This is a genomic window from Kitasatospora humi (assembly GCF_020907985.1).
GTDB lineage: Bacteria > Actinomycetota > Actinomycetes > Streptomycetales > Streptomycetaceae > Kitasatospora > Kitasatospora humi.
Genome location: NZ_JAJJPA010000033.1, coordinates 1 through 55,329 on the forward strand (window position 1 = coordinate 1; position 55,329 = coordinate 55,329).

Genomic DNA, 55,329 nt, shown 5'->3' on the forward strand with positions numbered 1-55,329 from the left:
CAGCGCCCGGGCGGTGCCGCCCGGGCGCTGCTCGCCCGACCGCTGTTTCCGTGCGAACCGTCCACGACCGAGCACCATCGGTAACGAAGAGAGGCAACTATCCGCGCATCACCAGCACGGGTTGGACGACCTCCCCGGCCAGCGCGTCCTCAGCGGCGCGTTCGATCTCGTCGAAGGGGTAGCGGCGGACCAGCTTGTCCACGGGCAGGCGGCCACCGCGGAACAGCTCCACCAGGGCGGGCAGGAACCGCTGCGGCACGCTGGCACCCTGGTTGATGCCGACGATCCGCGGGCCTCGTTCCAACAGTTGCGGGACGTCGATCCCGACCTCGGTGCCCCGCGGCGGTGCGCCGGCCACGCCCAGCACACCGCCGACTGCCAGCACGGTGACCGCTTTCCGCAGCGCCGCCACCACGCCGCCGGCCTCCAGCGCCCGGTCGGCGCCATGGCCGTCGGTCAGCTCCTCGACGGCCGCCACGGCGTCCTGCTCACTGGCGTCGACGACGTCGGTGGCGCCCAGTTCGCGGGCCAGTTCCAGCCGGGCCGGGTGGAGGTCGACGGCGATGATCCGGGTGGCCGGGGTGAGCCTGGCGGCCATCACGGCCGCCAGGCCGACCCCGTCGGCCCCGAAGACGACCAGTGTGTGCCCCGGCTCGGGGCGCAGCACGTTCAGCACCGCGCCGGCGCCGGTCTGCACTCCGCAGCCGAGGGGGGCCAGCGCTTCGGCGGGCAGGCCTCGGGGCACCGGCACCACATTGCGGTCCGAGGCCAGCGCCAGGGTGGCGAAGGACGACTGCCCGAAGAACTTGCCGTGCAGCGACCGCCCGGCGTCGTCCCAGAGCACCGGCGAGCCGTCCAGGCGGCGGCCGCCGAACAGGTTGAGCGCCTGCCAGTGCACGCACTGCACCGGGCTCAGCTCCCGGCAGGCCGGGCAGGCGCCACAGGAGTCGAAGCTGAGCAGCACCCGCTCACCGCGGGTGGTCGTGGTGACGGCGTCGCCGACAGCGGCGACCGTACCGACGCCCTCGTGACCGAGCACGCCGGGCAACGGGAACGGAGTGTGACCGGCCCGCCCGCTCAGGTCGGTGTGGCAGATGCCGACGGCCTCCAGCTCCACCAGCACCTCGTGCGGGCGGGGATCGTCGAGCTGGATCGGCTCCAGGCCGAACGCCTGACCGGCGGACCGGGCGATGGCAGCGGTTGCGGTTGCGGTTGCGGTTGCGGTCGACATGGCTCTCCCTTGTTCGACTCATTCCTCTTGCGCAGGCGTTGATTTGACCGCCGATCAGCCCCTCGGCCCGCCCGGTCGGGCGGTGCGCAGCGCCTGGGCCGCGATGGTCAGGGTCGGTGGGGGACAGCGGAGGACGGGACGAAGCCGCCGTCCACCCGGTAGCGGTTGCGCAGCTGGTGACTGCGGCAGAACGGATCGGGCACCGAGCGTGCCTCGTCCGGCCCGGCGTCCGTGGTGCCGCACTGGTGACCGGTCGCGTCGATGCCCGTCCGGCGGGCGGCCACTGGCGGACAACCGGCTCGGAGCGGCATTCGGCGCGCGGCCCGCGGTAGCTCGCGGTGCGCACGCAGGATGGCCGGCTCCCGACGCAGCTTGGTCTGGCCGGCGGCGCCGGGGCGACCCGGGGTCCGGATCGGGCAGGTCCTCCGACGGGACCCACCAATCGAGGCTATGCGCGGTGAGCCCGGCCCGCAGCCCGTGGGGGCATGCGGCGGGCAGCATCACGGGGCGCCCTCGGCCCAACAGTCGCAGGTTGCCGCGCGGGTACCGGCCGCCGCGGCCGTGGTGGTGGCTGTCGTTGACGGCGAGGCTCTTCCGGAGGGGTGACCGGAGTGCGACGGCGCGGAACCACGGCCACCGGCGCGCTGCTGTTGTGCGGCATCAGGTGGCGGACGACCGGTCCTGAGCCGTTGGCGAGACCGTCCGGATGCCGCCCGGCCGGCCGGCCGTCCGCCCGGGCACACCGCTGCGCCGCCCCGGCCCCCGGCGAACCGTAAACTCCCAGCTCATGACCGTGACCCGCTCGATCCTCTTGTTCCTGCTCTCTGCCGTGTTGGAGATCGGCGGCGCCTGGCTGGTCTGGCAGGGCGTCCGGGAGCACCGGGGCTGGGCCTGGATCGGGGCCGGCGTGGTGGCGCTCGGGGCGTACGGCTTCGTCGCCACCCTGCAGCCGGACAGCCACTTCGGCCGGGTGCTGGCCGCGTACGGCGGCGTCTTCGTGGCCGGCTCGCTCGCCTGGGGCGTGGTCGCCGACGGCTTCCGGCCGAGCCGCTACGACCTGATCGGCGCCGCGATCTGCCTGGCCGGGGTCGCCGTCATCATGTACGGACCGCGCCGCTGACCTGCGGCCGGCTCCAGCCCAGTCGCGGCCCACGCGCTGACCGTCGGCCGTACCGGGGTGCCACGGTGCCACCCCTGCTGAGCGGCACTGACGGCCGGCACTAGTCTGTGGCGCGTCGGCGAAGGATGATCACCCGTGGGGGACACCACTCATGAGTACCGTTCAGCCCGTTCGGGTGTCGTTCGGGGTGCTACGGAACAACCGCCGCCTGCTGGTGTTCCCGCTCCTCAGCGGTGCCGCGTTCGCACTGGCCTCCGGTGGCGCGGCGGTGCCGACGCTCCTTCGGGACCGGGCCGAACCGTGGCCGTCCACCTCCGATGCGGTCTCCCTGGGAGTCGGCTATCTCCTGTCGGGATTCGTACTCACCCTGTGCAGTGCGGCGATGATCTGCGCGGTCGATGCCGTGCTGCGGGGAGAGCCCGCCCGGATCGGCGTGCACTGCCGGCGGGCCCTGCGGCACTGGCGGCGGCTGCTGGCGTGGAGCCTGCTCAGCACCACGGTTCTGCTGCTCGTCCGACAGTTGGAGCGGATCCCGTTCGTCGGCTGGATGATGGACGAACTGTTCGGTGCCGGATGGACCGTCGCCACCTACCTGGCGCTGCCGGCCATGATGATCGACGGCCTCGGAGTGGTGGAGGGAACCCGTCGGTCGGCGCGGATGGCGCGCGAGACCTTCTCCCGGCGGGTGTACGGCTCGCTCTGGATCGCGCTGCCCCTGGTCCTCTCGGTGCTCCTCGGATTCGTGGCGTTCATGCTCGGCGTGGAGTCGAACGACGTCGCGCCCGCCGCCGCGGGTGGACTGGTCGCCGTGCTGCTCTTGGTGGGTGCGCTTCTGGTGGGGGCGACGGTCTCCGGAATCTTCCGCACCGTGCTCTACCGGGACGCGTCGACGGCAGCCTGATCCTCCAGGTCCGGTACTCCAGGTCCGGTACTCCAGGTGTCAGTCTCCGGCGACCAGTGCCCGCACCCCCGCCGCCAGTTGCGCCGCGACCGCCTCCGGCTCCCCGAGCGCCGCGCCCACCATCGCGCCGTCCCGCAGCAGCATCAGCACCCCGGCCCGCTGCTCCGGCTCCGGCACCCCGGCCGTCCGCAGCCACTCCTCGAACAGCCCGAGCAGCCACTCCCGGTGCTCCGCGATCGCCCGCGCCACCGGGTGCGCCGGATCCGGGTACTCTGCCGCCGCGTTGACGAACGGACACCCGCGGAACCCCGGACCGCACATCTCCTGCCCCAGTCGGCTCACCAGCAGCGCCAGCCCCTGCTCCCCCGTCAGGCCGCCGGCCGTCGCCGCCGCGGCCTCGGCCCGCACCCCGGCGTCCCACGCCTGGATGTAGCTGCGGACCAAGTCCTCCTTGCTCGGGAAGTGCCGGTAGAAGGTGGCCCGGGTGACCCCTGCCTCGGTCACGATCCGGTCCACTCCGACCGTGTGGATCCCCTCGGCGTAGAACAGACGGGTGGCGGTGGCGAGGAGGCGCTCACGGGCGGGGGACGGTGTACTCACAGCTGCGACCGTACTACGATGCGCTGGGAGAACGAACGTTCTGCCTCCCTTCCGGCTACAGACGAGGACCCTCGATGGCCAAGTCCCCCGAACTCGGTTCCCCGGCCCCGGACTTCACCCTCCCCGGCCTGCTGCTCACCGGTGAAGGCGCCGCCGAGCGCCGCGACTACCACCTCGCCGACGCCAAGGGCAGCCCGCTGGTGCTGGTCTTCTACCCCGGCGACAACACCCCCGTCTGCACCAAGCAGCTCTGCTCCTACACCTCCGACCTGGACCGGTTCCGCGACCTCGGCGCCACCGTCTGGGGCATCAGCCCGCAGGGCCTGGAGAGCCACGAGGCCTTCGCCCGCCAGTACGACCTGCGCTTCCCCCTCCTCGCCGACCCCGAGCGCACCGTCGCCAAGGCGTACGGCATCGCCGTTCCCGGCCTCGGCCTGCGCCGGTCCGTCTTCATCCTCGACGCCGACGGCACCGTGCGGTGGCGCCACATCGCCCTGGCCGGCCTCACCTTCCAGCAGACCGACACCCTGACCGCGCAGCTGGCGGCGCTGCGCGCCTGAGGCCCGCGTCAGCCCGTCGATCAGGGCGATCCGGCGCGACGGCCGTCATCCTCGGCACCGCGACAGCCTGGTCACCCGAGGTGCAAGGCCCTGGAGCACTGCCGCAGCGCATAGCTGCCGAAGTCGTCGGCGAGCCGCTCGGGGCCGCCGCGAACGGCCGAGCCCGGATCCCAGACGACGACCGGGTGTTCGCCGTCGGCGTCGCGCCACGCGGTGTCGAGTGACACCAGCCCACCCATGCCGTCGTACTGGATGACCAGGAGTTCGCGCGGAAAGCGCTCGTCGGTGCGGGCGTCGAGGGTCGCCCCGACCGTGCCGAGGAGGGCGTCGCCCATGGCCGCCGTCCGGTAGATGCCGGGGAAGTCCATCCCGTCGGCCTCGCAACTGCCGAGCTCCGCGAGGAAGTAGCGGTAGGAGGGCGGGAACGCGGCGTCGAGTTCCCGCTCGGCCCGGGCGAGGTCCGCGGGGCCGAGCCCACGGGTCCACCGGCAGCTGTCGGGATGCTCCCGCAGCAGCCGGACCAACGCGACGACGGCTTCCACACCACGCACTGCCCGCACCCTCCGACTTCCCTCCGACGAGGATCCAGAGGCTACGGGCAGCTGCGCACGGGGACGGCCCCGGGTCACTCCTCGAAGCTCTGCCGCACCACCCGCTCGGCCGCCTCCTCCTCCGCGGCGACCGGGGACACCTCGCTCAGTGTGTCCAGATCGGTGTCCTCGATCAGCTCCGTCTCCCAGGCCTCGGCCAGCTGGGCCTGCTTCTCCGGAGATTGCGCCCGCACCCTTTCGAGACTGGCGGGGCTGAGAGCGGCGAGGAAGCGGGTGAGCTCGTCGTCAGGCATGATGACCTACCGGAGGCTGGGGGGCGGATTCACCGGCAGGTGTTCCAGGACGGGATGCGAGCCATGCCGAGCGCCCCCACGTGCCACCCGAACGGCGGCACCAGGGCCCGACAAGGGTGTCCGTGCCATCGGCATCCACGGGGGACATCAACTCGGTTCGCCGGGCCGGTATTTGGCCCACACGCGCTTGCCGATTCCGCTGCCCGGACTCACCCCCCATTCCGCCGCCAGCGCCTCGATCAGTTGCAAACCGCGCCCCGTCTCCTGCTGGTCCGTCGCCTGGCGCGGGATCGGGACCATGGCGCTGGCATCCTCGATCGCAACGTAGAGGAAGTCGTCGTACAACCTGAAGCCGTACCAGATGCGCGCTCCAGGCCGCGAACCGTGCTTCAAGGCGTTGGTCACCAGCTCGCAAGCTAATCCCAGAACTCACCTATGCTCGCCGTCAGATGATCTTGGTGAGTGGGGCGGGGGTAGGCGGCGGCTCCGACTCCCGTCAGCGGTCGGCAAGAGGCGAGGGAAGCTTTGGGCGGTGTCCTGCCGGTGGTGGGGTCGGGCATGGCCGGGGGGCCGTAAGCTGCTGCGGCTCGGTCAGGGCTTCTGGGCCTGACCGCAAGTTGGCCGAGTGGCCCCCCGGCCTTGCCCGACTCGGGTTCCACCACGGGGAGGTGCGTAAAGCTTCCCTCGACGGCGCCAGCCACAATGCGGCGACCCCGAGGGTACGGTGTCCATACCTCGGGGCCGCCCACTTATGATGTGTGTTTAGACGTTCTGCAAATTCCCGGCCTTGATCTCGCCGATGAACGCGCCCCAGGAGTTCTCGGGGAACACGAGTGAGGGTCCGCTAGGGTCCTTGCTGTCACGAACTGGAACGGCTACACCTGCGGCGTGGGCAACCTCGACGCATTCGGAGTTAGCGTTGCTGTAGCTGGACTTGAACCAGCTCACCTCTACCAGATCATGCATTACCCAGGCTCCTTGCTGCGTCAGAAATAAAGCTACTCGACTGCTCTTTGTCGAGAGCTGCATCCCAAATGCTATTGAATGTCGCCTCGTAGAGGTCGACCTCTTTTGGCTTATCCAAGTAGATGTCTCCGGCGTAGCCGTCTGCGTATACAGTCGGCGGCTCGCTTTCCTCGCCTTCCGGCGTGCGAGGAAAGCGAAGGATGCTGAAGGCACCAGACAGAACCCCGAGGTGGAGCCCGGCCTTGAACGGGACAACCCGGAGGTCAACGTGCCGCGAGGCGTCCAGCAGCCGAGCAAGCTGCTCGGCCATCACCTCACGGGATCCAATTTGTCGACTGAGCGCCGCTTCACTGAGTGCAATCCTCAAGGTCGGCGCGCCAACGGCGCGGTTCAGAATTGCCTGGCGCGCCACACGGAGCCGAGCGCGGCGCTCGATCTCGCCATCCTCATCACCGGGTCGACCGGCTCGGATGATTGCCTGCGCGTAACCCTCTGTCTGCAAGAGACCGGGAATCAGACCCGTTTGATAGGTCTTGATCTCTGAAGCGGCCTGCTCCAGTCCGATATAGAGGTCGAAGCCTTCAGGAATTACATCCTTGAAGCTGTACCACCAGTCACGATTCTTCGTCTCCCTGGCAAGGTCAGTGAGAGCCTGGCTGACATCTGGCGCGGCGCCGTAAACGCGGCACATACCCTCGACTTCGAGTGCTCGCACAGAGGTGCGGCCAGTCTCAATTCGCCACAGCTTCGCCTCCGACATCTCGAACACGGTCGCGGCACGACGGACCGTGTATCCCGCGTCGTTTCGCAGCCGTTGTAGGTGCCGACCCAGCTGCCGGCGCGGCACGGTTGATCCAATCGGACTGTCCGTCACAAGCCACCCCTCCTTGCCCCACGGCGGGGCTGTCCAGCATCTGAAATGAAAGCACTCGCGCATTCAAAGTGCAAGGTCGCATGCTGTTCGAGAGGTTCGAACTGTGCTTGTCCAACGAATGAGGGCTTTCACCTACAACGGCTTGCACTTTGCGGCTAGCGAGGCGCAGACTACACGCAGTTGGGGTGGCCGTACGGATTGTGATCATGATGGCCCGTCAGTCGGGCATCGCTTTGCCTTGGCACTCTCCGCCACCCACCCCATGCAAAACCCCCGCGACCGCGTGACCGGTCCGGGGGCGTGGCCAACCTGACGAAAGCAGGTCGACATGCAGGATTTTACCGTCCCGTGCATGGAAGCGGTCACGGGGCCTGGCTGTTCGGACGGGCCGTCCGTGGTGGCTGTTGAGTGTTCGGCGTGGCTGGATCCCCATGAGAGGTCGGTGGGGCGGGCTCGCGCGATGCTGCGGGAGTATCTGGCGGGTCACGAGGGCGGTGAACTCTACTGCGCTGACGCCGAGTTGGTGCTGAGTGAGCTGGTCTCCAATGCGGTCGTGCACGGGAGCGCGCAGTCGGATCGGCGGGTCTTCGTGCGTTTCCGGTGGGTGCCGGGTCGGCTGCTGGTTGAGGTGCACGACGCGAGTAGCAAGCTGCCGAGCCAGCGTCCGGCGGGCATCGAGGACGAGTCCGGGCGGGGGCTGTGGCTGGTGGATCAGCTGGCCCTGGAGTGGGGTCATGAGCCGTGCGGTGGTGGCGGCAAACGGATCTGGGCGGTTCTGGGGCCGAGTGTGTGACCTGGGCCCGCAGCAGTAACTGACATCGAAGTTCGAGATCTGGCGTCGGCGTGTCATCGCTGGAGGTGGGCACCAACGGCGCCGAACCATGAGGAGAGTGCATGTCCGACGAGACCGCCTCGTTCGTTGCCGCCCTGTTCGGCAAGTTGCCCGCGCCGGAGGCGCACCCCGGGTGTGATGAGTGCCGGGAGTTTCAGAAGGGGCGTCAGATTGCCACGGAGGCAGGGGATGGATCTGCTGAGGCGGATGCTCGGGTGCTGTGGCGCAACCACCTGGCGCACGTCCATGGCATCACCTATCAGGGAATCAGCTACCAGTAGCTAGTGGGATGCGGCAGGCATCACGGCGTAGAGGCGCCTGCCCATGTTGCGGCCCGATCACCCCGATTGCGGGTGGTCGGGCCGTTGCGTTGTGAACCGGGGGGACGGCAGTGGCGCCGGATCGGCTGAACAGGCGGTGGGGGCTGGGTGGTTCGGCCGTGAGGGGCGTCCGCAGCAGCACGGAGGGTGGCCCTGGTGCGTGGTGGCTTGCTGGCTCGGCGTTTGGGGGATCGGCTCCGTGTGGGCATGGATGGCGTGCTGGGTGCTGGTTGCTGTCCGGTGGCGTCGTGCTTCGGGTGCTGCGGGTGGTGGTGTTCGCACGGCGGCCCGGCGCGCGGCCGGGACCGGCCGCCAGGCCGCATGCCCGGCCAGCGCGCAGGGGCCGCCGGCGGCGCGAACGCGCCGCCGCTTGAAGTGATCAACGAGATCGATCAAGTCCTCAAGATCACGGGGCTGCCGGGCCAACCGGTCAAGGTCATAGACGATGATCGCGTCGATCACCCCGTCCTCGTAGTCCTGGAGCATCTGCCGGAACTCCGGCCGGATCACCCGCCACACGCTCCGCCCGTCCGGCTTGCGGATGCGACTGCGCTTGTACGCGCTGGTGTCGTTCTCCGTGTAGACCTTCGCGATCGTCCATCCAAGACGGGCGGCGAGTGCTTCCACGTCCTCCCGCTGCCGCGTCACACCCTTCTCGGCCTCGGTCGGGTCATCCGAGATCCGCACGTAGACGCCTACCCGTCGGGGCTTCCTGCTCGTATCAACTGCCATGTATAAATGGTAGTTTGATGGTACGTCAGCTCGCTGACCAGCAGCTGACCGTCTTCAGCGAATCGCGACCCGACCACGACCGGCCGCAGCATGTGTCGCAATGCCTTTCGGGCCAGGCCCGGTGCGTTCTGGCTGCAATCCAGCCAGCCCTCGGTCGCACCGAGTTCCCGTCGCGGTCCGTCGAACGTTTCAGGCATGACGCTTCTCCCTAACAGCGTTGCGAGAGACGGGAACCGGGCACGGGTCTGCTCCCATTGGCCCGCGTCGGGAAGCAAGTCCCCTAACGTGTATCGCCGTCAGCTGACATACCGTCAGCTAGTGACCTATGTCACTATGGCAGCAACCTAGGTTGCATCGCTACCACTTCCGGCCAACTAGTACGCTCCGCATTGACAGCGGACAGCGTCACCTGCGGAGATTCCATGTCTGCCGAAAAGACATTCACTCGAATTACTGATCACTATCGCCGGCAGATCCTCACCGGCGCGCTCCCTGCGGGCTCCAGGCTCCCCAGCAACAAGGAACTTGCCGTCAAGTGGGGCGTGGCGGTGGAGACGGTGCGCAAGGCGCTCTCCCAGCTCCAGGTCGAGAAGCTGATCCGCACCAGCCCGCGCGGCACCTTCGTCGCCGACGAGGCACCGGCCGCCGCGAGCCCGGCCGACCGGCTCTCCGCCGTACGGAGCAGCATGCGGACCTTCATGGACGGCGAAACCAGCATTGTGACGGCCGCTCAGCTCGTCGTTCCTCCCGTCTACGTCGCCGATCTGTTCGACCTCGACCACGGAGATCAAGTGGTGCGCCGGGAGTACGTGGCAGGCCGGAGCAGCGTGCGGACGCTGTTCGCCGTGGACTGGTTCCCGGCGACGTTCGCGGTGCTGGTGCCCGAGCTACTCAGCACCGCGCCGGCCAAGAACGACGGCATCACGGCTCGCATTTGCGAAGCAACGGCCCGTATGGTCACCACGGCCCGCGATGACATGCACGGGCGCCCGGCCGATGCGCGCGAGGCGGCCGCACTCGGGCTCGAAGTCGGCGCGGCGATCCTTGCCGGGGCCACCCGGTGGGGTGATGACACGGGACTGATCCAGTACTCGGAGTGGTGCCTGCCGACCAGGCTGACGATCGGGTACAGCTACGGCGTCTGACATGCTTTGGGGGCTGCCGTCCGTACTCCGTCGCGTGCAGCTCGATCCGCGCGGAGCCGTGGCGCGACCAGAGGGCTTGTGCACGTCGGGCTTGGCGGCCCGCAAGGATTCTGCGCGTAGTCCATGAAGGATTCCCGGGATGTCCTTCACCAGGTCTTCCGTCCTGCCCACCCTGACATCCCCTCAGGGCCCCGGTACGCCGAGCGTGGACGGCAGGCCAGATGTTCTCCATCGACTCCGACCTCGACCGGTTCCTCACCGCCCTCCTGGCCGGCCGCCTCCTGCCAGCGGCCCAACTCGCCCAGATGCGCACCACCGTCCCGGCCGGGCACCCCGTTCGCGCCCGGTGCCCGCTACGGGCTGGGCCTCGTGAGCACCCCGCTGTCGTGCGGCGGGGTCTACGGCGGCAGCACCCCGGGGTACGAGACCCGGGGCGGCGCCACCGACGACGGGCGCGCCGCTTCGGTTCCCGGGTCCGCACGGTGGTGCTGACCGGCGACGAGGACGAGGACCGCGAGCGGATGCGGCAGGCGGCGCCCGGGCCGATCGACTGCGTGCTCGACATCATGCCCCCGACGGCCGCCACCAGCCAGGTGCGGGCCGCGGCAATGGCCGTGCGCAACTCGGGGCGCGTGGTGCTCATGGGCGGCATCCGCAACGACCTGACGCTGCCCTACGCCTGGCTCATGAACAACAACATCACTCTGCGCGGCCAGTTCATGTACCCGCGCGAGGCGAACGTCCGCATGGTCGAGCTGCTCAGGTCGGGGCTGCTGGACCTGAACGCCTTCGAGGTCACCGAGTTCCCCCTGGACGAGGCCAATGGCGCCATCGCCTTCGCCGCGGCCAACGGCGGCCCGTTCCACCTGACGGTGATCCGGCCGTGAGGGCCCCGGGTGTGCTGCGGCGGCCTGGCGCCGGCCGTCGCCCCTGACGGCAGGCGGAGCTGCCGGCGCTTGAGCACGTGCTGTCGACGGCCGGCAACACCATCGACCAGCCGCCGACGCCGTTCCGCCAGTACGCCGCCCGCCTGGTGGGCCGGGACCCCTGGTGGTCCTGGTGGGACCAGCGGGCGTTCCCCGCCCGAGCCGGGCCGTCGGCAAGGCGTCCTCCCGACGGCCCGGCAGCGGAACCGCTCAGTGCCCCCGCGCGACCCACTCCCCCAGGTGCGGGCGCTCCTCGCCGATGGTGGTGGTCGGCCCGTGGCCGGTGTGCACGACCGTCTCGGCCGGCAGGTCGAAGAGCCGGGTCTCGATGGACCGGATGATCGTCGGGAAGTCGGAGAACGAGCGACCCGTGGCGCCAGGGCCGCCCTGGAAGAGGGTGTCACCCGTGAACACCGCGTCCAGGGCCGGGACGTAGACGCTCACGCCGCCCGGGGTGTGGCCGGGGGTGTGGCGGATGTGCAGGTAGAGGCCGCCGACGACGATGCGCTGACCGTCCGTCAGCTCCTCGTCCGGGCTGTCGTCGGGGTGGGCCATCTTCCACAGCGGCAGGTCGTCGGGGTGCAGGTAGATCGGCGCACCGGTGATGGCGGCCAGTTCGGGCGCCGCGTTGACGTGGTCGTTGTGGGCGTGGGTGCAGATGATGGCCAGCACCTGGCGCTCGCCGAGGACGTCGGCGATGGCGACGGGGTCGTGGGCGGGGTCGATCACCACGGCCTCGTCCTCGTTGGCGATGATCCAGACGTTGTTCTCCACCTCCCAGCTGCCGCCGTCCAGTTCGAAGGTGCCGGCGGTGACGAGGTGCTCGATCTCGGGCTCGGGGGGCAGCTGGCGCATCAGAACAGCACCACCGAACGCAGCACGTCGCCGCCGTGCATCTGCTCGAAGGCGGCCTCGACGTCGTCCAGGCCGATGGTCTCGGTGACGAAGGCGTCCAGGTCGAGGCGGCCCTGCAGGTAGAGGTCGATCAGCATCGGGAAGTCGCGGGACGGCAGGCAGTCGCCGTACCAGGAGGACTTGAGCGCGCCGCCGCGGCCGAAGACGTCGAGCAGCGGCAGTTCGAGGGTCATCTCGGGGGTGGGCACGCCGACCAGGACGACGGTGCCGGCCAGGTCGCGGGCGTAGAAGGCCTGCTTGTAGGTCTCGGGGCGGCCGACCGCGTCGATCACCACGTCGGCGCCGAAGCCGCCGGTCAGCTCGCGGACCGCCTCCACCACGTCGCCGTCACGGGCGTCCAGGGTGTGGGTGGCGCCGAGGCCGCGGGCGCGCTCCAGCTTGCGGGGGTCCAGGTCGACGGCGATGATCTTGTTGGCGCCGGCCAGCCGGGCGCCCAGCACCGCGGCGTTGCCGACCCCGCCGCAGCCGATCACCGCGACGCTGTCGCCGCGGCCGACCGCACCGGTGTTGACGGCGGCGCCGAGGCCGGCCATCACGCCGCAGCCGAGCAGGCCGGCGGCGGCTGGGGAGGCGGCCGGGTCGACCTTGGTGCACTGGCCGGCGGCGACCAGGGTCTTCTCGGCGAACGCGCCGATCCCCAGGGCCGGTGACAGCTCGGTGCCGTCCAGCAGGGTCATCGGCTGCTTGGCGTTGTGGGTGGCGAAGCAGTACTGCGGCCGGCCGCGCCGGCAGGCGCGGCACTGCCCGCAGACGGCACGCCAGTTGAGGATCACGAAGTCGCCGGGCGCGACCTCGGTGACGCCCTCGCCGACCTGCTCGACGATGCCCGCGGCCTCGTGCCCGAGCAGGAACGGGAAGTCGTCGTTGATCCCGCCCTCGCGGTAGTGCAGGTCGGTGTGGCAGACACCGCAGGCCTGCACCCGGACCACCGCCTCGCCCGGCCCCGGGTCGGGCACCACGATGGTCTCGACCCGTACCGGCTCGCCCTTGCCCGGCGCGATGACGCCCCTGACCTGCTGTGACATGCGGCCCTGACCTTTCTCGAACGGATGGAGCCCGAACGGCCTCCGGGACGATTCTCTCCCGAGGGGCCGCCCACGACGCGTCAGGGCCGTTCCGCCGCAGCGGGTCACGGCGCATCAGGCCGGCCGCGCACCCGCAGCGGTCCCGACCCGTCAGCCCGTGGCCGCGGCCGCCGCCCGCCCCGCCGCGCGCCCCGAGAACAGGCAGCCGCCGAGGAAGGTGCCCTCCAGGGAGCGGTAGCCGTGCACCCCGCCGCCGCCGAAGCCGGCCACCTCGCCGGCCGCGTAGAGCCCGTCCAGCACCGAGCCGTCGGCCCGCAGCACCCGGGCCGACAGGTCGGTCTCCAGGCCGCCGAGCGACTTGCGGGTGAGGATGTGCAGCCGCACCGCGATCAGCGGACCGGCCTTGGGGTCGAGCAGCCGGTGCGGGGCGGCGGTGCGCACCAGGCGGTCGCCCAGGTAGCGGCGGGCTCCGTGGATCGCGGTGACCTGGAGGTCCTTGCTGAACGGGTTGGCCAGCTCCCGGTCGCGGTCCTCGATCTGACGGCGCAGCGCGCCGAGGTCGATCAGCGGCTCCCCGCCGGTCAGCCGGTTCATGCCGGCGACCAGGTCGTCGAGCCGGTCGGCGACCACGAAGTCGGGGCCGTACTTCTTGAAGGCCTCCACGGGAGCGGGTGCGCCGGGCAGCGCGCGGCCGAGCACCTGGCGGACGTCACGGCCGGTCAGGTCCGGGTTCTGCTCGGAGCCGGAGAGGGCGAACTCCTTCTCGATGATCTTCTGGGTGAGCACGAACCAGGTGTGCTGGTGCCCGGTGCGCATGATGTGCTCCAGGGTGCCCAGGGTGTCGAAGCCGGGGAAGAGCGGCACCGGCAGCCGGTTGCCGCGGGCGTCCAGCCAGAGCGAGGACGGGCCGGGCAGGATGCGGATGCCGTGCCGCTCCCAGATCGGGTTCCAGTTCTCGATGCCCTCGGTGTAGTGCCACATCCGGTCGCCGTTGATCAGGTGGCCGCCGGCCGCGCCGGCCACCTGCTGCATCAGCCCGTCGACGTGCGCGGGCACGCCGCTGAGCAGCCGGGTGGGCGGGGTGCCGAGCCGGGCCGGCCAGGCCTTGCGGACCAGTTCGTGGTTGCCGCCGATGCCGCCGGAGGCGGTGATCACGGCCTGGGCGCGCAGTTCGAAGGCGCCGACGACGACGCGCGAGCCGGCCTGGCCGCGCTGCACGGCGCCGGGTGCCAGCAGCTCACCGCGCACGGTGTCCAAGTGACCCGCGGTGGCCGCGAGTTCTGTGACCCGGTGCCGGAACCGCAGCTCCACCAGGCCCTTTGCGGCGGCGATGCGCACCCGGCGGGCGAACGGTTCGACCAGGCCGGGCCCGGTGCCCCAGGTGATGTGGAAGCGGGGCACGGAGTTGCCCGGCCCGTCGGCCAGCAGCCCGCCGCGCTCGGCCCAGCCGACCACCGGGAAGAACCGCACGCCCTGGGCCCGCAGCCAGGCGCGCTTCTCGCCGGCGGCGAAGTCCACATAGGCTTCGGCCCAGGCGCGCGGCCAGCGGTCCTCGGGGCGGTCGAAACCGGCCGTGCCGAGCCAGTCCTGCCAGGCGAGTTGGTGTGAGTCGCGGATCCGCATCCGGCGCTGCTCGGGCGAGTCGACCAGGAAGAGACCGCCGAACGACCAGTGCGCCTGGCCGCCGAGCGAGCCCGCGGGCTCCTGGTCGAGCAGGATCACCTTGCGTCCGGCGTCGGCCAGTTCGGCGGTGGCGACCAGTCCGGCCAGGCCGGCCCCGATCACGATCACGTCGGCGTCCAGTGCCATCTGGCGTCCTCCAGGCTCGCGGGTGCTCCGATAGTAGATGCCGTGCGCCGTTCTGTAGACGGTCTGGAAACCTGGCGGTAACTTACTTTGCGGTAGCAGCGCGGCTCCGCACACCCCCACCGACCCCGTTTCTCTCCCCCAGGAGGAACCGTGCTCCGCCCTGCCCGAAAGCCGCGGCACGCCCAAAGACTCGCCTGCGGCCTGCTGTTGGCCACCGCCCTGACCACCACGGTCACCGTCACCCCCGCCGGCGCGGCCACCGGCCCGTCCTACGTGGCGCTCGGCGACTCCTACGCGGCCGGCGCCGGGGTGCCCGGCCAGTCGGCCGGGCTCTGCCTGCGCTCCGACCACAACTACGGCCATCTGGTGGCCGCGGCCCTCGGCGCCGCCTCCTACACCGACGTGACCTGCTCGGCCGCCAAGGTCAAGGACCTGAGCGGCACCCAGACCGACTTCGGAATCCCGGTCAACGGCCCGCAGTTCGACGCCCTCTCCCCCGACACCACGCTGGTCACCCTGGGGATCGGCGGCAACGACCTGGGCACCTCCTCGCTCGGCATCGCCGACGTGATCGCCACCTGCATCGCCGGCGCGGTGGTGAACCCGACCGGCACCCCGTGCAAGGACGTGTACGAGCACGGACATTGGGCCTGGGACTGGTCCTCGCTGCGCTGGCAGTGGACCTACAGCGGGGACGACCTGGTCGACCGGATCAACGGGGCCGCTCCCCAACTGGCCGCCGCGCTCCAGCAGATACACGCAAAGTCGCCCAAGGCCCGCGTGCTGCTGGTCGGTTACCCGTCGGTGCTGCCGGCCGACGCGGCGAGCTGCGCCGGGAAGCAGCCGGTGACGATGGGCGACGTGTCCTACCTGCACGGCATCCTGGGCAAGTTGAACGCCATGCTGGCCGATACCGCGGCCGCCAACGGCGCCACCTACGTGGACACCCAGGCCCCGACCGCCGGGCATGACGTCTGCTCCGCCGACCGCTGGATCGAGGGGGCGCTGCCCGGCTCGCCGGCCGTCCCGTTCCATCCGAACGCGACCGGCGAGCAGGTCATGGCCCAGGCCGTGCTGGGCGCCCTGCGCTAGCCGGGCCTCAGCTGCCGGAGGTCGACACCTCGACGGCCTCCGGCACGGTCCGCTCGCGCAGTCCGGCGCCCCACTTCTGCTCCACCTTGCCGAACTTCCAGAAGGCCAGCGCCCCGGCCCAGGTGAGCACGAACAGGCCGACGATCGCGAAGCCCACGTTGTTCAGGTCCAGCGCCGCGATCCACCCGATCGGGCCGCCGGTGACGCCGAACCTGTCGGCCAGCAGCCCGATCAGCTCGATCAGGCCGATCACCAGCGCGACCAGCACCGAAAGGCCGGTCACCGTGAGGTTGTAGTAGATCTTGCGGACCGGGCGGGAGAACGCCCACTCGTAGGCGAAGTTCATGAACGAGCCGTCGATGGTGTCCAGCAGGCTCATCCCGGCCGCGAACAGCACGGGCAGCACCAGCAGCGCGTACCAGGGCAGCGAGAAGGCCGCCGCGCCGCCGGCCAGCACCAGCAGCGAGACCTCGGTGGCGGTGTCGAAGCCGAGGCCGAAGAGCAGGCCCACCAGGTACATGTGCCAGGGCTTGGTGACCGCCCGGGTGGCGCGCCCGAGGATCCGGTTGAGCAGGCCGCGCTTGTCGAGCTGCTCCTCCAGCTCGGCCTCGTCGAACTCGCCGGTGCGCATCTTCCGGAACACCCGCAGGATCCCGTTGAAGGCGCCCAGGTTGATCAGGCCGATCAGCAGCAGGAAGGTGCCGGAGACCCCGGTGCCGACCAACGAGGTCGTCCGGTGCAGGGAAGAGCCGTCGTCCTCCACCGACCCGGCCAGCGAGCGGATGCCGAAGGCGAGCAGCGCGCAGAGGCCGAAGACGATCGAGGAGTGGCCGAGCGAGAACCAGAAGCCCACCGAGAGCGGCCGCTTGCCCTGGCCCATCAGCTTGCGGGTGGTGTTGTCGATGGCCGCGATGTGGTCGGCGTCGAAGGCGTGCCGCATGCCCAGGGTGTAGGCGGTCAGGCCCATGCCGGCGCCGAACACCTCGGTGCCCACGTGGTAGTGGTGCGGGGCGATCACCGCGAGCAGGACGAACCAGCCGATCACGTGCAGGGCCAGGATGAAGCCACCCATGCCGCCCAGGCGCAGCCACTCCTGCCTGGTCAGCCGGGCGGTCCAACGGGGTGCGCTGCTCATCGGCGCGGGCCTCTGCTCTCTGTTCGGGGCGGGTCAAGGACCGGGTCCGGGTCGACGGACCGGGTCCGGCTCGACCCACCGGGTTCGGCTCGACCGACCGGGTTCGGCTCGACCGACCGGGTTCGGCTCGACCGACCGGGTTCGGCTCGACAGACCGGCCCATCCTTCCCCGAGCAATACGCAATTGCAAGTGGCTCGCAATAAGCAGGCCGACCACGGCTACCGATTCGTCAGGTGATGAGGGGGTATGTCCGCTATGGTCGGCTTACCGCCGTGCGCATCCAGGCCCTTCGACACCGGAGAGGACACCTTCGACACCGTCGACGACGAAGAGAGGCCGCCGTGCACCACCCCGCCTCCTACCCCCACCAGGTCACCCGCGCGGACGTGCGGATCCCGCTGCCGGAAGGGGTGGAGCTGTCCGGCCGGCTCTGGCGCCCGGTGACCGAGCAGCCGGTGCCGACCCTGCTGGAGTACTGCGCCGACCGGCTCGACGACGCCACGGTGGAGCGCGACGCCCAGCGCCATCCCTGGTACGCGGGGCACGGCTACGCGGCGCTGCGGGTGGACGCCCGCGGCTGGGGCAGCTCCGGCGGGGTGCCCGGTCCCGAGGGCACCGAGACCGAGCCGGCCGACGGGCTGGCGGTGCTCGACTGGCTGACCGCCCAGCCGTGGTGCGACGGACGGATCGGTCTGCTCGGGCTGGGCGAGGGCGCCGCCACCGCCCTGCGACTGGCCGCCCAGGGGCCGGCCGCGGTGGGCGCCGTGGTCGCCGTCTGCCCCGGCGACGACCGGTACGACGAGCACTACCTGGGCGGCTCGGTGCGGGCCGGCCGCCTCCCGGCGGCGGCCACCGCCCGGCTGGTCGCCGCCGCCTGCCCGCCCGACCCGGTCCGGGTCGGCGACGACTGGCGCCGCCAGTGGCTGGACCGGCTGGCCGAGCTGCAGCCGCCGCTGCACGGCCGGCTGGCCCACCAGACCCGGGACGCCTTCTGGAGCGGTCCGCCGCTCACCGCGATCACCGCTCCGGTGCTGGCCGTCGCCGGCTGGACCGGCCCCGGCGCCGATGCCGTGCTGCGGCTGCTGGAGCGGCTGACCGCACCGGCGTTCGGCATCATCGGCCCGTGGGGCCCCGGCTACCCCGACCAGGGTCGCCCGGGGCCGGCGATCGGGTTCCTCCAGGAGACCCTGCGCTGGTGGGACCACTGGCTGCGGCGGCAGGACACCGGCATGCTCGCCGAGCCCCGGCTGCGCAGCTGGCTGGCCGAGCCCGCCGGGGCGGACGGCGGCGGCACGGGCCGCTGGATCGGTGACGAGTCCTGGCCCTCCGACGACGTCCGGGAGATCCACTACGACCTGACCGAGGCGCTGCGGACCGCCGGCACCCCCGCCGGCGAGCGCTTCGTCACCGTCCGCTCACCCCAGCAGACCGGCGTCGACGCGCCGTCGAACGGCCGGCCCGTCGACCAGCGGGCCGAGGACGGCCGCTCGGTCTGCTTCGACAGCTCACCGCTCTCCGAGCCGCTGGTGCTGCTGGGCCGGCCCGCCGTGCGGCTGCGGGTGCGGCTGCCCGACGGCGTCACCGGCGGCCAGCTCGCCGCCCGGCTGTGCGATGTGGCACCGGACGGCACGTCGCTGCCGATCACCCGGGGCGTGCTCAACCTCTCGGCGCGGCGCGGGCCCGACCTCGCGGTGGCGTGGCCGCCGGACGCGGTCGAGGAGGTGGCCTTCGAGCTCGCCGCCACCGGGCACGCCCTCGCGGTCGGCCACCGGCTCCGGCTCGCCCTCTCCTCGGCCTACTGGCCGCTGGTCTGGCCGCAGCCGGCCGCCCAGGGCGTGCTGGTCGACCCTGGTCACAGCGTGCTCACCCTGCCGGTGCGCCACCTGGCCGCCGACGTCGGCCGGCCCCCGGTGGTCTTCGCCGAGCCCGAGCAGGCCGCGCCGCCGCCCGTCCGGCGCACCAGCCCGGTCGCGCCGCGCCCCGAGCGGGTGCTGAAGCAGTTCGTGGCGACCGGGCAGTGGCGGGCGGAGCTGGCGCCGCACCAGGGCAGCGCCGTGACCCTGCCGGACGGCCTGGTGCGCACCGAGGAGGCCCGGGAGTACTACCGGATCCAGCAGAACGACCCGCTGGCCGCCGCCGTGCACTGCGACTGGAGCGTCCGGCTGGAGCGGCCGGAGCTGGGTTGGGACGTCACCGTGCGGGCCGGCACCGAACTGGACTGCGACGCCGACGCCTTCACGGCGCGCAGCCGGCTCACCGCCTGGGAGGGCGGGGCGGTGCTCTTCGAGCGCGACTGGGAGCGGCGGATCCCGCGCACCGGCGGCTGACGGCGGTGCGTGGACGGCGGGGGCGTGCGGACCCGTGCGGGCGCGTGGACCGCGAGGGCGTCCGGGCCGACCGGGCACCGGCGACCTGCCCTGGCGGCGTGCAGGGGGCTACGGCACGCCGCCAGGGCAGGTCGCTACGGCTGCGGGTACTGGTCCGGCGGTACGTCGCTGGTGGTGGCGTTGCCGCCGACGGTGGCCTTCAGGGTGAGGGTGAGCGTCGAGTAGGTGGTGTCGGTGGTGGTGAAGTCGGCACCCTGGTCGAACTTGGTGTAGCTGCAGTTCTGGGTGAACTTCTTGCTGCCCGAGTCCCAGTCGACGCCACCCGCGAAGTAGATGTCGTAGTGGCCGTCGCGGATGCCGTTCATCTTCGCGGTCTGGCCCTTCTGCACGTAGAACGAGTAGGCGGCCTGGCCGTCCTTCGCGAGCGTCAGCACGGCGTCCCCGTCGCCGTTGCCGTTGTCGACGGTCAGCTCGCCGCTGCCGTCGTTCTGGCCCTGGCGGATGGCGGTGCCGTTGTCCAGGGCGCGGTGCTGCTGACTGGGGGTCTGCGGCACGGTGAAGGTGAAGCTGTAGCCGGCGCCGGAGATGGTCTGCAGCGCCGACTGCACGTCCTTGAGGCCCTGCATGCCGCCCACCTCGGCCAACGCGGAGGAGGTCGCGCAGACCTTGCTGCTCTGCATGTCGCCCTGCACGTCGCCGACGTTGGTGCTCAGGGTGGTCAGCGCACCGGCGAGCCGCTGGTTGGAGTCGCTGACCGCGGGCGGCACCGAGGCGGACTGCAGTCCGGTGGCGCCGCTGTCCGCCGCCTTCTGCAGGGAGCCGAGCGCGGTGTTCAGGTCGTCCATGCTGCCGGCCGAGGTCAGCTTGGCCAGTGCGTCGTTGACCGGGCCGACGTAGGTGGTCAGGGTCGAGCCGTAGGGATCGGGGCTCGGCGAGGTGATGGTGCCGATCGCGTCGCCGCCGGAGCCGCTGTGCTGCGGCTGCGGACCGGGCGTGGAACTGCACGCCGACACCAGCAGCGCCGCGCCCACCAGCAGCGCGGCGTGCGGCAGTGAACGGGACGGCAGTGAACGGGACGGTTGTGAACGGGACACGTGTGAACGGAACAGGTGTGAACCGGGCAAAGCAGCCCCCCAGAAGCTCCTCGCGTGCGCAGCCCTCGCGTGCGCGTGCGCGGTCAGCCTCCCGCAGTCCGGTTCGGCCGGTCAACACGGCTGGTCGGCCGGTCCGGCTCGAGCACCGACGAGGGCGGCGCGAGAGGCCGGGTGGTAGGTCAACTAGGATCGCCGGGTGCTCGCGCTGACCGGAACCCCGCTGCAGATCATTGCCTGCGTGCTCGCCGTCCTGGCCTTCGTCGCCACCATGTGGCTGTGGCCGAAGCTGAGCGGCCGGGGCTGGAAGGCGCTGCTCGGCCGGCTCGGCGCGTTCTTCGGCACCCAGCTGCTGGTGCTGGTCGCGATGGGCCTGATCGCCAACTCCTACTTCGGCTTCTACACCTCCTGGACCGACCTGCTCGGCACCGCCGGCGGGCCCGGCACCGTGGTGGACCACAAGCCGAGCAACGCCCTGTCGGTCACCGGCGAGCAGAAGGTCTTCAGCTCCCAGGGTTCGGCCCCGGAGCGCTCCGGGCTGATCCAGAAGGTCGACCTGACCGGCGCGCGGTCCGGTCTGAGCAGCTCGGGCTACGTCTACCTGCCGCCGCAGTACTTCCAGCCCGGTTACGCCGGCCAGAAGTTCCCGATGGCCCTGGTGCTCAGCGGCTACCCGGGTTCGGCGGAGAAGCTGATCACGCTGATGCAGTGGCCGACCAGCACGCTCCAGGCGATCCAGGACAAGAAGCTGCCGCCGACCGTGCTGGTGATGATGAAGCCGACCCTGGTGGGCAACCGGGACACCGAGTGCATGGACGTGCCGCACGGCCCGCAGGTGGAGACCTTCTTCACCGAGGACCTGCCCAAGGCACTGGCCACGGGCTACCGGATCCTGCCGGCCGCCTCCGCGCACGCCGCGATGGGCGACTCCACCGGCGGCTACTGCGCGCTGAAGTTCGCGTTGCGCAAGCCGGACGCCTACGGCGCGGCCGTCTCGCTCTCCGCCGACTACGCGGTCAGCGACGATCCGACCACCGGCGACCTGTTCGGCGGCAGCGCCCAGCTGAAGCAGGAGAACGACCTGCTCTGGCGGCTGCACAACGCGCCGCCGGCCCCCGTCTCGCTGCTGCTGGCGACCAGCTACAACGAGGACGACTACAAGGCCACGCAGCAGATGGTGGCCGCGTTCAAGGCGCCCACCAAGCTCTCCACGATCACGCTGAACAGCGGCGGCCACAACTTCCACACCTGGTCCCGGGAGATCCCGCCGGCCCTGGAGTGGCTGGGCCACCAGCTGACCGTGCCGGCCGGTCCGACCGCGACGGCCTGACCGACCGCGACGGCCGGCCTGACGGCATCTGACAGCGCGCCCGGCCGCGTTCCGAGCAGCGCCCACCCGGCCCCCGGGGACCGGGACTACACCCGCCCCACCACCTTCGCCTGCCCGAACTGCTGCTCCCGGCGCCGCAGTTCGGCGGGCGTCTGGACGATCCTGGCCATCGCGGCGCGCAGCACCGGCGGCGCCATGGTGGAGGTGACCACGGCGACCAGCACGATCACCGTGTAGCCGGCCGGGTCCAGCACCCCGAGCCGCAGCCCGACCATGGCGATCACCACCTGCACCACCCCGCGCGCGTTCATCCCGGCCCCCAGGGCGAGCGCCTCCCAGCGGTTCAGCCGGCTGGCCCTGGCGCCCAGGAAGGCCCCGCCGAACTTGCCCGCCACCGCGACCAGCAGGGCGCACGCGGCGGTCAGCGCGACCATCGGGCGCCCCAGCGCCGTCAGGTCCATCCGCAGCCCGGCCGAAGCCAGGAAGAGCGGCGCCAGTACCGCGGTGACCACGGTGCGCAGCGGTGCCAGCGCCATCGGCCCGACCGAGCGGGAGGCGGCGATCGCCACGCCCGCCACGAAGGCGCCGAAGATCGGCTCCAGGCCGAGTGCCTGCGTGCCGGCGGCGGCCAGCAGCATCAGCACGGTGGCGGTCGCCGACAACACGCCCGCGCCGCCCGCCCGTTCGGCCCGGCGGAACAGCGGCGGGATCACCCAGCGGGCCAGCGGCGGCACGGCGGCCAGCACCACCAGCAGCGCGAGCACGGCGTGCAGCACGGCGCCGCCGGTCACGCCGGTGGTGGCCATCGCGGTCACCAGGGAGAGCAGCACCCAGCCCACCGCGTCGTCCATCATCCCGGCGGTGAGGGTGAGTTGGCCGATGTCGCGGTGGAGCAGGTCCATGTCCAGCAGGGTCTTGGCGATCACCGGGATGGCGCTGACGCACATCGCCACGCCCAGGAAGGCCGCCTGGACGGCGTGGTCGGTGCGGCCGCCCGCGGGCAGCAGCAGCCCCAGGCCGACGCCGAGGACCAGCGGCAGCGTCAGCCCGAACAGGCTCACCCGCAGCGCGGTGCCGCCCTGGTGGCGCACCAGCTCGACGTCCAGGTGGCTGCCGCTGATCCCGACCAGCAGGATCACGCCCAACTGGGCCACCGCGTCGAGCATGTGGACCTGTTCGCTGTGCTGCGGGAAGAGCCAGCCGGCCACCCCGGGCGCCAGCGCGCCGAGCAACGAGGGGCCGAGCAGCACCCCGGCGGCCAGTTCGCCCACCACCGCAGGCCAGCCGAGGCGCACCGCGAGTCGGCCGAGCAGCAGCGCGAGGCCCAGCAGCGCGGCGAGTTGGAGCAGCAGCACGAGCATCGAGTGGGCGCCGATCGGCGCCAGGGGCGGGGCGGCCGCGACGAGTTGTGATCCGCTCATCTCCCCGTCGTAGCAGGTCGGCCGCCCTGCCGGCGGCCGCGGCCGCGCGCCTGGCCGTACTTACGCGAGTTCCCGGGCTCCCGGCTTGATCTCCCGCTCCCGGTACCGCTGGTAGCCCAGCGCGCCGGCCGCCAGCAGCACCGGCCACAGCAGGTAGCGACCCGACATCACCAGCAGCACGGCCACCGCGGCCAACGCCACCAGTGCCAGCACCCAGGCCACGCTCCCGCGCGGCAGCAGCCGCACGGCCGCCGCCACCCCCATCACGTAGACCGCGGTGAAGCAGCCGGTCGTCAGCAGCACCACCGGCTGCGGGCCCAGCCCGGTCGACTCGGCCACGGCCAGGGACACCCCGGAGAGCACCGTGATCACCGCCAGGCTGCGGCGCGGCACCTCTCCCGCCACACTCCCCCGGGCCAGCCCGGCCGGCAGCTGTCCGTCCCGGCCGAGCGCCGCGCCGAGCTTCGCGCCGCCCGCCCAGTAGGCGTTCATCGCCCCCAGGGTGAGCAGCAGCGCCGCCCCGGCCGCCAGCCAGCGGGCGTTGCCGCCCAGGCCGGTGGCCATCAGATCGCCCAGCGGTGCCGTCGAGTCGGCGGCGCCCGGCCCGAGCACCACGATCACCGCGAAGGCCAGCACCAGGTAGAGCACGCCGACGATCACCACCGCGAGCCCGGTGGCCCGGGGCAGGTCGCGGCGCGGCGAGCGGAACTCTCCGGCCAGGTGGGTGATCGCCTCCCAGCCGGCGAAGCTCCACACCAGCAGCGCCGCCGCCGAGCCGACCGCACCCCAGCCGTGCGGTGCGAACGGGTGCAGCCGGCTCATCCGGGCGTGCGGCAGCGAGGTGGCCACGGCCGCCACCAGCAGCGCCACCAGGAGGCCGGCCAGGCCGAGCTGGAACCTCCCGGAGACCTTGACGCCATAGGTGTTGCCGAGCCCGACGAGCAGCATCAGCACGGCCGCGGTCACCCCGGTGGTCAGCTGCCCGCCGCCCACCGCGGCGGCCACGTAGGCGCCGCCGAACAGGCCGGCCGCCGCCGCGCCGCACGGGATGGCGAAGTAGAAGCACCAGCCGGTCACCGCGGCGGCGCGCGGCCCGAACGCCAGCCGGGCGTAGTAGGAGACGCCGCCCGCGTCCGGGTAGCGGGAGCCGAGCGCGGCGAAGACCGCCGCCAGTGGCGCGGAGAGCACCACCAGGGCCAGCCAGGCGAGCAGCGAGGCCGGGCCGGCGACCTTGGCGGCCAGTGCGGGCAGGGCGATCACGCCGGTGCCGAGCACCGCGCCGACGTACATGGCGGTGCCCTGGACCAGGGTCAGGGAGCCGCCCGAAGTGGTTTGTTCCGTCACTTCGAACACTCTTTCACCTAGGGAGCCGGTAGCACCAGGAGGAATCCGCGGTGGCCCGGCCTCAGGCGGCCGCGCGCCGACCCGGCAGCCTGCGCCGCTGCGCCGGGTCGGTCAGCGCGGGGTGGGTCCAGGCGCCGTCCGGGTGGTAGAGATCGGTGCCGGGCGGCACGATCTCGTCGATCCGGTCCAACGCGTCGTCGTCCAGCTCCAGTTCGGCGCCCTTGAGCAGCGCCTCCAGCTGCTCGTGGGTGCGCGGACCGACGATCACCGAGGTCACGGCGGGGTGCGCCAGCGGGAAGGCGATCGCCAGCTCCGGCAGCGTGCACCCCAAATCGTCCGCCAACTCGACCAGTTGCTCTACCGCCGCCAACTTGTTCGCGGTGGTGGCCAGTTCGGGATCGAACCGGGCCGGGTTGAGCGCGGCCCGCCCCTGGGACAGATCGATCGGCTGATCCATCCGGTAACGGCCGGTCAGGAACCCGGAGGCGAGCGGACTCCACGTCATCACCCCCAGCCCGTACCGCCGGCAGACCGGCAGCACCGAGGCCTCGATGCCGCGCGCCAGCAGCGAGTAGGGCGGCTGCTCGGTGCGGAACCGGGGCAGCGCCCGGCGCTCCGCGACGTGCTGCGCCTCGACGATCTGCTCCGCCGGGAAGGTGGAGTGGCCGAACGCCCGGATCTTGCCGGCCCGCACCAGGTCGCCGAGCACCCCCAGGGTCTCCTCGACGTCCGTGGTGTGGTCCGGCCGGTGCACCTGGTAGAGGTCGATCCAGTCGGTGTCCAGCCGGCGCAGGCTGTCCTCCACCGCCCGGGTGATCCAGCGGCGCGAGTTGCCGCCCCGGTTGGGGCCCTCGGTCAGCGGGAAGTGCACCTTGGTGGCCAGCACCACGTCGTCCCGCCGCCCGCGCAGCGCCTTGCCGACGATCTCCTCCGACTCCCCGGCCGAGTACATGTCCGCGGTGTCCACGAAGTTGATCCCCGCGTCCAGCGCGGTGTGCACGATCCGGGCGCACTCCTGGTGGTCGCCGTTGCCGATGTACCCGAACATCATGGTGCCCAGGCAGTAGCTGCTGACCTGGATCCCGGTGCCGCCGAGGCTGCGGTAACGCATGCTGGTGTCCCCTTGCTCGCTGGTGTCGCCCACTGCTCGGGAACTGTAGGAACTAGAGTCGGCTCTAGCACAAGCCCCCTATCCTGACCTGCATGGATCTGACCATCGGACAGGTGGCCGAACGCACCGGGCTGAGCGTGCACACCCTGCGCTTCTACGAGAAGGAAGGCGTGCTGGCCAGGCCGCCGCGCCGCGCCGCGGGCGGCCACCGGCTCTACGCCGAGCACGACGTGGAGTGGCTCAACCTCTGCGTGGTGCTGCGCGGTTCGGGCATGCCGCTGCCGGAGATCCGCCGCTACACCGAACTGGCCCGCAGCGGCGCCGGCACCGAACCGGCGCGCCTGGAGCTGCTGCGGGCGCACCAGCAGCGGCTGCGCGACCAACTGGCCGAGCTGGGCCGCTGCATGGACGTGATCACCCACAAGGTCCACTGCTACGAGGACTACCTGGCCCAGCACGATGCGGCGCAGTAACCGGACCGCCGAACCGGGCGACACACCCACCGCGCCCCCGGCCCGGCACGATGCGACACACCCACCGCGCCCCCAACCACCGGGATGCGGCACAGTAGGGGCATGCCCGGACCCGGCGACGCACCACCCACCGTCCCCGCCCTGGTGCTGGCCGCCGGCGGCGGTCGGCGGCTCGGCGGCCGTCCCAAGGCACTGCTCGGCCTGCACGGTCGGCCGCTGGTCGAACACGCCGTGCGCGTGGTCCGGGAGGGCGGCTGCGCGCCGGTGCTGGTGGTGCTCGGCGCCGCCCGCGACCAGGTGGCGGCCACTGCCGACCTGACCGGCTGCACGGTGGTCGCCAACCCCGACTGGGCCGCCGGCCTGGGCGGTTCGCTGCGCGCCGGCCTGGCCGCCCTGCCGTCCGGCAGTCCGGCCGTGCTGGTGACCCTGGTCGACACCCCGGGCGTCACCCCGGCCGCGGTGGCCCGGCTGCTGGCCGCCCACCGGGACGGCGCCCAGCTGGCCGCCGCCGGCTACGCGGGCCGCCGCGGCCACCCCGTGCTGATCGGTGCCCGCCACTTCGCCGAGGCCGCCGCCGGGGCCACCGGCGACGCCGGGGCCCGTGCCCTGCTGACCGCCCACCGGGCCGAGCTGCGGCTGGTCGAGTGCGGCGACGTCGCCGTCCCGGACGACCTCGACACGCCCGGGGACCTGGCACGCTGGGGCGTCGGCTGACGAACCGCCGACCGCGGACCGCGACCCTGCCGGGTGCCCACCCCACCGGTGGACACCCGGGCTGTTCGACCCTGGAGACCTGGGCTGTTTGACCCTGATTGCACCCTGATCATTACGTCAATCACTGCCCGCGGCGGGCCCGGATCGGAGACGATGGAGGTGACCCGCCCACTCCACCAGAACGGACGGTGCGTGCCTTGTCCGGTCACCAACTGCCCGACGACTTCACCGGTTCCGGCACCCCGGACCTGCCCGAGGCGGCCACCAGCCCGTCCGCCGCGCGAGCGATCCGGTGCCCGGCCTGCCGCCGGGAGCACCTCTACGAGCCGCCGACCTTCCCGTGCCCGTGCGGAGCGGCGCTCAAGGTGCCGCTGCTGCGCGGCGGGGTGCCGGTGCAGGTGCGGTTCCGCTCCTGGGAGGACTCCTGGTTGAGCATGCGCTGCCCGCAGTGCGGCCGCTCCGACCAGTGGCCGCAGCCCGAGTTCACCTGCAACTGCGGTGCCACGGTCCGGCTGCCGGTGGACCGCGCACCCCGCCGCGGTGCGGCCTCCCGCCCGCTCGGCAGTCCCCGTCCCGACGCCCCGGCCGCGCCCTTCTACGCCGACGGTCCGCAACCCGGCCGGACTGCCGGGGCGCACCGGCATCCGCCCTCCCACCCCGGGGTCGCGGGCGGCTCGCGGGAGCGGCGCCAGCAGCGCCAGCCGTTCCGCCCGCATCCGATCCGCTCCGACCAGGACGCCGTGCTGGCCGCCGCCCGCTACCTGGAGTGGCTCGGCTTCGGCGAGGTCGAGCTGGCCGAGGGCACCGAGCGCGAGGCCGTCACGCTGCTCACCGACCGCATGGTGGCCCAGGTGGACACCTGGCCCGAGCAGGCCGACCTGCGCTCGGTGGAGTGCCTGTGGCTGCAGACGCTGCACGCCGAGGAGATGGCCGCCGCCATGTTCACCATGGCCGGCTACTCCCAGCAGGCCACCGTCCGCGGCGAGCAACTGCTGGTCGCCCTCTTCAGCCTGGACGAGGGCGGGGTGCCGCACCCGGTCAACGGCGCCGCCGAGGCGCTGCTGGAGACCGGCTGGACGTCCTGACCTCCGCCACTCGTGCCCCACCGCACGCCTCTCACCTCAACGAACGCCGTTGCACCCGCGAGCCGGGGAAAAATCCGTCGCGCTCGTGATCTGGTGCACAAGCTCGGCCCCGTGTTGAATTGCGGTGCTCCACGGCCGTGCCGTGGCGCACCGCAGGCCCGTGGGACACGCGCACAAGGAGGTGGCGTTGTCGGAGCACGGAACGGCCCCGCTGGGCGGGGGGACGCGCGGAAGGGGCACCGGGGCGGGGCACCACGGCCCGCCGGGAGTGCCACCGCACGGTGGGGGGCTGCATCCGGGCACGGCCGGCCACCTGGACGAGATCACCAGCGGCACGGTCTGGCGGCTGCGGTCCCGCGCCTGCTGGCAGGAGGCCGCCGAACTACTGACGCCGAGCGCCGACCACGATCCGAGGGCGGCGTTATGCCGAGCCGAACTCCTCATCGAGCAATGCCTGTTCACCGCCGACCACTGGGAGCAGGCGGAGGCCGCCCTGCGGCTGGCCGAGGCCGGGGTGACCACCACCGAGCAGCGGGCGGCGGCCGCCTGCGCCCGGGGATTCCTGGCCTACCTGGGCAGTGTGCTCGGCCCGCGCGACCGGCTGGACGAGGCGCAGGCCGCGCTCGGCCGCACCTCGGCGCTGCTGCCGCCGCACGCGGCCGGGCGGCCACTGCTGGACTTCAGACGCGGGCTGGTCGCGGAGAACCTGCTGCGCGACCAGACCGCCGCCTGGATCGCCTACCGCCGGGCCCATGACGGCGCACTGGCCCGCGGCGACACCCTGCTGGCCTCCTCGACCTGGCGGCACCTGGCCGCGCTGGCGCTGGCCGGCGGCGACCGGGTGCGGGCCCGCGAGGGGTTCACCGCCTCACTGCGGCTGCGTGAGGAGCTGGGTTTCATGGTCGGGGTGGCACCGGCGCTGGCGGCGCTCGCCGAGGTCAGCGAGCCGGACGAGGCGCAGCAGCTGCGCGCCGAGGCCGGGCGGCTGGTCCAGTCGCTGGGCGGGGTGCCGGTCTGGCTGGTCGGTCGGCTCGGCGACAGCGCCCCTCCCCCCAGCGGCCCACCGGGTGCGCCGCTGGGCGCGCCGCCCCGGCCCCGCCCCGGCGTGCCGCGCGGTCGCGGGGCCGCGGGGCCGGCTGATGGCCACTCGGACGGAGCAGGCCCGGCGGAGACCGGACGCCGCGTCAGCTAAGGTGAGGCTTACTTGATCGGGTGAGGCGTGCGCGCCTCACCCGATCGGCTTTCCGCCGCACCCGGGCTCCCGCCGAGCACCGGCCGACCGTTGGGAGCCCCGCCCATGACCGTGCTCAGCGCCGCCCCGCCCGCGCCCTGGGCGACGGCCTACCAGGCGTTCGCCCGGGTCTTCCCCCAGCTGCGGGTGCGACTGGACGGGCAGGTGGGGCGGGACTGGGTGGCCGTCAGCCGGCTGCCGGCCTCCCGCGCGCTGCGAGCCCGGCTGATCGCCGCCGAGCAGCGCGGCGCCGAGCGCCGCTACGGCCGTGCGCCGCGCCCCGATGTGGCGGCCGGTTTCTGGCTGCACCGGTACGCCTGGCCCGTCTGCCTGCTGTTCACCCTGCCCTGGCTGCTGCAGCGCCGGGTGCCGCTGCTCGGACCCGAGCAACTGGCCTGCCGTCACCAACCCCTGGGCGGACCAGCCGAGTTGTCCCTGCTTGAGAGCTGCTCGACCGGCTTCGCCTGCCTGTCGGACGATCCGGCGGCCGACAGCCCGGGCGCTCTGGTGCTGCCCGGCCAGGGCGCGTTGGACGCGACCCTGCGCCGCGTCGTCGCGGCCCAACTCGGGCCGCTCTTCCGTGCGTTCGGCCCGGAGCTGCGGCGCGGCCCGCGCACCCTGTGGGGGCTGGCCACCGACGAGCTGGTGGAGGGGCTTTGGTTCGCCGCCGGGCTGCTGGGCGAGGAGGCGCGGGCGGTGGCCGCGCTCAGCGAGCTGCTGCCCGCCGAACCCTTCACCGGCGCGGCCGACTTCCGCGCCGACGGCACGGGACTGCGGCGCACCCGGGTGAGCTGCTGCCTCTTCTACACGTTGCGCCCGGACCAGCCCTGCGCCGGCTGCCCGCGCACCTGCCGCTGACCCGGCGCGAGCCGGCCCCGGCGGTCAGGGCTGCTCGCCGTCCGCCGTCAGCTCGAACCACATCCGCTTGCCCGAGCCGCGCGGTTCCACGCCCCAGCAGTCGGCCAGCGCCTCGACCAGCATCAGGCCGCGCCCCGAGGAGGCCTGCTCACCGGGCGTGCGGCGCTTGGGCCACAGGTCCGACTCGTCCTCGACCTCGATCCGCAGCCGCGGCTCGCGGCCGTCCTCCCGGTAGAGGCGGGCGGTGAACATCGCGTCCCGGTCGGTGTGCCGGATCGCATTGGTGACCAGTTCGGAGGCGAGCAGCTCCGCGGTGTCGACCAACTCGGCGACGCCCCAGCGGCGCAGCGCGTCCCGCAACTCGCCGCGCAGCTCGGCGACCCGGGCCAGGTCGGCCTGCCCGATCCGGCGGCGCAGCTGCTGGGCCGCGAGCCCGCCCTCGGGGCCGTCCCAGCGCAGCAGCAGCAGCGCGATGTCGTCCTCGCGCTCGGCGGAGTCGGCGGCGCGGGCCGCGATCCGGTCGGCCAGCGCCTCGATCGGGTCGCCGCCGCCGAACGGCAGGTCCCCGGCCACCGTGCCGCACAGCCGGTTCATCCCGGTGTCCAGGTCCATCGAGCGGGACTCCACCAGCCCGTCGGTGCAGAGCACCACGGTCTCGCCCGGGTCCAGGCTGAACCGGGTGACCTGGTACTCCTGATCGGCGGAGAGGCCGAGCGGCAGCCCGCCGACCACGCTCTGCACGGCGCTGGTGCCATCCGCGCGGCGCACCACCGGGTCCAGGTGGCCGGCCCGGACGGCGTAGACCACGCCGTAGTCGACGTTGACCTCCGCGTAGGTGCAGGTGGCGAAGTGGTCGGTGTCCAGGTCGGCCAGGAAGCGGGAGGCGCGGGCCATCACGGCGGCCGGCGGGTGGCCCTCGGCGGCGTAGGCGCGCAGCGCGATCCGCAACTGGCCCATGATCCCGGCCGCGTGCACGTCGTGGCCCTGCACGTCGCCGATCACCAGGCCGACGTGACCGCCGGGCAGCGGCACCACGTCGTACCAGTCGCCGCCGATCTGCAGCCCGGAGCCGGCGGGCAGGTAGCGCACGGCCGTGGTCACGCCGGGGACGCTGGGCACGGTGCGGGGCAGCATCACCCGCTGCAGTCCGGCGGCCAGCTCGTGCTCGGCGTCGTGCAGCCGGGCGCGGGCCAGCGACTGGGCGACCAGGCCGCCCAGGGTGGAGAGCAGGGTGCGCTCGTCGGCGTCCAGTTCGCGGGCCTCGTCGAAGCTGATCACGCAGAGGCCGATGGTGCGCCCGCTGGCCACCAGCGGCAGGAAGGCCCAGGCGCTGCGGCCGGCGGCGGCCACCTTGGGCCAGGCCTGCGGGTAGCGCTCCTGGTACTCGGCGCGGCTGGACAGGAAGATCGGCAGGCGGCTGCGGATCGCCTCGGCGGCCGGCTGGAAGGGCTCCAGCGGCATCCGGTCGTAGTTGGCGACCGTCTCCCGCGAGTACCCGGTGGCGCCCAGCACCTGCAGGCGGCCGGTCTCGAAGGCGGCCAGCACCAGGCCGTCCGGTGGCAGGCCGGGCAGCGGCAGTTCGGCGAAGACCCGCGCCACGTCGCGCACCGTCACGGCCTCGGAGAGTGCGCGGGCGGCCTCCTTGATGAACCGTGAGCGCTCCTCGCGCAGCGCGGCGAGCCGGTCGGCGTCCTCGCGCTTGTGCAGCTCGGCGGTGGCGTCCCAGATGAAGCCGACCATCCGGGACGGCCGGCCGAACGCGTCGGCGAGCACCCGGCCCCGGAACCGGACGGCGTGCAGCGCGCCGCCCGGGACGACGGTGCGGTAGTAGGCGCCGCACTGGCCGAGCTCGGCGACCGCGCGCTCGACCCGGCGGCGCACCACCGGCGCGTCCTCGGGGTGGAGCAGCGCGAGGAAGGCCTCGGCGCTCAGGCTGAGCGTGGGGCCCGCCAAGCCGAGGATGGTGGCGGCGCGATGGTCGGCCTCGATCAGGTCGCGCCGGATGTCCCAGTCGAACGAGCCGATCCCGTTGGCGGCCATCGCCGGTTCCAGCCACTCCGGGGTGGAGTCGCCGCCCTTGGTCGGGAGCGGCTGCACGGCCGGCAGTGCGGTCGGCACGGTGCTCAGGCCCGCGGTCTGGCCGGCGCCTCGGGGGCCCGGGCGGCGGCCGCCCTGGGCCGGCGGGCCGATCGGACGACGTGCGGGCCCTTGCGGCTCGGGCTCAGTCGCCATGGTTCTCCTGCCCCTGCCAGGTCCAGTGGTGGTGGTGCGGGACGCCAAGTCCGAGCACACATTCTCACTATCCTGTCGAATGTTCGGCGCGGGAGCAATGGCGACCGGCAGCTGTTCGGCGCAGCGGCCGCGACGCCCGGCAGTCACCAGGCGGTCACCGGGCGGTCACCGGGCGGTGGCCCGCTGACCGCCCAGCTCGAACCAGGTCACCTTGCCGCTGGCGCGCAGCCGCACCCCCCAGTCGTCGGCCAGCGCGTCGACCAGCAGCAGCCCGCGCCCACCGGTGGCGTCCGCGTCGGCCGCCCGGGGCCGGGGCAGACCGGTGCCGCCGTCGCTGACCTCGATCCGCAGCCGGTGCTCGGGGGTGACGACGGCTGCCAGGTCGGCGCCGGTCCCGCTGTGCAGCAGGGCGTTGGTGAGCAGTTCACTGGCGAGCAGTTCGGCGGTGTCGGCCAGCTCGGCCAGGCCCCAGTCGGCGAGCGCCGCACGCAGCCGGGCGCGCAGCGGGGCCAGTGCGGCCAGGTCGGCGGGGGCCACGGCGCATCGGAGCGCGTGTGCGGTGCGCGGGATGTCCCACTTCTGCTGACGTTCCATCAGGCACGCCCCCCAGCTACGCCCTGTTCGTAACCCGTCCATCGTGAGCGCCGCCGCCGCGGGCCGCAACGGTGCGTGCGGGGGCTCGCGAGGTGACGTACTGCTGACAGTTCGTCAACTACGCCCCTCTGCGATCTCCACCGCGCCCGCCTCCTCGCGGGGCGGCCTCCCCGCGCGCCGCCCCTTTTCGCGGGGCCACCTCCCCGGGACCGGCTCCTCGCGGGGCCACCTCCCGGGGGCCGGCTCCTCGCGTGCCCGGCCCCTCGCGTGCCCGGCTCCTCGCGGCTGCCCGGCGGAGCCGGCCGGCGGGGCGGACCGGGTGGCACGGGTGGACCCCGGCCGGGGGCGGCCGACACGCCGAGCGGTCATCGCAGCGGGCGGAACCGGCCGCACCGGGCAAGGCTGGACACCGCGACCCGTTCCGGGTTCAATGGCCAGCACTACCGTTTGAACGCCGTTCTAAACATCGCTCCGACCCACTCCCCGTCCCCCGACCTGTTCTCGACCCCAGTGAGGCACCGTGCGACTCACCCCCACCGAACGGGACCGGCTGCTGATCTTCACAGCCGCCGAACTGGCCCGGGCCCGGCGCGCCCGGGGCCTCAGGCTCAACGTGCCCGAGGCCACCGCGCTGATCGCCGACACCGTCTGCGAGGCCGCCCGGGACGGCAAGCGGCTGGCCGAGGCGATCGAGGCCGGCCGGTCCGTGCTGACCGCCGCCGACGTGCTGCCCGGCGTACCCGACGTGGTCACCGTCATCCAGGTGGAGGCCGTCTTCGACGACGGCACCCGACTGGCCGTGGTCCACGATCCGTTCCAGGGCGCCGGTTCGCTCGGCGAGGAGGCTCCGGGGGCCGCCCTGCCCGGCTCCGGCGCGGGCTACGACCCGGTCGAGGAGACCGTGGTGCTGCCGGTCCACAACACTTCGCCGGTGCCGATCTCGATCACCTCGCACTACCACTTCTTCGAGGTCAACCCGCGCCTGGCGTTCGACCGCGCCGCCGCCTACGGCACCCGGCTGGCCGTCCCGGCCGGCTCCTCGGTCCGGTTCGACCCGGGCGCGGTGGTCGAGGTCGGCCTCGTCCCGATCGGCGGCGACCGGGTGGCGATCGGCTTCGCCGGGCTGGTGGACGGCCCGCTGGACGCGCCCGGCGCCCGGGAGGCCGCCCTGGAGAAGGCCCGCGCCACCGGCTACCTGATCAACTTCGACGACACGGAGGTGGAATCGTGACTGCGATCTCTCCGCACGACTACATCTCCGTGCACGGCCCCCGGGCCGGCGACCGGATCCGGCTCGGCGACTCCGGCCTGATCGTCCGGGTCGAGCACGACTCCCAGGCACCCGGCGACGAGTTCCTGGCCGGCTTCGGCAAGACGGCCCGCGACGGCCTGCACCTCAAGGCCGCCGCCGTGCGCGACACCTGCGACGTGGTGATCAGCAACGTGCTGGTGATCGACGCCGTCCAGGGCATCGTCAAGACCTCGATCGGCCTGGTCAACGGTCGGATCGCCGCGATCGGCCGGGCGGGCAACCCGGACACCATGGACGGCGTCGACGTGGTGGTCGGCACCGGCACCACCATCGTCTCCGGTGAGGGCCTGATCGCCACCGCCGGCGCCATCGACACCCACGTCCACCTGCTCTCGCCGCGGATCATGGAGGCCTCGCTGGCCTCCGGGGTGACCACCATCATCGGCCAGGAGTTCGGCCCGGTCTGGGGCGTCGGCGTCAACTCCCCCTGGGCGCTGCGGCACGCGTTCAACGCGTTCGACGCCTGGCCGGTCAACATCGGCTTCCTGGGCCGCGGTTCGTCCTCCGACCCGGGCCCGCTGGTGGAGGCGCTCGCCGAGGGCGGCGCCAGCGGCTTCAAGGTGCACGAGGACATGGGCGCGCACACCCGCGCGCTGGACACCGCCCTCCGGGTCGCGGAGGAGTACGACGTCCAGGTCGCCCTGCACACCGACGGGCTGAACGAGTGCCTGTCGGTCGAGGACACCCTGGCGGTACTGGAAGGCCGCACCATCCACGCCTTCCACATCGAGGGCTGCGGCGGCGGCCACGTGCCCAACGTGCTGAAGATGGCCGGCGTCGCCAACGTCATCGGCTCCTCCACCAACCCGACCCTGCCGTTCGGCCGGGACGCGCTGGCCGAGGCCGCCGGCATGATCGTCTCGGCCCACGACCTCAAGCTCGACCTGCCCGGCGACGCCGCCATGGCCCGGGACCGGATCCGGCACGGCACCATGGGCGCCGAGGGCGTGCTGCACGACCTCGGACTGATCGGCATCACCTCGTCCGACGCCCAAGGCATGGGCCGGGCCGGCGAGACCGTGCGCCGCACCTTCGCCATGGCCGGCAAGATGAAGGCCGAACGCGGCCCGCTGGACGGCCCCGACGGCGGCTACGGCACCCTGGAGGGCGGCGACGACAACGAGCGGGTGCTCCGGTACATCGCCAAGCTGACCATCAACCCGGCCATCGCGCACGGGCTTTCTCACGAGGTCGGCTCGATCGAGGTGGGCAAGCTGGGCGACATCGTGCTCTGGCGTCCCGACCACTTCGGCGCCAAGCCGCAGTTGGTCCTCAAGGCCGGCTTCCCCGCCTACGGCGTGGTCGGCGACCCCAACGCCTCCACCGATCGCTGCGAACCGCTAGTCCTCGGCCCGCAGTTCGGCGCCCACGGGGCCACCGCCGCCGACCTCTCGGTGGCGTTCGTCGCTGCGGCCGCCGTGCAGAACGGCGACCAACTCCCCACCCGGCGACGGCGGGTGGGCGTGCGCGGCACCCGCGGCATCGGCCCGCGCGACATGGTGCGCAATGCCCGCACCGGCCAGGTCGGGGTGGACGCCACCAGCGGCCTGGTCTCCCTCGACGGCACCCCGCTGCGCTCCGAACCCTCCGAGAGCGTCTCGCTCAGCCGCCTCTACTTCCTCTGACTCCCCTCGCTGTTTAGGACTTGACGCCATGACCACCCCCGCCTCGCTCGGCTACTCGATGCCCGCCGAATGGCACCCGCACGAGCGCACCTGGATGGCCTTCCCCACCGACAATCCGACCTTCTCCTCGCCGGCGGAGCTGCACGCGGCCCGGCTCGCCTGGGGCGAGGTGGCCAACACCATCGTCCGCTACGAGCCCGTTACCCTGGTCGTCAACGTGGGCGAGGCCGAGGCCGCGCGCGACTACGTCCGCGCCGACGTCACTATCGTCGAGCGCCCGCTGGACGACGCCTGGATGCGGGACATCGGCCCCACCTTCCTGCTCGGCCCCGAGGGTCAACTCGGCGCCGCCGACTGGATCTTCAACGGCTGGGGCGCGCAGTCCTGGGCCCGCTGGGAGAACGACCAGCACGTCGCCGAGCACGTCTCGGACCTCACCGGGGCCAAGCGGTTCGCCTCCCGCCTGATCAACGAGGGCGGCGGCATCCACGTCGACGGCGAGGGCACCGTGCTGGTCACCGAGACCGTCCAGCTCGGCGAGGGGCGCAACGCCGACTGGACCAAGGAGGAGGTCGAAGCCGAGCTCCACGCCCACCTGGGCACCACCAAGGCCATCTGGCTGCCGCGCGGACTCACCCGCGACTACGACGAGTTCGGCACCCGCGGCCACATCGACATCGTCGCCGCCTTCGTCCGCCCGGGCGTCGTCCTGGCCCACGTCCAGCCCGACCCCGCCCACCCGGACCACGCCGTCTGCCAGGAGCTGGTCGACCTGCTGCGCGCCTCCACGGACGCCGCCGGCCGCCCCCTCGAGGTGATCGAGGTCCCCGCCCCCACCGTGATCCTCGACGAGGACGGCGAACCGGTCGACTACTCCTACATCAACCACTACGTCGCCAACGGCGCGGTGATCCTCTGCGCCTTCGACGACCCGCGCGACGCGGTGGCCGCCGCCATCCTGGAGAAGGCCTACCCGGGCCGCACCGTGGAACTGGTCGACGCCCGCGAGATCTTCGCCAACGGCGGCGGCATCCACTGCATCACCCAGCAGCAGCCGAGGGCGTGAGATCCCGCCAGGTCAGGCGGGTGACCGGCGAGGCCGGGCGGCCTTGCACTTGGGGGCGCCCGACCTGGTCGCCATCGCCGACACACTCGGCATCCAGCCGGACGCCCTACTCCGGCCCCTCCCGGACGACCTGCTCAGCTGAGCGGCTGGCGCGCTCACGAGACGCGCCAGCCACGCCCAGGCCTCCCCCTACGTCGGAGGAAGGGAACACGAGAGCCGCAACGCGCGCTACCAGGCCGGGGGCTGCGGACACGGCATCGGCGCTGGGTCCTCTGGCCAATGGAACGGGCAGGGAACGGCCGTGACGTGCACCTTGGTGTTGCTGCTGGAGTCCGGGTACCACCACGCCCACACGGTTTCCCGGCCGTGCGACAGCACCACCTCGTGATACCCCCGGGTGTTGTCCGGATCCTCGTGCGTGACGCGGGGAGCCTGTTCGTCCCACTGCTCACGCATCCATGCAGCGGCCTCCTCCGCCGAGCGGAATGTGCCGGCAACCCGGTTCGCCTTGAGCAGGTAGTGCCGTACTGCCTCCGGAGGAAGGTCGGACGCCATGAACTCCGGCCGGCCGGGGTTCCGGTTGATCTGCTGCTTGTAGCTCTCCAGCAGGCCCCCCGCGCCTCTCCACAGGAACCCGTGGAAGTGCAGGCCCGGGACGGGATCACCCTCCAGGTACTCATGCCAGTTGATCGGTTCCATGGGACAGCAACAGCACCTTTCGGCAGGCGAGTTGGTGAGTGGCCGAAGCCTGCCACAGTCGGGAGGGGCGGTACGCGGCCGTTAGGCCGGCGGGAAGGCGGCGCGGCGCACGGCCGCAGTCAGCTCACCCAAGTCGGCCTTGGCGAGTGCGCCGACCAGGTACGCTCGGGCTTCTTCCACAGCATCACCCGGCTGGCCCAACACGGCCGGTGCGAGTCCGGCGCGCATGGCCGGGTCGGACAGGGCCTGGCGAAGGATCTGGTTGGCTACCTCTGCGGCCACCCACTGCCCGGTGCGCTCGTGCAGCGCGATGGTGAGGTGCAGCGACGGCTCGTCTCCCACCGTGTGAGGTGAGTGGATGTACCCGCGCGGAAGCCAGAACACGTCTCCCGGGTTCAGGGTGTAGGTCTGCGTCGGTGGAGTGAACTCCAGGTAGTGGCGCTCGTCATCGGTGAAGCCGCGCGAGGTGAAGTTGCCGTACTCAGCGAGGGGATACTCCACGAACGGCGGATGCAGCGGCCACGCCTTCTGGCCGCTGATCTGAACGATGAGGGTCACATACCGGTCGTAGTGGTACCTGAGTCCGTGGCCGCCGGCCGGGGTGTAGTACCCGTTCACGTGGACCTGATATCCGGTCTGGTGAGCGAGCGACTTGGCCAGATCGGCGATGACGGGCCGCATTCGGTCCAGCCCACGCAAGGAGAGAGTTCCCGCCTCGTTCAGGTGGCGTCGGACGTATCCGGCCTGGGGCATTCCGTGATCGTCGTAGATGCGGGGGTCTACGGCGGTCCCGTCCTTCAACAGGACGATGTTCTTCATGGAGAGCGTGCCCGAATCGATCATCGCGTCCACCTCCTCGCGCGTCAGCAGTGGGCGGAAGCGTTCGGGGCCGTGCTGGTAGAGCTTCGGTTCGGTTGGCAGAGCGGTGAGGATTTCCGCCGGGTCGTCCAGCAGTAGAGACAGGCTCATCGGTACTCCTTGATCAGGTAGCCGGTACGCTGCGAGCAGTGGGCCGCCCCCGATTCAGGCGGGGACGGCCCACGCGGGTGCTACTCAGGCGATCAGGCGACAGCCGCGGAGGCGTCCTCACCGAACATGGCGAGGATCTGCTTGGCGCCGTTCACCAGCTCGGCCTTGGTGTAGTGCAGGGCCGGGCTGCCCTCCCCGAGCTTCGTGTCACCCACCGCGTAGCCGATGCCGCCCTCCAGCTCGGCGACCTTCATGCAGTCCTCCGCCGAGCCGTCGTTGTCGGTGCTGCCACCACAGAGGGCCGTGTACGGCCCAACGACCTTGGCTTCGTACAGGTCGGACATGGTTGTTCCACCTTTCATTGGTGGGGAAAGACCCGCACCGGGCGGTGCGGGAGCTTGTCGGCACGTCAGCGCCGGTCAGAAGTTCTCAGCGAACGGGGTCCGGCCACATCGCGGCTCGGAGCTTCCGAAGCGTCGCGGACTCCTCGACAGGCTTCAGGGCCTCCGGGTGGACGGTTCGCTCGGCGCTGCCCTGGTCGGCCGCGGGCTCGCCGCCCCAGGTCTCCCGCAAGCAGCTGCACTCGCCCTCGGCCCGGTGGCGGCGGCGCCGCACCCGTACGTCGGACAGGGCCGACTCATGCCGGTAGGTGCCGGTCTCGTCCGACACCCACGCGCGGGACGCCATGGTGTCCAGGCAGCGGCACGTGTTGCAGTCCCGGGCCTCGGCCACGGCGGATGAACCCGGCTCCCTCGCGGACTCCTCCGCCAGGACGGCCAGAACGGCAGGCTTCCCACCGCTCATCAGCGCTCCACCTCCCGGTCGGGGCAGGTCGTCCCGCCGCACTCGCATGGTGACCAGCCAGCCGGGATGCCGCGTACGACTACCGCACTGCCACCTCGGACACCCATGCGATCTAGGTACCCGGGGTCGTAGTCGTCGAGGGGGTTGCCGCCCCGCCGGGCCCGCGACCGCATCTCGGCGCGGAGCTCGGCGGCGGTATTCGTCAGGGCCATCAGTCGTGCCCCTGGTCGTCGTGGCGTGCGAGCTGACAGGACGCGCACCGCCAGACCCGCATATCTCGCACCGCCCCAGGCGGGGCCGGCACGGTCCGGGCCTCACCGCGGAACGGCGCGTCCGGGTTACCGCAGTCGCAGGGGGACTGATCCGGGCGCCTCATGAGCGAGCTCGACGGTGGAGTTGCCGATGGTCCTAACCCGGGCATGGGCTCCCCCCTGCGCTATCGTGAGTTTCCGCGCCGCTTCGCCGCGTTCCGATGGCTACATCGTCGACCTATCAAGGGGACATCAATAGGCCGCGAAGAGGACATCTACAGGCCATTGAGATGCCATCCATGCTCGGCGCATGCACGAGGAGTCCCCTGCGTGTCCCCTGAGCCGTACAGTTGAGTGACCATCAGATGGGGGACTCCCATGGCTCGACCGATCGGCAACGCCGCGCTGAAAGCGGCACGCCAGGCCGTTGGCCTCTCCAGCCAGCCAGCCTTCGCCGCTGCCCTCTCAACTGCCGCACGTCAGCTCGGCATGGGCGGAGTCGAGGTGAGCATCCGCCAGATCCGACGGTGGGAATCCGCCACGCCCGGCTGGCCACAGGACGACTACCAGCGACTCCTGGTCCACGTACTGCACCTTCCGGTCGAAGCGCTCGGGTTCACGCCCCCGTGGGGCCGATCAACCCCGACGAGCCCTGCCCTGCCGTCCCCAGTTGCCGCCGCACCCTATGCGGCACCAGCACTGCGAGCCCCACTGCCCCGGCCGGCCAGCACTACCGGCTCACAGCCTGCCACCATCGGCGCAGACTATGCAGTAGTCACCGAGGCACACCGACGCCTCTACTGGAGCGTCGCGCCAGCGACCCTGTACCAGGCCGTCTCTGGGCATACAGACCTCGGCACAGCTCTGCTCGCTGAGACCACCGGAGTTGCACGCCGGCTCCTGGCCGCCAGCCTCGCCGAGTCGCTGCTACTGGCCGGCCGCATCCAGTTCTTCGACCTGCGACAGCCGACCCAGGCCGAACCCACCTACCTCCGCGCGCTCCAGGCGGCCGGCGAAGCCGATGACTCGCTGCTCGGCGCCGCCGTGCTCGCCCACAGTGCGTTCATCCCCGGATGGGCCGGCCGCAGAGAGGACGCGACCGAGCGCATGGCGGCCGCCCGCACATACGCCCGCCGCGGTCCCGCGTCCGCCGAGTTGCTCGCCTGGCTGAACGCAGTCGAGGCAGAATGCCTCACCCTATGCGGAGACCAGCGCGGTGCCCTCGGACTACTGCGGCGCGCCGAGGACGTACTAGCCGCCGGCAACGAGCACGCCTCGCCGGACTGGTTCACCTGGTTCTCCCCCGTCCGCCTGCATGCGTTCCGCGGCAACACGGAGTTGGCGGCCGGACTGATCCCGCAAGCGCGGACGACGTTGGAGCAGACGCTCGCCGAACTCCCTGAGACCGACGGCAAGCAACGGGTCGTCGTGTTGGGCGACCTCGCCGCAGTGGAGGCTGCTGCCCGGCGGCCGGACGAGGCCTGCGCCCTCTTGGAGCAGGCCCTCGATCAGCTATCTACCACCTGGTACGCGACCGGTATGGAGCGGGTCCGGGAGGCTCGGCGGGCGCTCACTCCGTGGGAGGACCTACCAGCCGTCCAGCGCGTGGACGACCGCCTGTACTCCTGGAGCGCGACGCTCAGTTCCCTTCAGCGTTGAACTTCGCGATCAGCGCAGGGAGTTCAGCCAGCGAATCGATTCGGAACGTGGCCTGCTTGTTCGCAGGGTCGTGCTGCTGAATCCAGCCCCACGGGCCACGGCGGATGAGTGCCGTGCGCATCCCGGCTTCGGCGGCAGGCAGGATGTCGTTCTCGATGCGGTCGCCAACGTAGAGGATCTCGCCGGGCTCGGCAGGCGTCAGCGCAGCGACACGATCGAAGAAGAGCAGATCGGGCTTGCTCGCACCCCAGTCGTCCGAGGTGCCGATCAGATCCACGTCGCTGGAAAACAGCCCACGCAGGATCCTGCCGGCGCGCACCGTCTGATTACCGGCGATGGCCAGCCACAGACCGTCCGCACGAAGTTGCGCGAGCGCGGGTCGCACGTCGGGGTAAAGGTCCTCCTCGCCGAAGGTCTCCGGCTGGCCAGCCTGGGCGCGCTTCTCGCGCTCCTGGTACAGGTCGAACCCGGCCCTGAAGACCTGGAATGTCTCGCGGTAGTCCTTGCCCTGCGCGATGGTTGCGCCGAACTGGGCGACGAACGTGTGTCGGGGCACACCGAGCCAGTCGGCCCAGGTGCCGTATTCCCGAGTCTCATCCACCAGGCACTCGCCGACGTCGAACACCACAGCCTTGATCGTCATACGGGCAGCGTAGTGGAGGGCTCGCGAGCGGTTAATAGAACACATGCGCGGTAACGGCAGCTTGTACAGCCCGACCTGCCCCGCCGACGCCCGACCGCCCGACCCCGCCGGAATGGCCGGACCCGGCCAGAGCCCGAGCACGGACGCGTGGCGGATCGTGATCGTGCGCGTCGAGGGCGCTTGGCAGCCCGCTCTGCTCAGCCGGCAGCGGCGACCCCACACCGGCCGGGTGGCGCACGTCCACTGGCGGCAGACGCAGGATCCCGGCAACGGCTGGGCACAGCTCCACCACAACCCCTGGAGCGCCTCATGCGTCGTCACCTCCCGTGCCGGCTGCGTCAAGTACTGGTCGGTACGCCGGATCGCCGGCAGCACCTCACGCATCGCCCCGGCCCGTCCTGGTGCTCGGGTCCACGCCGGCGCCGCAGACCCCCGCACCCCACTCCTCCGCCCGGAGCCCCGCGGGGCACCCTGTCGCCCCCTGCCACTGGGGGAAGGCGCGACCCGGGCGCGTTCCTCCAACTCCCGGACTCCGTTGGAGCACGCCGATGAGCCGCTGTTCCATGACCCGCCACCCGGCTCCGGTGCGCATTCCACCGGGAATGCCGTTGCGTTTCCACGGAGTTCACTGGAATGTCGAGCAGCGCCCCTTGCCACCATGGCAAAAGTACGCGCACCTCCCGAGCTCCGGGAGACCAGCGGGCACTTGTCCGAAAAGTGGTCCAACTGCGGCCGGTTTGCCACTGAGCGGAGCGCCGGGACATGGACATCCTGTGATCTCAGTCGCACCTGGTGTCCATCTGTGCAGGTCAACGAGGTGACGCGTGGTCAACTCCGTTTGACCCGGACTACCATGAGGGCATCGACCGCGCGATTGCGCGGCCGTCTCCTCCTTTCGGCCGGCAGGCCGCCGGGCACCCCACTCCGGCGGAATTGCGGCACGGTGACCCGCCCTACGCGGACTCCCGTATGCCACCCGACCCCACCAGGGCCGCGCATTCGAACACGAGGACTGCCCACCCTGGCGTACCGCCGCGACCCGTCGGTGCGTCGGCAAGACTGGGGAGGTATTTTGAATCAGCAGTTCTCTGCCGTTCAGCAGAGCGACATCAACGAACTGTTAGCACTCTATCGACAGGTCTACGGCAGCGGCTACGCGCTGCCGATCGGCACTGATCCCGCCGTGATGGCACGGGAGATCGCCGACCCGAACACCACCTGGCTGGCGGCCCGGGAGCCGGGCAGCGGCCGGATCGTCGGGACGATCATCGGCACCCTCGATCCCCGCGAGCGGCTCGGCAAGCTCCAGGGGCTGGTGATCCATCCCGATGCCCGGGGCGCCGGTCTGGCACACCAGGCGGTGCGCCGGCTCGCCGAATCACTGCTGACGGGTGACGGCGTCCGGCCGCCCGCCGACTCGGTCTACGCCACCGCACGCACCAACTCGACCGCGCCGCAGCGCGTCTGCCTGAGCGCCGGTTTCCGCGCGCTGGGCATCTTCCCCAACCTGCGCAAGGCCGACGAGCACGAGACCATGGTGCTGCTGGCCAAGCACCGCCCGGGAGTCCTGACCCGGCGGCTGCCGGTGGAGCGGGTGCCTGCCGGCCTGGCCGATCTGGTCCGCGCGCTGCACCAGGCAGTCGGCCTGCCGGAGCAGCCGCTGCCCGTGATCGACCACGAGCCGCTGCCGGAGCGCCGGCGGCGGTCCGTGGACGTCGAGGTGGAGTTCGTCGACGCCCCGCGGTTCGTGGCCCGCCGCACCGCCGAGGTGCTGGCCGATCCGGAGCAGCGCTTCTACCCCTTCCACACGCCCAACGTGATGCTCTCCTCGGCGGACGGCGCCCACGAGGTCTACGCCCAGCTGAACCGCACCGACGGCTACTGCGCGCTGATCGGCACCGCCGGCGGTGGTTTCGCGACGCTGTCCCCCGTCTTCGAGGCCCTGATCGCCCGGCTGGCCGCGGGAGGCGCCTCGCACATCGAGGCGCTGCTGCCGCTTGACCGCTACGAGGACCTGCGGCTGCTGCTCGCGCACGGCTTCCTGCCCGCCGCCGCCTACCCGGCGATGCGCCGGCAGGACGAGGGGTTCCGCGACTACGTGGTGATGACGCGCAGCCTGCAGCCGCTGGACTTCCGCGGCCTGTCCATCGACGCGGCCTTCCAGCCGTTCACCGAGCAGTACATCGAGCTGTGGAAGCAGCAGTACCTCAACACGCACGAGGTGTTCCAGTGAGTGCAACCACCCCGGTGGACCTGGCGAGCCGCTACCTCGAACCGGTCCAGGTCCCCGACCCGGCCGCGCTCGGACACGTCCAGCAGCTCTTCGACGTGGCCGAGCCCTACCTCGCCGGCCCCGAACTCGACGAGCTCTTCGCCCGGGCGATGAACGAGTCGAACGCCTGGCACGCCGCCCGCTCGCCGTTCTTCGGCAGGCTCTGGGCGTCCAGCCCCGCCGCCGAGCGGCCACTGGAGTCGGCCGCCGACCTGGCCCGGCTGCCCTTCGTGCACGCCAACTTCTTCAAGGCGCACGAGGTGGTGTCGATACCCGAGCAGGACGTGACGATACGTCTGACCTCCTCGGGCACGACCGGGCAGAAGTCGCAGATGTTCTTCGACGACTGGACGCTGCGCAACGGGCAGCGGATCGTCGCCCGGATCTTCGACCGCTACGGCTGGCTCGGCGAGCAGGAGCCGGTCAACTACCTGCTGACGAACTACCAGCCGCGTCCGGGTCTGAACCTCGGTACCTCGTTCACCGACGAGTACCTGGCCCACTTCGCACCGGTCCGCTCGGCCGAGTACGCGCTGAAGCACACCGGCAGCGGCCATGAGTTCGACCCGTTCGGCTGCGTGCGCGCACTGCTGCGGTTCGCCGAGGAGGGCGCCCCGGTGCGCATCCTCGGGTTCCCCTCCTTCCTGTCCTTCACCCTCGACCGGATGCGCGAACTCGGCCTGCCGCCGATCGAGTTGCACCCGAAATCACTGGTGGTCTTCGGCGGCGGCTGGAAGGCCAACGCCGACCGCCAGGTGGCCAAGCCGGAGTTGTACCGGCGCATCCACGAGCAACTGGGCATTCCGGACGAGCGGATCAGGGACGGGTTCGGCGCGGTCGAGCACTCCGTGCTCTACATGGAGTGCGCCCACCACCACCTGCACGTGCCCACCTGGTCGCGCATGCTGGTGCGCGACGTGCGGACCCTGCGGCCGCTGGGCTACGGCGAACGCGGCTACGCCCAGTTCATCTCGCCCTACATCACCTCGGTGCCCGCCCAGTCCGTCCTGATGGCCGACCTGGTCTCGCAGCACGCGCCCGAGGAGTGCGGCTGCGGGCTGCCCACGCCCTGGTTCACCGTGCACGGGCGGGCCGCACTCAGCCGTAACCGCAGCTGCGCCATCGCCGCCGCCGAACTGCTCAAGGGGAAGTCGTGACCGCCGCACCGCAAACGCTCGCTGATGACCGGCCGCACTACTGGCAGGGCGAGTTCATCGACGATGCCGAGGCCGGCCGCCGCCTGGACGAGCTGGACGCCGACGTCCGCTCGGTCCTTGCCGAGCCGCGGCTCAGCCCGCTGACCGTCCTGGCCGCCTGCGACCTGCTGTCCGCCGCGCTGCGCGACCCGGCCAGTGCCCAGCGCAAACTGCTGGCCGAGGAGTTGGCCGCGGCCCGGGTCGACCGGACCGAGGCCGAGCGCACCCTGCGCGACATCGCCGGGGCGCTGGAACGCGAGGCGCTGGAGACCAAGCTGATGCGCGAGCTCGGCGGCACCGACCCCGGCCGCCTGGCCCGCTTCGACTTCCGCCGGGAGATCTTCGAGGGCTGGCTGCCGGTCGGCCTGCTGGTGCACGTCACGCCGGGCAACGCGCCCGCTGCCGGCGCGTTGAGCGTGATCGAGGGCCTGTTGGCCGGGAACGTCAACGCCGCCAAGACCAGTGGCGGGTCGCGCTTCACCCAGCAGCTGCTGGCCCAGCTCGCCGCACTCGACCCGAGCGGCGCGATCGCCCGCCGGGTGATCGTGCTGGCTTTCCCCTCCAGCCGCACCGACTGGCTGGAGCGGCTCTGCGCCCCCGCGGACGCGGTGGCCGCCTGGGGCGGCGAGGAGGCGCTGGCCGGAGTGGGCGAACTGGTGCCGGCCGGCTGCCGGCTGGTCGACTGGGGGCCGAAGCTCTCCTTCGCCTACCTCACCGAGGAGTGCTGGGCGGATCCGACCACGCTGCGCGGGATCGCCGCCGACATCTGCCGGCTCGACCAGCAGGCGTGCTCCAGCCCGCAGGTCGTCTACCTGGACACCGAGGACGAGGAGCAGGTGTTCGCCTTCGCCGAGCGCTTGGCCGCCGTGTTGGCCGATGCGGTGGGCCGACTCGACCTGCGCGAGCGTGCGCTGCTGGAGAGCGCCGAGATCAGCAACACCGTGCTGGTGGCCGGCCTGGAGGAGCACCTGGGGCTGACCCGGGTGCACTCCGACCCTGGCGGCAACTGGCACGTCCTCGCCGACCTGCGCAGCGCGCTGCGTGCCTCCCCGCTGCACCGCACCGTGTGGGTCAAGCCGCTGCCGCGCACCCGGATCGTGGAGGTGCTGCGCCCGATGCGCCGCTACCTGCAGACGGTGGGACTCGGCGCCGACCGGGCCGACACCGCCGTGCTGGCCGGCCTGGTGCTGACCGCCGGTGCCCAGCGCGTCACCGTCCCGGGCGGGATGCTGGACAGCTACAACGGCGAACCGCACGACGGCGTCTACGCGTTGCAGCGTTACAGCCGCCGGGTGGACGTCCAGCTCGACGAGCGGTTCCGCTCCGACGCCTGCCTCGACGACCTGGTGGGCGTGCGGGACCTGCCGGTCCCCCAGGTCCCGGTCACCGGCAAGGACGAGTTCGACCGGTTGCAGGGCGACGTGAGCCGGGCCGAGGTGTTCTTCCGCAGCGGTGGCAGCTCGGGCGCCCCCAAGCTCTCCGCCTTCGCCTGGGACGACTACCACGAGCACATGCGCTCGGGGGCTGAGGGCCTGCTGGCGGCGGGGTTCGACCCGCGCACCGACCGGTCGATGAACCTGTTCTTCGCCGGGCAGCTGGCCGGCGGTTTCCTCAGCTTCCACTCGGTGCTGGAGACCATGCAGGCCGTGCAGTTCCCGATGGCGGGGCAGGAGGACCATGCGATGGTCGCCCGTGCGATCGTCGACAACCGGGTGGACACCTTGTTCGGGATGCCGAACTACCTGCTGCAGGTCTTCACCGAGGGCGCGGCGACGCTGCGCGCCTACCGGGGCGTGCGGAAGGTCTTCTTCGGCGGCGAGCACTTCCCGCGGCGCCGGCAGGACTGGCTGCGCGAGGAGTTCGGCGTGGAGCTGATCCGCTCGGCGGCCTACGGAAGCGTGGACGCCGGACCGCTCGGCTACCAGTGCGCGCACGCCGGTGACCGGGTGCACCACCTGTTCAGCGGCGTGCAGACGCTGGAGATCCTGGACCGCGCCGAGGACCGCCCGGTGGCCCCGGGCGGGGCCGGCCGACTGGTCTTCACCGCCCACACCCGGCGCGGCCAGCGGCTGGACCGGTACGAGATCGGCGACCTCGGCCGCTGGGTCGAGGGCGACTGCCCGTGCGGGCGGCGCACCCCGCGGTTCGAACTGCTCGGCCGCTTCGGTGACGTCTTCCGGGCCGGCGGGCACTTCCTCAACTACCGCCGTTTCGTGGCGATCGCGGAGGAGGCCCTGGACCACGTGGGCCCGGTCCAGCTGGTGGTGGAGGAAGGCGCCGGGTCGGCCGTCACCACCCTGACCGTCCTACTGGGCGGCTTCGAGGCCGGTGACCGTGACGCCGCGCGGCCGGCGGAGGCGTACCTGGCCGAGTACCCGCAGCTGGCTGCCGACGTCGTCCGCGACCGCGTGGTCGAGCTGCGGGTCGAGGCGGCGCCGGTGGACGCCTTGGCCCGGACCGGCGCGAGCGGCAAGCTCCGCGAGGTGGTCGACCTGCGGGTCGGCTGACGTCCCCGTGCACCGGGGGTGACGGCGGCCGCCGTCACCCCCGGTGCCGCGGCCCGCGGTCAGCCGATCCGCTCGTCCAGCAGCCGGATCGCCTTGCCGCTGCGCGGATTGACGGCCAGGCCGGTCGGCCCGACCCACTCCACGGCCACCGGGTGGATCGCCCCGCGCGCCACCTGGTCGGCGAAGAGCGGCCTGCGCACGGCGAGTTGGCCGGTGATGGCAGCTTCCAGCGCGTCCCGGCCGGCGGCCTGCGGGGTGCTGTCGGCCAGCCGCAGGGTCATCTGGTCGCGCCCGTCGAAGTGGCGCACCACCACCTGGAGGCCGCCGATCCGGCCGTCGGTGTCGGTGTCGGCCACCAGGGCCCGCAGGTCCTCCAGGAAGATGCTCACCGGTCCGACGCGGGCGCCCTCCTCGGCGCGGCCCAACAGCCGGAAGGTGCGGCTGGGAAAGTCCACCCACTCGGCCAGGTCGCCCACCGGGTAGCGGATCACCGGCGTCAGCCGCCGCACCAGGTCGGTGGCCACCACCCGCCCGGGCCGCCCCGGCTCCTCGATCGGCTCGCCGGTGACCGGGTCCAGCAGCTCCACCACCTTTTCCGGGGTGAGTACTTGGTGCACCCGGCTGTCGGACTCTCCGGCCACGGGGGCAGCCAGCACCCCGGCGTCCACGCTCGCGTAACCGATCGATCGGACCGTGATGTTGGGGAACGCCTGCTTGATCAAGGGCAGTTGGTCATCGTGGAACGCCTCGCCGCTGAACAGCGCCAACCGGATCAGCGGCATGCTGCCCACCGTGTCCACCACTTCGCTCGCCAGCCGGGAGAGCGAGGTCGGCAGCGCGGCGATCACGGTGGCGGAGAAGTCCCGCATCGTCGCCACCACCTGGTCCGGCGCGGCCGCCCCACCGATCGGCAACTGCACGGTCGGCACCTGGGCTTCCTGGAACAGGTTGAGCGTGAAGACGAAGCTGGAGTACAACTCCCCGGCATAGAACAGGTTCGCCACCCGGTCCCCGGGCCGCACCCCGGCCGCGGGCAGTCCGGCGCTGAACCGCCGTGCCATCGCCCGCCACTCGGACCGCGTGTAGAACGAGATCCGCGGCATCCCGGTGGTGCCGCCGGTCTTGAACACGATGCCGTCGGTGTGCGGGCCGGTCAGCAGCTTGCTGTCCGCGACGGTGTGGGCCTGCCAGAAGGCCGTGTGGTCGATGAGCGGGACGGAGGCCAGGTCGGCGACGTCCGCGGGGAGGTGTGCGTAGAGGTCACGGTAGAAGGGCGAGTGGGCGCGGGCGAAGGCTATGAGGTCCGCGGGGGTGCTCGCGTGAGCGTCGGTCATGGGTGTCACTTCCGCCGAAATGTGTCAGGACGGTGGTCCTGCTGTGATTCACCCTAGGACAGTCGACGACCGTTTGATCACGGAGTCCTGACGCTCAGTCGGGTCCCACGGAACCCCGGCCCGCGCCCGTGCTCCTCAGCTGACCGGCCGCTCCCAGGTCGCCCGCCAGGTGGCCGGCAGGTGGCCGGGCCGACGATGCCGTCCACGGTCAGCGGCCAGCCGCGGTTGGTGCCGTCCTGCTGGAACTGCCGGCAGACGCTCGCCGACCCGGGGCCGTGGCGGCGCGGCCGGCGGACGCCGCCGCGGTGGGCGGCCGGTATGGTGCGCGGGTGCGATTGATCAGTTCGGGGTTGCGGGTGGTGGTTCTGGCCGTGGTCGACGGCGAGGGGTTGGGACCCGCTCTGGTGGTGCTCGCGGTGTCCGTGGTGGCGACTGTCGGGTTGGGCGTGCTGCGGTCCCGAGGCCGGTGACGGGCGTCAGGCGGTGGTCGTCGTGCCCGTTCGCGGGCACCGGCCCGCTTCTTGAGCCGGCACCGGCCGCGCCCGCACCGCCCCGCCCGTCAGCTGACCGGCCGCTCCCAGGTCGCCCGCCAGGTCGCCTGGCCGACGATGCCGTCCACGGTCAGCGGCCAACCGTGGTTGGTGCTGTCCTGCTGGAACTGCCGGCAGATGCTCGCCGACGCGGGGCCGTACCAGCCGTCCACGGTGATCTGCCAGCCGCGGTCGTGCATCTGCTGCTGCCAGGTGCGGATGTTGCCGTCGTGCATCTCGTTCGCCTGGAGCTGGAAGTCGTAACCGGGCCACGGCGGGGCGGCCGACCCGAAGCTCTGGGCCCAGGAGCGCAGTTCGGCGGTGCTGCCGAGGTGGCAGAAGTCCTGGTCGACACCGCCGCCGCTGCTGTACTGGTGGAACAGCCAGTTCGCGTTGACACCCGGCTGCCCGGCCGGCCGGCCTTCGGTGGCGATCCACAGGAAGTCCTGGAAGTAGCCGGTGGTGTCGACGTTGTTCCAGTAGTCGGCGTTGCAGTACATGCCGACCGGCTGGTGCGGGGCCGAGGTCTTCAAGTGCCGCAGGAAGGCCTCCTTGTACGCCAGTTGGTCCGGGTGCGAGACACCCGAGTTGGCCGTGTCGTAGCCCTCCCAGTCCAGGCAGAGCAGCTCGCCGGCGGCCGGCTGCGCGACCGAGAGGAAGTGGTCCGCCTCCGTCTGCGCCGAGTTCCGCATGTCCGGGTAGTGGTAGTAGCCGACCACCAGCCCGGCGTTGCGCGCCGCGTTGCGCTGGCCGGCCCACCCCGGGTTGGTGTACGTCAGGCCCTCGGTGACCTTGATGAACGCGAAGCTGAGTCCCGTGGTGTCCGGGTTGGCCGACTGGTAGGACGCCCAGTCCTGTCCGAAGATGCCCATCAGGAGTCCTCTTTCGTGAGGGTGGCGAGGAGGGCCGGAGCGTGCGGCGTGAAGGCGTTCCCGACCCTCTGCCCGCCGGACACCCACGTTCTGACCGGCCACCACCAGGGGCAAACTCCACCCGCCCACATTGGTCCGACGATCAGCGTTGTCCCAGCCAGGAGGCGATGATCCGGTAGTCAAAGTCGGCCAGGCCGACTTCCGGATCCACCCGGTGCAACAGCGCACGACCGGGATGATGCGCCGCCACCCACACCCGGTCGGCGTCGCTGATCTCGTCGTCCACCCACGCGAACGGCCGTCCGGTGGCCCAGGACACCAGGGCCACCGTCTTCCAGTGCGCCCCCGGAACCGCCGGCAGGCCGTCCGGCCACTCCACGACGGGCAGCACCGGCAGGCCGAGCAGTGGAGCCAGGCACTCGTTCGCCTCCCCCTGCCACGTGGTAGCCCACACCAACTCGCAGGGCAGCGCGGACAGCCGGGGCCCGTGCGCCGGGTCCAGCCGGGCCAGCAACGGGTGCCCGATGGCAGCCGCGACCCTGGCGGAATCCGGGTGGCTCGGATACGCCCGGGAGTCACCCCCGAACGGGATCAGAGGGCCGTCGACGTCGAGGAAGAGCAGCGGGCGCTGCGCCGAGCCGGTCACGCCCGTTACGCTGCCAGTGGATCGGTCGGGGCGTCAATGCAGTTCAGCGGTAGGGGGAGCGATGACACTGGGAGCAGTCGCGGTCACCGGTGCGGCGGGGACGATCGGGCGGGTGATCCGCACGGCACTGCGCGGAAGGGCAACGCGGCTGGTGCTGCTCGACCGCGTTCCGCTCCTTGCCGAGCACGCGGACGAGACGGTGCACACCGTCGACCTGCGCGACGCGGCCGCCGTGGAGTCAGCGCTCGCGGGAGTCGACGCCGTCCTCCACCTGGGCGGCATCCCCGACGAGGCCCCGCTGCCCGACCTGTTGGACGCCAACGTGCTCGGCACCCACAACGTCCTCGAGGCCGCCCGCCGCTGCGGGATCCGCCGGGTGGTGCTGGCCAGCAGCAACCGGGTCACGGGCTTCTACGCCACCGGTCACCGCACCGGCCCGGCGGAACCGGTGCGTCCGGACGGACTGTACGGGGTGAGCAAGGTGGCGGTGGAGGCGCTGGGGCGGCTCTACGCGGACAAGTTCGGGCTGTCCGTCATCTGTCTGCGGATCGGCAGCTTCGAACCGGCCCCCAGCGAACCTCGCCACCTGGCCACCTGGTTGAGCCCTCGCGACGCGATCGGGTTCGTCGAGGCCGCGCTGACCGCCCCGGCGTCGACCCGGTTCGCCACCGCCTACGCCGTCTCCGCCAACTCCCGCCGCTTCTGGGAACTCCCCACCCCCGATGTCCTCGCCTACACCCCCGTCGACGACGCCGAGGCCCACGCAGCCGACATCCCGGGCGCCACCACTCCGCCCGATCCCGACTCCCCCCAGGCCGGCCCCTACGCGGAGCCGGAGTTCACCCTCCGCCACCTCCGTCCCTGACCCAGGAGTCAGGACTCAGAGCGACTGCTCGATCCGCTCGAAGATGTCGCTGTCCGTCTCCCGCTGCCACTGCGGCAGTTCGTCCCAGTCCGCCACATAGCTCGCCTTCGGGCTGTCAAAATGCTTGAAGATCTGGGCGATCCAGCACAGCGCGACGAAACGCCCCTTCTGCTCCCGGGAGAGCTTCGCGGTGCTGCCGCCCGAGACGCGGACGAAGTCGGCAACCTGTTGGTACACCGCCCCGGCAGCCTGCCGCTCCCACTCCGGAGTCTGCGCCCACGCAGCCACATAACCGGCCTTCGGCTCGCCAGGAAAGTACTTCTTCACCCCGGCCACCCACGCCTCACGGAAGAACTCGCCTGGCTCCAACGCGGTCGTCTCGCTCATGATGCTCCTCGGTAAGTGATCTGCTCGGTGAGATTCGAGATTCGTGGGTCCGACATGAGCGGCGCAAGGGTGCCACGCAGCCCTTCCAGTCTGCGCGCGATGTAGCCGGAGCGGGTTCGCTCCGCCAAGGCGAGCGCGGCTGAACCGTAGTGCACCACGCCGTCCACATCGCGATGACGAGCTCCCAGCTCCGCCAGATCCGCGAGTACCGCGCCTTGCCGCCGAGCAGACAGGCCTTGGCGAACGGCCGTCGACAGGTACCGCTCCGCCACGTCAGTCTGCCCAAGGGCCAGGTGACACAGCCCCCGCTGTTCAGCAAGTCGGGAGCCATCGAATCGCAACCACCCGCCGTTATGGACCTCACCGACCAAGTCGTGAACGCGCTCGGCGTGGTCGAGCGCCCTTGTGCACGCATCCACATCTCCGAGGCCTGCGTACGCCTCCGCCTGAACCGACGCCACCCAGTAGCGTGTGGAGAGCTGCGGATCGCCCCGAGCTGCGACCCGGGCAGCAGCCCCCAACAGGGGAAGCGCGGTGGCCGGCCGCCGACCGTAGAGGTGGGTGAAGGCCTGACGGGTGAGCGAGCAGGCCCACAAGTCGTGGGCCTTGACCTCTCGTGCGGCAGAAGCAGCGAGTGTGTAGCACTGCGCCGCATCCGCGTACCTATTCATGTCGAAGAGGATCTCTCCAGCCAACTGGTACAGATCCGCGACCTGCTGGCACAAGAAGGCCTGCTCAGCTTCTGTGTTCGGCCCGGTCAGCCCATCCGCCAGTCGAGAGATCCGTTGCCGCACGAGCGTCATCGCGTCCCGCTTCGACCCGGCCGATCGGAATTGCTGCCAGAGGAACTGCCCCGCATCGGACGACGTTTCCGGGCGGGATCCGGCCGAGGCTGCAAGTTCGGAAGGAACAGAGATCACAGCGCCGGTGGCGGCGATGAGGGCCAGAACTTCTCGTCGGAGCATGTCGTCAGTGTCACCGTCTACGGAGAGGGAGAGGTGCTGTTCCGGCGCGACGGTGCTCTCCGAAGTGACTGCCAGGACTGTGTCCAGCTCCTCGGGGGTCAGCTCAAGCAGCCGAGCCATTTTGGGCCGCTGGTGGGGATGCGGAGTGGCCCTGCCTGCCTCCCATCGCACAACCGTTGAGGTAGCGACTCCGCATCCATCTGCGAAGCCTTCCTGACTGTAGCCCAGCGCGATGCGCCGTTCCGCTAGTCGGTCACGCCTCGACGCCATGCTGCCTCCGTCCGGGGATGCGAAAGCCCAGGCCAAGACCGGAATGCGCTGGAAATGCCCGAGATGCGCTCCAACTCTGCTCTGGGCCACGGTAACTGATTGTTGTTCACTGGTCACTGCGAAGCCCCGAAGGAGTGAGTCCGAAGTCCGACCCACGGCCTTCAGGGCGGCTTCCCATGGCGATCCGTCGCCTCGCCCAACTCGTTCCGTCGTCCGGAGTCCCTGGTGCACAGTGCCGATTCCATCCGCCCACCGCGTCCCTGGTCCAAGAACGGCGCCGCGCCTCCAGGGGATCCTCGCAAGTTCCCGTTCTTCCCGCGCCGCCTGGTGCCCCAGCCGGCGGCCGCCGCCATGCACCGGATGCTCCTGGAGGAACGTCCCAATGCCGACGGGCGGTGCCACCGCTGCGACACGATGTGGCCTTGCACTGTGATCTTCAGGGCCCGGTCTGGGAGCGGCGAGTGACTGGGCGGCCCGGGACGCTGTCGTGTGATCCGGACGCCCTGACGCCTCCTACGGCCCTGGCCGCAGCACCTGCTGCGGACCACACCCGCGTTCAGCTGCCCTACGAGCCGCAGTCCGCCCGTGCCGCTCGCCACCTTGTGCGATCCGCGCTGCGTCAATGGGGCTTGGCCGACCTGCTTGATTCGGCTGAATTGATCGTCAGCGAGCTGGTTGGCAACGCGGTCAAGACCGGCTGCCGGCAACACATGACGGTCGCCATCCATCGCACCGCCGAGGCCAGCGTCAGGATCTCGGTCCGCGACGGTTCGCGAGCGATGCCCGTCCTCATCCAGGACCGCAGCCGCGACGACGCTGAAGGCGGCCGCGGGCTTGCTTTGGTCAACCATCTCACCCACGGCCACTGGGCCGCCGAGCTGCTGCCCCTCGGCAAGGTCATCCACGCCGACCTCAGCAGCTTCGGCCACCTACAGGGCTGATCACTGCCAACGCGTCGGTACCTGTCACCCTGGCGCCCCCTTGTCACCACCCGGCGCTCCGGGCGGAGCACCTCCGGCCACAGGCTTGCCAGTCCGACTGCCTGTTCCAGCACCACCGACATGAACCACGAACACTCCGAGAGGACCCCCGTCGTGACCCTCACCCTTCACAGCCCCGGCACCACACGCACCCGGGACCCCCGTGAGCTGCTGAACGCCGTGCAGCCGCGCATCCAGCACCTGAGCGTCAACATCCTCGACTCCGGTATGACCATCTGGGATCGCGAGGTCGCGCTGTTGCTCCGCGACGAGGTCATGGTCCAGGACCTCGCCGAGCGGATCCTCGGCAACGCCGTGATGTATGTGATCGCGTCCATGGAACACCCCGACGTCCACCTGGGCGTGGGCAAGGTCGTCGACATCGGCGTGCACCAGGTCATCCTCGACACCCCCGTCTACTTCGCCCTCTGCGAGCTCTACAACGGCGGTATCTACAAGCACCACGCTCCGTTCATCCAGCGCCGCAACGATGGCACCGTCATCAGCACCGCCGAGTTCCTGCGCTCGATCGGATTCGATCCCGATGAGGAGCTCTGGGCCCGCGATGGGGCCAATTGCTCCCCGTGCGACAGCAAGGTCCCCGACAGCCACTGACGGCTGACGGGCCGTTCTAAGGT

Annotated in this window: 56 protein-coding genes and 1 pseudogene; 27 read left to right on the forward strand and 30 right to left on the reverse strand. The window is 71.7% G+C overall.

Features of this window, described 5'->3' with window-relative positions; genetic code table 11:
- Positions 1-97: 97 nt before the first annotated feature.
- Entirely contained in the window at positions 98-1,231 is a 1,134-nt protein-coding gene (locus tag LN042_RS25690) for an NAD(P)-dependent alcohol dehydrogenase (RefSeq protein WP_230053728.1), read from the reverse strand.
- 107 nt (positions 1,232-1,338) lie between these two features.
- Entirely contained in the window at positions 1,339-1,515 is a 177-nt protein-coding gene (locus LN042_RS25695) for a GMC oxidoreductase (RefSeq protein WP_230053729.1), read from the reverse strand.
- 503 nt (positions 1,516-2,018) lie between these two features.
- Between LN042_RS25695 and LN042_RS25700 the strand changes: the two genes are divergently transcribed.
- Positions 2,019-2,351, forward strand: a complete 333-nt coding sequence (locus tag LN042_RS25700; RefSeq protein WP_230053730.1) for a YnfA family protein — start codon at positions 2,019-2,021, stop codon at positions 2,349-2,351.
- A gap of 151 nt (positions 2,352-2,502) precedes the next feature.
- Positions 2,503-3,252, forward strand: coding sequence for a DUF6159 family protein (locus LN042_RS25705; RefSeq protein WP_230053731.1), 750 nt, complete (start codon positions 2,503-2,505; stop codon positions 3,250-3,252).
- 39 nt (positions 3,253-3,291) lie between these two features.
- Here LN042_RS25705 and LN042_RS25710 read toward each other — a convergent pair whose 3' ends face one another.
- Complete coding sequence (locus LN042_RS25710; protein WP_230053732.1) at positions 3,292-3,852, reverse strand: TetR/AcrR family transcriptional regulator; 561 nt, start codon at positions 3,850-3,852, stop codon at positions 3,292-3,294.
- A 74-nt stretch (positions 3,853-3,926) separates the two neighbouring features.
- Between LN042_RS25710 and LN042_RS25715 the strand changes: the two genes are divergently transcribed.
- Positions 3,927-4,412 (forward strand): peroxiredoxin, encoded by a 486-nt coding sequence (locus LN042_RS25715; RefSeq protein ID WP_230053733.1) that lies wholly within the window; start codon positions 3,927-3,929, stop codon positions 4,410-4,412.
- A gap of 71 nt (positions 4,413-4,483) precedes the next feature.
- Here LN042_RS25715 and LN042_RS25720 read toward each other — a convergent pair whose 3' ends face one another.
- The 5 genes from LN042_RS25720 to LN042_RS25740 all read right to left on the reverse strand — a co-directional run bounded on the left by LN042_RS25720 (position 4,484) and on the right by LN042_RS25740 (position 7,159).
- On the reverse strand, positions 4,484-4,963 hold the full coding sequence (locus LN042_RS25720; RefSeq protein WP_230053734.1) for an SMI1/KNR4 family protein: 480 nt from the start codon (positions 4,961-4,963) through the stop codon (positions 4,484-4,486).
- 74 nt (positions 4,964-5,037) lie between these two features.
- Positions 5,038-5,256: a hypothetical protein gene (locus LN042_RS25725; RefSeq protein ID WP_230053735.1), complete on the reverse strand. Its 219-nt coding sequence runs from the start codon at positions 5,254-5,256 to the stop codon at positions 5,038-5,040.
- A gap of 147 nt (positions 5,257-5,403) precedes the next feature.
- Positions 5,404-5,661, reverse strand: a complete 258-nt coding sequence (locus tag LN042_RS25730; protein WP_230053736.1) for an ATP-binding protein — start codon at positions 5,659-5,661, stop codon at positions 5,404-5,406.
- A gap of 357 nt (positions 5,662-6,018) precedes the next feature.
- The gene (locus LN042_RS25735) at positions 6,019-6,222 is read right to left on the reverse strand and encodes a DUF397 domain-containing protein (protein WP_230053737.1); all 204 of its coding nucleotides are present in this window, start codon (positions 6,220-6,222) and stop codon (positions 6,019-6,021) included.
- Complete coding sequence (locus LN042_RS25740; protein ID WP_372495818.1) at positions 6,215-7,159, reverse strand: helix-turn-helix domain-containing protein; 945 nt, start codon at positions 7,157-7,159, stop codon at positions 6,215-6,217. Before LN042_RS25740 ends, LN042_RS25735 begins: the two co-directional genes overlap by 8 nt.
- Positions 7,160-7,448: 289 nt before the next feature.
- Here LN042_RS25740 and LN042_RS25745 point away from each other — a divergent pair, with 289 nt between their 5' ends.
- Together LN042_RS25745 and LN042_RS25750 are read left to right on the forward strand one after the other, a co-directional pair.
- The gene (locus LN042_RS25745; protein WP_230053739.1) at positions 7,449-7,889 is read left to right on the forward strand and encodes an ATP-binding protein; all 441 of its coding nucleotides are present in this window, start codon (positions 7,449-7,451) and stop codon (positions 7,887-7,889) included.
- Between the two features lie 101 nt (positions 7,890-7,990).
- Entirely contained in the window at positions 7,991-8,209 is a 219-nt protein-coding gene (locus LN042_RS25750; RefSeq protein ID WP_230053741.1) for a hypothetical protein, read from the forward strand.
- 57 nt (positions 8,210-8,266) lie between these two features.
- Here the strand turns inward: LN042_RS25750 and LN042_RS25755 are convergent, their stop codons facing one another.
- The gene (locus tag LN042_RS25755; RefSeq protein ID WP_230053742.1) at positions 8,267-8,935 is read right to left on the reverse strand and encodes a recombinase family protein; all 669 of its coding nucleotides are present in this window, start codon (positions 8,933-8,935) and stop codon (positions 8,267-8,269) included.
- Between the two features lie 8 nt (positions 8,936-8,943).
- Complete coding sequence (locus LN042_RS25760; protein WP_230053743.1) at positions 8,944-9,177, reverse strand: hypothetical protein; 234 nt, start codon at positions 9,175-9,177, stop codon at positions 8,944-8,946.
- 225 nt (positions 9,178-9,402) lie between these two features.
- Between LN042_RS25760 and LN042_RS25765 the strand changes: the two genes are divergently transcribed.
- The 3 genes and pseudogenes from LN042_RS25765 (at position 9,403) to LN042_RS25775 (ending at position 11,012) form a co-directional block, all read left to right on the forward strand.
- Positions 9,403-10,125, forward strand: a complete 723-nt coding sequence (locus LN042_RS25765) for a GntR family transcriptional regulator (RefSeq protein WP_230053809.1) — start codon at positions 9,403-9,405, stop codon at positions 10,123-10,125.
- 206 nt (positions 10,126-10,331) lie between these two features.
- Positions 10,332-10,617, forward strand: a pseudogene (locus LN042_RS25770) (serine hydrolase); the annotation flags it as partial.
- A complete protein-coding gene (locus LN042_RS25775) occupies positions 10,608-11,012 on the forward strand; it encodes an MDR/zinc-dependent alcohol dehydrogenase-like family protein (protein ID WP_230053745.1) in 405 nt (134 codons plus the stop codon). The pseudogene LN042_RS25770 and the gene LN042_RS25775, both read left to right, overlap by 10 nt.
- Positions 11,013-11,261: 249 nt before the next feature.
- Here the strand turns inward: LN042_RS25775 and LN042_RS25780 are convergent, their stop codons facing one another.
- From LN042_RS25780 to LN042_RS25790, 3 genes are all read right to left on the reverse strand, one after another.
- Positions 11,262-11,906 carry an MBL fold metallo-hydrolase gene (locus LN042_RS25780; protein WP_230053746.1) on the reverse strand — a complete coding sequence of 215 codons (645 nt, stop codon included), beginning with the start codon at positions 11,904-11,906 and terminating at the stop codon, positions 11,262-11,264.
- Positions 11,906-12,991 (reverse strand): S-(hydroxymethyl)mycothiol dehydrogenase, encoded by a 1,086-nt coding sequence (locus tag LN042_RS25785; protein ID WP_230053747.1) that lies wholly within the window; start codon positions 12,989-12,991, stop codon positions 11,906-11,908. Before LN042_RS25785 ends, LN042_RS25780 begins: the two co-directional genes overlap by 1 nt.
- Positions 12,992-13,141: 150 nt before the next feature.
- Positions 13,142-14,800 (reverse strand): FAD-binding dehydrogenase, encoded by a 1,659-nt coding sequence (locus tag LN042_RS25790; protein WP_230053749.1) that lies wholly within the window; start codon positions 14,798-14,800, stop codon positions 13,142-13,144.
- Between the two features lie 150 nt (positions 14,801-14,950).
- On the opposite strand from LN042_RS25790, the gene LN042_RS25795 reads away from it, so the two are divergent.
- Entirely contained in the window at positions 14,951-15,892 is a 942-nt protein-coding gene (locus tag LN042_RS25795; protein WP_230053750.1) for an SGNH/GDSL hydrolase family protein, read from the forward strand.
- 7 nt (positions 15,893-15,899) lie between these two features.
- Here LN042_RS25795 and nicT read toward each other — a convergent pair whose 3' ends face one another.
- Positions 15,900-17,027, reverse strand: coding sequence for a Nickel transporter NicT (gene nicT, locus LN042_RS25800; protein ID WP_230053752.1), 1,128 nt, complete (start codon positions 17,025-17,027; stop codon positions 15,900-15,902).
- A 342-nt stretch (positions 17,028-17,369) separates the two neighbouring features.
- Between nicT and LN042_RS25805 the strand changes: the two genes are divergently transcribed.
- Positions 17,370-19,355, forward strand: coding sequence for a CocE/NonD family hydrolase (locus LN042_RS25805; RefSeq protein WP_230053754.1), 1,986 nt, complete (start codon positions 17,370-17,372; stop codon positions 19,353-19,355).
- Between the two features lie 134 nt (positions 19,356-19,489).
- Here LN042_RS25805 and LN042_RS25810 read toward each other — a convergent pair whose 3' ends face one another.
- Positions 19,490-20,449 carry a hypothetical protein gene (locus LN042_RS25810; RefSeq protein ID WP_230053755.1) on the reverse strand — a complete coding sequence of 320 codons (960 nt, stop codon included), beginning with the start codon at positions 20,447-20,449 and terminating at the stop codon, positions 19,490-19,492.
- 196 nt (positions 20,450-20,645) lie between these two features.
- Between LN042_RS25810 and LN042_RS25815 the strand changes: the two genes are divergently transcribed.
- Positions 20,646-21,776, forward strand: a complete 1,131-nt coding sequence (locus tag LN042_RS25815) for an alpha/beta hydrolase (protein WP_230053757.1) — start codon at positions 20,646-20,648, stop codon at positions 21,774-21,776.
- Between the two features lie 86 nt (positions 21,777-21,862).
- Here the strand turns inward: LN042_RS25815 and LN042_RS25820 are convergent, their stop codons facing one another.
- From LN042_RS25820 to LN042_RS25830, 3 genes are all read right to left on the reverse strand, one after another.
- Positions 21,863-23,197 (reverse strand): cation:proton antiporter, encoded by a 1,335-nt coding sequence (locus LN042_RS25820; RefSeq protein ID WP_230053759.1) that lies wholly within the window; start codon positions 23,195-23,197, stop codon positions 21,863-21,865.
- Between the two features lie 60 nt (positions 23,198-23,257).
- On the reverse strand, positions 23,258-24,541 hold the full coding sequence (locus LN042_RS25825; RefSeq protein WP_230053761.1) for an APC family permease: 1,284 nt from the start codon (positions 24,539-24,541) through the stop codon (positions 23,258-23,260).
- 61 nt (positions 24,542-24,602) lie between these two features.
- Positions 24,603-25,652, reverse strand: coding sequence for an aldo/keto reductase (locus LN042_RS25830; RefSeq protein WP_230053762.1), 1,050 nt, complete (start codon positions 25,650-25,652; stop codon positions 24,603-24,605).
- A 92-nt stretch (positions 25,653-25,744) separates the two neighbouring features.
- Between LN042_RS25830 and LN042_RS25835 the strand changes: the two genes are divergently transcribed.
- From LN042_RS25835 to LN042_RS25855, 5 genes are all read left to right on the forward strand, one after another.
- On the forward strand, positions 25,745-26,125 hold the full coding sequence (locus LN042_RS25835) for a MerR family transcriptional regulator (RefSeq protein WP_230053764.1): 381 nt from the start codon (positions 25,745-25,747) through the stop codon (positions 26,123-26,125).
- 102 nt (positions 26,126-26,227) lie between these two features.
- Entirely contained in the window at positions 26,228-26,839 is a 612-nt protein-coding gene (locus LN042_RS25840) for a nucleotidyltransferase family protein (RefSeq protein ID WP_230053766.1), read from the forward strand.
- A gap of 197 nt (positions 26,840-27,036) precedes the next feature.
- Positions 27,037-27,924 (forward strand): hypothetical protein, encoded by an 888-nt coding sequence (locus tag LN042_RS25845; protein WP_230053768.1) that lies wholly within the window; start codon positions 27,037-27,039, stop codon positions 27,922-27,924.
- A gap of 181 nt (positions 27,925-28,105) precedes the next feature.
- Positions 28,106-29,116, forward strand: coding sequence for a hypothetical protein (locus LN042_RS25850; RefSeq protein ID WP_372495821.1), 1,011 nt, complete (start codon positions 28,106-28,108; stop codon positions 29,114-29,116).
- Between the two features lie 105 nt (positions 29,117-29,221).
- Entirely contained in the window at positions 29,222-30,013 is a 792-nt protein-coding gene (locus LN042_RS25855) for an iron-sulfur protein (RefSeq protein WP_230053769.1), read from the forward strand.
- A gap of 24 nt (positions 30,014-30,037) precedes the next feature.
- Here LN042_RS25855 and LN042_RS25860 read toward each other — a convergent pair whose 3' ends face one another.
- Together LN042_RS25860 and LN042_RS25865 are read right to left on the reverse strand one after the other, a co-directional pair.
- Positions 30,038-32,245, reverse strand: coding sequence for an ATP-binding SpoIIE family protein phosphatase (locus LN042_RS25860; protein ID WP_230053770.1), 2,208 nt, complete (start codon positions 32,243-32,245; stop codon positions 30,038-30,040).
- A 165-nt stretch (positions 32,246-32,410) separates the two neighbouring features.
- Positions 32,411-32,839: an ATP-binding protein gene (locus LN042_RS25865; protein ID WP_230053771.1), complete on the reverse strand. Its 429-nt coding sequence runs from the start codon at positions 32,837-32,839 to the stop codon at positions 32,411-32,413.
- A gap of 520 nt (positions 32,840-33,359) precedes the next feature.
- On the opposite strand from LN042_RS25865, the gene LN042_RS25870 reads away from it, so the two are divergent.
- The 3 genes from LN042_RS25870 to LN042_RS25880 are packed head-to-tail and all read left to right on the forward strand — an operon-like array spanning position 33,360 to position 36,842.
- Positions 33,360-34,070 (forward strand): urease subunit gamma, encoded by a 711-nt coding sequence (locus LN042_RS25870; protein ID WP_230053772.1) that lies wholly within the window; start codon positions 33,360-33,362, stop codon positions 34,068-34,070.
- A complete protein-coding gene (locus LN042_RS25875; protein WP_372495819.1) occupies positions 34,067-35,776 on the forward strand; it encodes an urease subunit alpha in 1,710 nt (569 codons plus the stop codon). The genes LN042_RS25870 and LN042_RS25875 overlap by 4 nt, the downstream gene beginning before the upstream one ends.
- A 28-nt stretch (positions 35,777-35,804) precedes the next feature.
- Positions 35,805-36,842, forward strand: a complete 1,038-nt coding sequence (locus LN042_RS25880; RefSeq protein WP_230053773.1) for an agmatine deiminase family protein — start codon at positions 35,805-35,807, stop codon at positions 36,840-36,842.
- A gap of 228 nt (positions 36,843-37,070) precedes the next feature.
- On the opposite strand, the gene LN042_RS25885 is transcribed toward LN042_RS25880, so the two are convergent.
- From LN042_RS25885 to LN042_RS25900, 4 genes are all read right to left on the reverse strand, one after another.
- Complete coding sequence (locus tag LN042_RS25885; protein WP_230053774.1) at positions 37,071-37,541, reverse strand: hypothetical protein; 471 nt, start codon at positions 37,539-37,541, stop codon at positions 37,071-37,073.
- An 81-nt stretch (positions 37,542-37,622) separates the two neighbouring features.
- Positions 37,623-38,510, reverse strand: a complete 888-nt coding sequence (locus LN042_RS25890; RefSeq protein WP_230053775.1) for a JmjC domain-containing protein — start codon at positions 38,508-38,510, stop codon at positions 37,623-37,625.
- A 92-nt stretch (positions 38,511-38,602) separates the two neighbouring features.
- Positions 38,603-38,854, reverse strand: coding sequence for a DUF397 domain-containing protein (locus tag LN042_RS25895; protein WP_230053776.1), 252 nt, complete (start codon positions 38,852-38,854; stop codon positions 38,603-38,605).
- An 85-nt stretch (positions 38,855-38,939) separates the two neighbouring features.
- Complete coding sequence (locus LN042_RS25900; protein ID WP_230053777.1) at positions 38,940-39,314, reverse strand: hypothetical protein; 375 nt, start codon at positions 39,312-39,314, stop codon at positions 38,940-38,942.
- A gap of 629 nt (positions 39,315-39,943) precedes the next feature.
- Here LN042_RS25900 and LN042_RS25905 point away from each other — a divergent pair.
- Positions 39,944-41,224, forward strand: a complete 1,281-nt coding sequence (locus tag LN042_RS25905) for an NsdA family TPR-like regulatory protein (protein ID WP_230053778.1) — start codon at positions 39,944-39,946, stop codon at positions 41,222-41,224.
- On the opposite strand, the gene LN042_RS25910 is transcribed toward LN042_RS25905, so the two are convergent.
- Positions 41,205-41,867 carry an HAD family hydrolase gene (locus LN042_RS25910; RefSeq protein WP_230053779.1) on the reverse strand — a complete coding sequence of 221 codons (663 nt, stop codon included), beginning with the start codon at positions 41,865-41,867 and terminating at the stop codon, positions 41,205-41,207. The two genes, LN042_RS25905 and LN042_RS25910, sit on opposite strands and share 20 nt — an antisense overlap.
- A 1,072-nt stretch (positions 41,868-42,939) precedes the next feature.
- Here LN042_RS25910 and LN042_RS25915 point away from each other — a divergent pair.
- The 3 genes from LN042_RS25915 to LN042_RS25925 are packed head-to-tail and all read left to right on the forward strand — an operon-like array spanning position 42,940 to position 47,842.
- Entirely contained in the window at positions 42,940-44,100 is a 1,161-nt protein-coding gene (locus tag LN042_RS25915; RefSeq protein ID WP_230053780.1) for a GNAT family N-acetyltransferase, read from the forward strand.
- Positions 44,097-45,296 carry a LuxE/PaaK family acyltransferase gene (locus LN042_RS25920; protein WP_230053781.1) on the forward strand — a complete coding sequence of 400 codons (1,200 nt, stop codon included), beginning with the start codon at positions 44,097-44,099 and terminating at the stop codon, positions 45,294-45,296. Before LN042_RS25915 ends, LN042_RS25920 begins: the two co-directional genes overlap by 4 nt.
- The gene (locus LN042_RS25925; RefSeq protein ID WP_230053782.1) at positions 45,293-47,842 is read left to right on the forward strand and encodes an acyl-CoA reductase; all 2,550 of its coding nucleotides are present in this window, start codon (positions 45,293-45,295) and stop codon (positions 47,840-47,842) included. The genes LN042_RS25920 and LN042_RS25925 overlap by 4 nt, the downstream gene beginning before the upstream one ends.
- 59 nt (positions 47,843-47,901) lie before the next feature.
- On the opposite strand, the gene LN042_RS25930 is transcribed toward LN042_RS25925, so the two are convergent.
- Positions 47,902-49,176, reverse strand: a complete 1,275-nt coding sequence (locus LN042_RS25930) for a phenylacetate--CoA ligase family protein (RefSeq protein ID WP_230053783.1) — start codon at positions 49,174-49,176, stop codon at positions 47,902-47,904.
- Positions 49,177-49,505: 329 nt separating this feature from the next.
- On the opposite strand from LN042_RS25930, the gene LN042_RS25935 reads away from it, so the two are divergent.
- Positions 49,506-49,646, forward strand: a complete 141-nt coding sequence (locus tag LN042_RS25935; RefSeq protein WP_230053784.1) for a hypothetical protein — start codon at positions 49,506-49,508, stop codon at positions 49,644-49,646.
- A gap of 89 nt (positions 49,647-49,735) precedes the next feature.
- On the opposite strand, the gene LN042_RS25940 is transcribed toward LN042_RS25935, so the two are convergent.
- Together LN042_RS25940 and LN042_RS25945 are read right to left on the reverse strand one after the other, a co-directional pair.
- Complete coding sequence (locus tag LN042_RS25940) at positions 49,736-50,578, reverse strand: GH25 family lysozyme (protein ID WP_230053785.1); 843 nt, start codon at positions 50,576-50,578, stop codon at positions 49,736-49,738.
- Between the two features lie 142 nt (positions 50,579-50,720).
- Entirely contained in the window at positions 50,721-51,224 is a 504-nt protein-coding gene (locus LN042_RS25945) for an HAD domain-containing protein (protein ID WP_230053786.1), read from the reverse strand.
- Between the two features lie 61 nt (positions 51,225-51,285).
- Between LN042_RS25945 and LN042_RS25950 the strand changes: the two genes are divergently transcribed.
- On the forward strand, positions 51,286-52,089 hold the full coding sequence (locus LN042_RS25950; RefSeq protein ID WP_230053787.1) for an NAD-dependent epimerase/dehydratase family protein: 804 nt from the start codon (positions 51,286-51,288) through the stop codon (positions 52,087-52,089).
- A 15-nt stretch (positions 52,090-52,104) separates the two neighbouring features.
- Here the strand turns inward: LN042_RS25950 and LN042_RS25955 are convergent, their stop codons facing one another.
- Complete coding sequence (locus LN042_RS25955; RefSeq protein ID WP_230053788.1) at positions 52,105-52,476, reverse strand: hypothetical protein; 372 nt, start codon at positions 52,474-52,476, stop codon at positions 52,105-52,107.
- A complete protein-coding gene (locus LN042_RS25960) occupies positions 52,473-53,711 on the reverse strand; it encodes a helix-turn-helix transcriptional regulator (RefSeq protein WP_230053789.1) in 1,239 nt (412 codons plus the stop codon). Before LN042_RS25960 ends, LN042_RS25955 begins: the two co-directional genes overlap by 4 nt.
- Before the next feature lie 176 nt (positions 53,712-53,887).
- On the opposite strand from LN042_RS25960, the gene LN042_RS25965 reads away from it, so the two are divergent.
- Both LN042_RS25965 and LN042_RS25970 read left to right on the forward strand, forming a co-directional pair.
- Positions 53,888-54,652, forward strand: coding sequence for an ATP-binding protein (locus tag LN042_RS25965; RefSeq protein ID WP_230053790.1), 765 nt, complete (start codon positions 53,888-53,890; stop codon positions 54,650-54,652).
- Positions 54,653-54,805: 153 nt separating this feature from the next.
- Positions 54,806-55,306, forward strand: a complete 501-nt coding sequence (locus LN042_RS25970; protein WP_230053791.1) for a hypothetical protein — start codon at positions 54,806-54,808, stop codon at positions 55,304-55,306.
- The last annotated feature ends 23 nt before the right edge of the window (positions 55,307-55,329 follow it).

What these genes read in the sequence shown, in the direction of transcription:
- LN042_RS25690 (WP_230053728.1), bottom strand. Translation starts at nt 1,231, where the DNA reads ATGTCGACCGCAACCGCAACCGCAACCGCAACCGCTGCCATCGCCCGG.
- LN042_RS25700 (WP_230053730.1), top strand. Translation starts at nt 2,019, where the DNA reads ATGACCGTGACCCGCTCGATCCTCTTGTTCCTGCTCTCTGCCGTGTTG.
- LN042_RS25705 (WP_230053731.1), top strand. Translation starts at nt 2,503, where the DNA reads ATGAGTACCGTTCAGCCCGTTCGGGTGTCGTTCGGGGTGCTACGGAAC.
- LN042_RS25715 (WP_230053733.1), top strand. Translation starts at nt 3,927, where the DNA reads ATGGCCAAGTCCCCCGAACTCGGTTCCCCGGCCCCGGACTTCACCCTC.
- LN042_RS25725 (WP_230053735.1), bottom strand. Translation starts at nt 5,256, where the DNA reads ATGCCTGACGACGAGCTCACCCGCTTCCTCGCCGCTCTCAGCCCCGCC.
- LN042_RS25735 (WP_230053737.1), bottom strand. Translation starts at nt 6,222, where the DNA reads ATGCATGATCTGGTAGAGGTGAGCTGGTTCAAGTCCAGCTACAGCAAC.
- LN042_RS25740 (WP_372495818.1), bottom strand. Translation starts at nt 7,159, where the DNA reads ATGCGCGAGTGCTTTCATTTCAGATGCTGGACAGCCCCGCCGTGGGGC.
- LN042_RS25745 (WP_230053739.1), top strand. Translation starts at nt 7,449, where the DNA reads ATGGAAGCGGTCACGGGGCCTGGCTGTTCGGACGGGCCGTCCGTGGTG.
- LN042_RS25750 (WP_230053741.1), top strand. Translation starts at nt 7,991, where the DNA reads ATGTCCGACGAGACCGCCTCGTTCGTTGCCGCCCTGTTCGGCAAGTTG.
- LN042_RS25760 (WP_230053743.1), bottom strand. Translation starts at nt 9,177, where the DNA reads ATGCCTGAAACGTTCGACGGACCGCGACGGGAACTCGGTGCGACCGAG.
- LN042_RS25765 (WP_230053809.1), top strand. Translation starts at nt 9,403, where the DNA reads ATGTCTGCCGAAAAGACATTCACTCGAATTACTGATCACTATCGCCGG.
- LN042_RS25780 (WP_230053746.1), bottom strand. Translation starts at nt 11,906, where the DNA reads ATGCGCCAGCTGCCCCCCGAGCCCGAGATCGAGCACCTCGTCACCGCC.
- LN042_RS25785 (WP_230053747.1), bottom strand. Translation starts at nt 12,991, where the DNA reads ATGTCACAGCAGGTCAGGGGCGTCATCGCGCCGGGCAAGGGCGAGCCG.
- LN042_RS25790 (WP_230053749.1), bottom strand. Translation starts at nt 14,800, where the DNA reads ATGGCACTGGACGCCGACGTGATCGTGATCGGGGCCGGCCTGGCCGGA.
- nicT (WP_230053752.1), bottom strand. Translation starts at nt 17,027, where the DNA reads ATGAGCAGCGCACCCCGTTGGACCGCCCGGCTGACCAGGCAGGAGTGG.
- LN042_RS25820 (WP_230053759.1), bottom strand. Translation starts at nt 23,197, where the DNA reads ATGAGCGGATCACAACTCGTCGCGGCCGCCCCGCCCCTGGCGCCGATC.
- LN042_RS25830 (WP_230053762.1), bottom strand. Translation starts at nt 25,652, where the DNA reads ATGCGTTACCGCAGCCTCGGCGGCACCGGGATCCAGGTCAGCAGCTAC.
- LN042_RS25835 (WP_230053764.1), top strand. Translation starts at nt 25,745, where the DNA reads ATGGATCTGACCATCGGACAGGTGGCCGAACGCACCGGGCTGAGCGTG.
- LN042_RS25840 (WP_230053766.1), top strand. Translation starts at nt 26,228, where the DNA reads ATGCCCGGACCCGGCGACGCACCACCCACCGTCCCCGCCCTGGTGCTG.
- LN042_RS25855 (WP_230053769.1), top strand. Translation starts at nt 29,222, where the DNA reads ATGACCGTGCTCAGCGCCGCCCCGCCCGCGCCCTGGGCGACGGCCTAC.
- LN042_RS25860 (WP_230053770.1), bottom strand. Translation starts at nt 32,245, where the DNA reads ATGGCGACTGAGCCCGAGCCGCAAGGGCCCGCACGTCGTCCGATCGGC.
- LN042_RS25865 (WP_230053771.1), bottom strand. Translation starts at nt 32,839, where the DNA reads ATGGAACGTCAGCAGAAGTGGGACATCCCGCGCACCGCACACGCGCTC.
- LN042_RS25880 (WP_230053773.1), top strand. Translation starts at nt 35,805, where the DNA reads ATGACCACCCCCGCCTCGCTCGGCTACTCGATGCCCGCCGAATGGCAC.
- LN042_RS25885 (WP_230053774.1), bottom strand. Translation starts at nt 37,541, where the DNA reads ATGGAACCGATCAACTGGCATGAGTACCTGGAGGGTGATCCCGTCCCG.
- LN042_RS25890 (WP_230053775.1), bottom strand. Translation starts at nt 38,510, where the DNA reads ATGAGCCTGTCTCTACTGCTGGACGACCCGGCGGAAATCCTCACCGCT.
- LN042_RS25895 (WP_230053776.1), bottom strand. Translation starts at nt 38,854, where the DNA reads ATGTCCGACCTGTACGAAGCCAAGGTCGTTGGGCCGTACACGGCCCTC.
- LN042_RS25900 (WP_230053777.1), bottom strand. Translation starts at nt 39,314, where the DNA reads ATGAGCGGTGGGAAGCCTGCCGTTCTGGCCGTCCTGGCGGAGGAGTCC.
- LN042_RS25905 (WP_230053778.1), top strand. Translation starts at nt 39,944, where the DNA reads ATGGCTCGACCGATCGGCAACGCCGCGCTGAAAGCGGCACGCCAGGCC.
- LN042_RS25910 (WP_230053779.1), bottom strand. Translation starts at nt 41,867, where the DNA reads ATGACGATCAAGGCTGTGGTGTTCGACGTCGGCGAGTGCCTGGTGGAT.
- LN042_RS25930 (WP_230053783.1), bottom strand. Translation starts at nt 49,176, where the DNA reads ATGACCGACGCTCACGCGAGCACCCCCGCGGACCTCATAGCCTTCGCC.
- LN042_RS25940 (WP_230053785.1), bottom strand. Translation starts at nt 50,578, where the DNA reads ATGGGCATCTTCGGACAGGACTGGGCGTCCTACCAGTCGGCCAACCCG.
- LN042_RS25950 (WP_230053787.1), top strand. Translation starts at nt 51,286, where the DNA reads ATGACACTGGGAGCAGTCGCGGTCACCGGTGCGGCGGGGACGATCGGG.
- LN042_RS25955 (WP_230053788.1), bottom strand. Translation starts at nt 52,476, where the DNA reads ATGAGCGAGACGACCGCGTTGGAGCCAGGCGAGTTCTTCCGTGAGGCG.
- LN042_RS25960 (WP_230053789.1), bottom strand. Translation starts at nt 53,711, where the DNA reads ATGGCGTCGAGGCGTGACCGACTAGCGGAACGGCGCATCGCGCTGGGC.
- LN042_RS25965 (WP_230053790.1), top strand. Translation starts at nt 53,888, where the DNA reads ATGGCGATCCGTCGCCTCGCCCAACTCGTTCCGTCGTCCGGAGTCCCT.